This is a genomic window from Geomonas silvestris, assembly GCF_014193515.1.
GTDB lineage: Bacteria > Desulfobacterota > Desulfuromonadia > Geobacterales > Geobacteraceae > Geomonas > Geomonas silvestris.
Map to the genome: position 1 here is coordinate 230,686 of NZ_BLXX01000003.1, position 57,347 is coordinate 288,032.

At 64.1% G+C, this 57,347-nt stretch carries 49 protein-coding genes (2 of these 49 only partly in view); 17 read left to right on the top strand and 32 right to left on the bottom strand.

Annotation, left to right across the window (positions count from 1 at the left end; genetic code table 11):
* The 25 genes from glnE to GMST_RS07450 all read right to left on the bottom strand — a co-directional run.
* On the bottom strand, positions 1-2,618 hold the 5' portion of the coding sequence (gene glnE / locus GMST_RS07330) for a bifunctional [glutamate--ammonia ligase]-adenylyl-L-tyrosine phosphorylase/[glutamate--ammonia-ligase] adenylyltransferase (RefSeq protein ID WP_183353980.1). The gene continues 550 nt to the left of window position 1, outside the view; the window shows 2,618 of its 3,168 coding nt (coding positions 1-2,618); it begins with the start codon at positions 2,616-2,618; its stop codon lies beyond the left edge, outside the window.
* Positions 2,615-3,655 carry an S-methyl-5-thioribose-1-phosphate isomerase gene (gene mtnA, locus GMST_RS07335; protein WP_183353981.1) on the bottom strand — a complete coding sequence of 347 codons (1,041 nt, stop codon included), beginning with the start codon at positions 3,653-3,655 and terminating at the stop codon, positions 2,615-2,617. Before mtnA ends, glnE begins: the two co-directional genes overlap by 4 nt.
* 54 nt (positions 3,656-3,709) lie before the next feature.
* On the bottom strand, positions 3,710-5,149 hold the full coding sequence (gene gatB / locus GMST_RS07340) for an Asp-tRNA(Asn)/Glu-tRNA(Gln) amidotransferase subunit GatB (protein WP_183353982.1): 1,440 nt from the start codon (positions 5,147-5,149) through the stop codon (positions 3,710-3,712).
* 140 nt (positions 5,150-5,289) lie between these two features.
* Positions 5,290-6,747, bottom strand: coding sequence for an Asp-tRNA(Asn)/Glu-tRNA(Gln) amidotransferase subunit GatA (gene gatA / locus GMST_RS07345; RefSeq protein ID WP_183353983.1), 1,458 nt, complete (start codon positions 6,745-6,747; stop codon positions 5,290-5,292).
* 210 nt (positions 6,748-6,957) lie between these two features.
* Positions 6,958-7,245: an Asp-tRNA(Asn)/Glu-tRNA(Gln) amidotransferase subunit GatC gene (gene gatC / locus GMST_RS07350; RefSeq protein ID WP_183353984.1), complete on the bottom strand. Its 288-nt coding sequence runs from the start codon at positions 7,243-7,245 to the stop codon at positions 6,958-6,960.
* 85 nt (positions 7,246-7,330) lie between these two features.
* On the bottom strand, positions 7,331-8,101 hold the full coding sequence (locus tag GMST_RS07355; protein ID WP_183353985.1) for a fibronectin type III domain-containing protein: 771 nt from the start codon (positions 8,099-8,101) through the stop codon (positions 7,331-7,333).
* A gap of 237 nt (positions 8,102-8,338) precedes the next feature.
* On the bottom strand, positions 8,339-9,715 hold the full coding sequence (argH, locus tag GMST_RS07360) for an argininosuccinate lyase (protein WP_183353986.1): 1,377 nt from the start codon (positions 9,713-9,715) through the stop codon (positions 8,339-8,341).
* Positions 9,716-9,997: 282 nt separating this feature from the next.
* Positions 9,998-11,155, bottom strand: a complete 1,158-nt coding sequence (locus tag GMST_RS07365) for a hypothetical protein (protein ID WP_183353987.1) — start codon at positions 11,153-11,155, stop codon at positions 9,998-10,000.
* A 206-nt stretch (positions 11,156-11,361) separates the two neighbouring features.
* Entirely contained in the window at positions 11,362-11,802 is a 441-nt protein-coding gene (locus GMST_RS07370) for an NUDIX domain-containing protein (protein WP_183354141.1), read from the bottom strand.
* A gap of 66 nt (positions 11,803-11,868) precedes the next feature.
* Positions 11,869-13,083: an argininosuccinate synthase gene (locus GMST_RS07375; RefSeq protein ID WP_183353988.1), complete on the bottom strand. Its 1,215-nt coding sequence runs from the start codon at positions 13,081-13,083 to the stop codon at positions 11,869-11,871.
* Positions 13,084-13,224: 141 nt separating this feature from the next.
* On the bottom strand, positions 13,225-14,136 hold the full coding sequence (gene argF, locus GMST_RS07380; RefSeq protein ID WP_183353989.1) for an ornithine carbamoyltransferase: 912 nt from the start codon (positions 14,134-14,136) through the stop codon (positions 13,225-13,227).
* Positions 14,137-14,295: 159 nt separating this feature from the next.
* Positions 14,296-15,495: an acetylornithine transaminase gene (locus tag GMST_RS07385; protein WP_183353990.1), complete on the bottom strand. Its 1,200-nt coding sequence runs from the start codon at positions 15,493-15,495 to the stop codon at positions 14,296-14,298.
* Positions 15,496-15,697: 202 nt separating this feature from the next.
* Positions 15,698-16,576: an acetylglutamate kinase gene (gene argB, locus GMST_RS07390; RefSeq protein ID WP_183353991.1), complete on the bottom strand. Its 879-nt coding sequence runs from the start codon at positions 16,574-16,576 to the stop codon at positions 15,698-15,700.
* Positions 16,577-16,706: 130 nt separating this feature from the next.
* Positions 16,707-17,846 carry a hybrid sensor histidine kinase/response regulator gene (locus GMST_RS07395; protein WP_183353992.1) on the bottom strand — a complete coding sequence of 380 codons (1,140 nt, stop codon included), beginning with the start codon at positions 17,844-17,846 and terminating at the stop codon, positions 16,707-16,709.
* 139 nt (positions 17,847-17,985) lie between these two features.
* On the bottom strand, positions 17,986-20,613 hold the full coding sequence (gene alaS / locus GMST_RS07400; RefSeq protein ID WP_183353993.1) for an alanine--tRNA ligase: 2,628 nt from the start codon (positions 20,611-20,613) through the stop codon (positions 17,986-17,988).
* Positions 20,614-20,623: 10 nt separating this feature from the next.
* The gene (locus tag GMST_RS07405) at positions 20,624-21,085 is read right to left on the bottom strand and encodes a regulatory protein RecX (protein WP_246399277.1); all 462 of its coding nucleotides are present in this window, start codon (positions 21,083-21,085) and stop codon (positions 20,624-20,626) included.
* The gene (locus GMST_RS07410; RefSeq protein WP_183353994.1) at positions 21,086-22,237 is read right to left on the bottom strand and encodes a type IV pilus twitching motility protein PilT; all 1,152 of its coding nucleotides are present in this window, start codon (positions 22,235-22,237) and stop codon (positions 21,086-21,088) included. It abuts the gene before it with no gap.
* 11 nt (positions 22,238-22,248) lie between these two features.
* Positions 22,249-23,247 (bottom strand): recombinase RecA, encoded by a 999-nt coding sequence (gene recA / locus GMST_RS07415; RefSeq protein ID WP_183353995.1) that lies wholly within the window; start codon positions 23,245-23,247, stop codon positions 22,249-22,251.
* A gap of 165 nt (positions 23,248-23,412) precedes the next feature.
* Positions 23,413-25,407, bottom strand: a complete 1,995-nt coding sequence (locus GMST_RS07420) for a sensor histidine kinase (protein ID WP_183353996.1) — start codon at positions 25,405-25,407, stop codon at positions 23,413-23,415.
* A gap of 236 nt (positions 25,408-25,643) precedes the next feature.
* On the bottom strand, positions 25,644-26,882 hold the full coding sequence (locus GMST_RS07425) for a competence/damage-inducible protein A (protein WP_183353997.1): 1,239 nt from the start codon (positions 26,880-26,882) through the stop codon (positions 25,644-25,646).
* On the bottom strand, positions 26,879-27,328 hold the full coding sequence (locus tag GMST_RS07430; RefSeq protein WP_183353998.1) for a phosphatidylglycerophosphatase A family protein: 450 nt from the start codon (positions 27,326-27,328) through the stop codon (positions 26,879-26,881). Before GMST_RS07430 ends, GMST_RS07425 begins: the two co-directional genes overlap by 4 nt.
* Entirely contained in the window at positions 27,325-28,488 is a 1,164-nt protein-coding gene (gene larC, locus GMST_RS07435) for a nickel pincer cofactor biosynthesis protein LarC (protein WP_183353999.1), read from the bottom strand. The genes GMST_RS07430 and larC overlap by 4 nt, the downstream gene beginning before the upstream one ends.
* Positions 28,485-29,240: a nickel pincer cofactor biosynthesis protein LarB gene (gene larB, locus GMST_RS07440; RefSeq protein WP_183354000.1), complete on the bottom strand. Its 756-nt coding sequence runs from the start codon at positions 29,238-29,240 to the stop codon at positions 28,485-28,487. Before larB ends, larC begins: the two co-directional genes overlap by 4 nt.
* A 215-nt stretch (positions 29,241-29,455) precedes the next feature.
* Entirely contained in the window at positions 29,456-30,169 is a 714-nt protein-coding gene (locus GMST_RS07445) for a PilZ domain-containing protein (RefSeq protein ID WP_183354001.1), read from the bottom strand.
* 214 nt (positions 30,170-30,383) lie between these two features.
* Positions 30,384-32,489 (bottom strand): diguanylate cyclase domain-containing protein, encoded by a 2,106-nt coding sequence (locus tag GMST_RS07450; protein ID WP_183354002.1) that lies wholly within the window; start codon positions 32,487-32,489, stop codon positions 30,384-30,386.
* A 459-nt stretch (positions 32,490-32,948) separates the two neighbouring features.
* On the opposite strand from GMST_RS07450, the gene GMST_RS22760 reads away from it, so the two are divergent.
* From GMST_RS22760 to GMST_RS07485, 8 genes are all read left to right on the top strand, one after another.
* Positions 32,949-33,551 (top strand): molybdopterin-binding domain-containing protein, encoded by a 603-nt coding sequence (locus GMST_RS22760; protein ID WP_198424540.1) that lies wholly within the window; start codon positions 32,949-32,951, stop codon positions 33,549-33,551.
* Between the two features lie 21 nt (positions 33,552-33,572).
* Complete coding sequence (locus GMST_RS07455; RefSeq protein ID WP_503826514.1) at positions 33,573-36,194, top strand: molybdopterin-dependent oxidoreductase; 2,622 nt, start codon at positions 33,573-33,575, stop codon at positions 36,192-36,194.
* Entirely contained in the window at positions 36,194-37,015 is an 822-nt protein-coding gene (locus tag GMST_RS07460) for a 4Fe-4S dicluster domain-containing protein (RefSeq protein ID WP_183354004.1), read from the top strand. Before GMST_RS07455 ends, GMST_RS07460 begins: the two co-directional genes overlap by 1 nt.
* Entirely contained in the window at positions 37,005-37,907 is a 903-nt protein-coding gene (gene nrfD / locus GMST_RS07465; RefSeq protein ID WP_183354005.1) for an NrfD/PsrC family molybdoenzyme membrane anchor subunit, read from the top strand. Before GMST_RS07460 ends, nrfD begins: the two co-directional genes overlap by 11 nt.
* A gap of 9 nt (positions 37,908-37,916) precedes the next feature.
* The gene (locus GMST_RS07470) at positions 37,917-38,849 is read left to right on the top strand and encodes a formate dehydrogenase accessory protein FdhE (RefSeq protein ID WP_183354006.1); all 933 of its coding nucleotides are present in this window, start codon (positions 37,917-37,919) and stop codon (positions 38,847-38,849) included.
* 226 nt (positions 38,850-39,075) lie between these two features.
* A complete protein-coding gene (gene mobA / locus GMST_RS07475) occupies positions 39,076-39,741 on the top strand; it encodes a molybdenum cofactor guanylyltransferase (protein WP_183354007.1) in 666 nt (221 codons plus the stop codon).
* A gap of 223 nt (positions 39,742-39,964) precedes the next feature.
* The gene (locus tag GMST_RS07480; protein WP_183354008.1) at positions 39,965-40,423 is read left to right on the top strand and encodes a hypothetical protein; all 459 of its coding nucleotides are present in this window, start codon (positions 39,965-39,967) and stop codon (positions 40,421-40,423) included.
* A 175-nt stretch (positions 40,424-40,598) separates the two neighbouring features.
* Positions 40,599-40,757, top strand: coding sequence for a hypothetical protein (locus tag GMST_RS07485; RefSeq protein WP_183354009.1), 159 nt, complete (start codon positions 40,599-40,601; stop codon positions 40,755-40,757).
* Positions 40,758-40,839: 82 nt separating this feature from the next.
* Here the strand turns inward: GMST_RS07485 and GMST_RS07490 are convergent, their stop codons facing one another.
* From GMST_RS07490 to GMST_RS07515, 6 genes are all read right to left on the bottom strand, one after another.
* Positions 40,840-41,022, bottom strand: coding sequence for a hypothetical protein (locus GMST_RS07490; protein ID WP_183354010.1), 183 nt, complete (start codon positions 41,020-41,022; stop codon positions 40,840-40,842).
* 247 nt (positions 41,023-41,269) lie between these two features.
* Positions 41,270-41,788 (bottom strand): nitrous oxide reductase accessory protein NosL, encoded by a 519-nt coding sequence (locus GMST_RS07495; RefSeq protein ID WP_183354011.1) that lies wholly within the window; start codon positions 41,786-41,788, stop codon positions 41,270-41,272.
* Between the two features lie 139 nt (positions 41,789-41,927).
* Complete coding sequence (locus GMST_RS07500; RefSeq protein ID WP_183354012.1) at positions 41,928-42,467, bottom strand: TlpA family protein disulfide reductase; 540 nt, start codon at positions 42,465-42,467, stop codon at positions 41,928-41,930.
* Positions 42,454-43,440 (bottom strand): hypothetical protein, encoded by a 987-nt coding sequence (locus tag GMST_RS07505; RefSeq protein WP_183354013.1) that lies wholly within the window; start codon positions 43,438-43,440, stop codon positions 42,454-42,456. Before GMST_RS07505 ends, GMST_RS07500 begins: the two co-directional genes overlap by 14 nt.
* 179 nt (positions 43,441-43,619) lie before the next feature.
* The gene (locus GMST_RS07510; RefSeq protein WP_183354014.1) at positions 43,620-45,212 is read right to left on the bottom strand and encodes a hypothetical protein; all 1,593 of its coding nucleotides are present in this window, start codon (positions 45,210-45,212) and stop codon (positions 43,620-43,622) included.
* Positions 45,213-45,477: 265 nt separating this feature from the next.
* Positions 45,478-45,957 (bottom strand): hypothetical protein, encoded by a 480-nt coding sequence (locus tag GMST_RS07515; protein WP_183354015.1) that lies wholly within the window; start codon positions 45,955-45,957, stop codon positions 45,478-45,480.
* Positions 45,958-46,438: 481 nt separating this feature from the next.
* On the opposite strand from GMST_RS07515, the gene GMST_RS07520 reads away from it, so the two are divergent.
* Together GMST_RS07520 and GMST_RS07525 are read left to right on the top strand one after the other, a co-directional pair.
* On the top strand, positions 46,439-47,671 hold the full coding sequence (locus GMST_RS07520; RefSeq protein ID WP_183354016.1) for a molybdopterin molybdotransferase MoeA: 1,233 nt from the start codon (positions 46,439-46,441) through the stop codon (positions 47,669-47,671).
* A 24-nt stretch (positions 47,672-47,695) separates the two neighbouring features.
* Positions 47,696-49,648: a molybdopterin biosynthesis protein gene (locus tag GMST_RS07525; protein ID WP_183354017.1), complete on the top strand. Its 1,953-nt coding sequence runs from the start codon at positions 47,696-47,698 to the stop codon at positions 49,646-49,648.
* 151 nt (positions 49,649-49,799) lie between these two features.
* On the opposite strand, the gene GMST_RS07530 is transcribed toward GMST_RS07525, so the two are convergent.
* Entirely contained in the window at positions 49,800-50,408 is a 609-nt protein-coding gene (locus GMST_RS07530; protein ID WP_183354018.1) for a TetR/AcrR family transcriptional regulator, read from the bottom strand.
* A 126-nt stretch (positions 50,409-50,534) separates the two neighbouring features.
* Here GMST_RS07530 and GMST_RS07535 point away from each other — a divergent pair, with 126 nt between their 5' ends.
* The 7 genes from GMST_RS07535 to arsB form a co-directional block, all read left to right on the top strand.
* A complete protein-coding gene (locus tag GMST_RS07535) occupies positions 50,535-51,980 on the top strand; it encodes an efflux transporter outer membrane subunit (protein WP_183354019.1) in 1,446 nt (481 codons plus the stop codon).
* Between the two features lie 19 nt (positions 51,981-51,999).
* Positions 52,000-53,163, top strand: coding sequence for an HlyD family secretion protein (locus tag GMST_RS07540; protein WP_183354020.1), 1,164 nt, complete (start codon positions 52,000-52,002; stop codon positions 53,161-53,163).
* Positions 53,138-54,688 carry a DHA2 family efflux MFS transporter permease subunit gene (locus tag GMST_RS07545; RefSeq protein ID WP_183354021.1) on the top strand — a complete coding sequence of 517 codons (1,551 nt, stop codon included), beginning with the start codon at positions 53,138-53,140 and terminating at the stop codon, positions 54,686-54,688. The genes GMST_RS07540 and GMST_RS07545 overlap by 26 nt, the downstream gene beginning before the upstream one ends.
* Positions 54,689-54,713: 25 nt before the next feature.
* Positions 54,714-55,181, top strand: coding sequence for a universal stress protein (locus GMST_RS07550; protein ID WP_183354022.1), 468 nt, complete (start codon positions 54,714-54,716; stop codon positions 55,179-55,181).
* Between the two features lie 398 nt (positions 55,182-55,579).
* Positions 55,580-55,921 (top strand): ArsR/SmtB family transcription factor, encoded by a 342-nt coding sequence (locus GMST_RS07555; RefSeq protein WP_183354023.1) that lies wholly within the window; start codon positions 55,580-55,582, stop codon positions 55,919-55,921.
* Positions 55,922-55,972: 51 nt separating this feature from the next.
* Positions 55,973-56,389 carry an arsenate reductase ArsC gene (locus tag GMST_RS07560; RefSeq protein ID WP_183354024.1) on the top strand — a complete coding sequence of 139 codons (417 nt, stop codon included), beginning with the start codon at positions 55,973-55,975 and terminating at the stop codon, positions 56,387-56,389.
* A 34-nt stretch (positions 56,390-56,423) separates the two neighbouring features.
* On the top strand, positions 56,424-57,347 hold the 5' portion of the coding sequence (gene arsB, locus GMST_RS07565; RefSeq protein WP_183354025.1) for an ACR3 family arsenite efflux transporter. It continues 126 nt past the right edge of the window; only the first 924 of its 1,050 coding nucleotides appear in the window; the start codon lies at positions 56,424-56,426; the stop codon falls past the right edge of the window.

Here is a 57,347-nt window from a genome sequence, read left to right on the forward strand (position 1 = left end):
TAGATGGCGCGGGCCTTGGTGAGCGCCTGGCGCTCCCAGATCTGTGCTTCGCTGCCGTGGTAGCTCTGGAACGATTCCAGCGAGGTGACCAGCGGGCCTGCGTTTCCGGAGGGGCGCAGCCGGGTGTCGATCTTGTACACGAACCCCTCGCGGGTCTGGGTGGTCAGGATCATGATGATCTTCTGCCCGAGTTTGGCGAAGTACTCCCGGTTGGTGATGCTCTTCTCGCCGTCGGTCATCCCCTGGCCGTCGTAGATGTAGATGATGTCCAGGTCCGAGTGGTAATTGAGCTCGTTGCCGCCCAGTTTTCCCATCCCCAGAATGGCGAAAGAGGCCTCGCGGCTGCTGCCGTCTTCTCCTTGAACCCGCGGCCTCCCAAAGCGCGCCAGCTCCCGGGTCGCCATGCGGCATGCGGCGGAGAGGCAGACCTCGGCCAGGTGGGTGAGCTGCAGCGCGACCTCAGGCTGGGCCATCTTGCCGTGGATGTCGTTCATCCCGATGCGCAGGAACTCCTCGTTGCGGTAGCGGCGCATGGCGTCCAGCTGCTCCTCGAAATCGACGGCCTGGGTGAGCAGGGAGTCGATTTCGGCGGCCATGGCGTCGCGCTCCTTCTGCAGGTAGGCGTAGCCGCGGGTGATCATGCTGTCCAGCAGTTCCGGGTGCCCGATCAGGATCTTCGAGAGAAACTCGGACATGCCGAACATCGAGGTGAGCAGCTTCAGGATGTCACGGTTTTCCGCCAAGAGCGCGTAGAGCGAGGAGCGGGTCCTCAGGCTGGTGAGGAAACGCTCCAGGTTGGCGAGCGCCAGGTCGGGGTCGGGCGCCGCGAAGACCTCCTGCAAGAAGAGCGGTGCGATCTTTTCGAGCAGCCGCCGGCCGCGCTCGGTGAGGTTCAGCTTGGGCGGCCCGTCGCGCAGGATGACCAGGTTGTCGTAGGCGACGTCGACGTTCTCCAGGCGGCGCTCGGCCAGCATGTCCTTGATGAGGTCGGAGTCGGCCTTCGGGTCGAAGAAGAAGTAGATCTCGGGAGAGACTTCCTCCTTGATCCGCTCGTCGCGCGAAAGGAACAGGTCCCCGTAGATGGCGGAGACGCTGGAGCGGTGCGCCTCGAGGGCCTCGGCGAAGCGCTCCGTGCCGTCCTGGCGCATAAAGCCGCAGCGCCGGGCAAGCGCGCGCATCTCATCTTCCTTGCGGGGGAGCGAGTGGGTCTGGCGCTCCTGGACGACCTGGATCCGGTGCTCGACGGTGCGCAGGAACCGGTAGGCCTCGGCCAGCGCGGTGCAGTCGGCCTCCTTGATGATGCGCGAGTCGCGCAGGGTGGCCAGCGCCTTCAGGGAGTTCCTCTCGCGCAGCTTGGGGTTCTTCCCGGCGTAGACCAGCTGCAGCGCCTGGATGAAGAACTCGATCTCCCGGATGCCGCCGCGGCCGAGCTTGATGTTGATCTCGCCTTCCTGGGAGCGGGCCAGCGAGGCGTCGATCTTCTTCTTCATCGACATCATGTCCTCGATCAGGTTGTAGTCGAGGTAGCGCCGGTAGATGAAGGGATCGAGAGCGGCGAGGATCCGCTCGCCCAGTTCCAGGGAGCCGGCAACCGGGCGGGCCTTGAGCATCGCGGAGCGCTCCCAGGACTGGCCCCAGGACTCGTAGTAGACCTCGGCGGAGCGCATGGAGCAGGCGAGGTCGCCACCCTTGCCGTCGGGCCGCAGGCCCATGTCGACGCGGAACACGAAGCCGTCGGCGGTGACCTGGGAGATGGCGCGGCTCACCATCTCGGCGAGCTTCACGAAGAAGGCGTGCAGCGAGATGACCCCTTTCATGCCGCCGCGGCCGTCGGCGACGCCGGTGGTCTCGCCGTTGTCCGAGGAGTAGAAATAGATGAGGTCGATGTCCGAGGAGAAGTTGAGTTCGCGCCCCCCCAGTTTTCCCATCCCGAAGATGGTGAACTCCGCCTCGACCGGATCCCCGGGGCCGCGCTCCATCGGAAGGCCGTGCTCCTTGACCAGTTCGCGGTGTGCCGTCTCGTAGGCGAGCTGCAGCGTGGCCGCGGCGAGGGCGGCCAGTTCGGCGGTGACCTCTTCGAGCGTCGCCAGGCCGTTCAGGTCGCGGGCGGCGATGCGCAGGATCTCGGCATACTTGAATCGGCGCAGGAGGGGGAAGATCTCCTGGTAGCCGGTGTCGGCGGGAACCTGGCTGCGCAGGGCATCGAGCATGTCCGCTTCGCTGCGCGAGTGCATGATGTCGTGCGCCAGCAAAAGGTGCGGCAGGTAGCTTGAATCCTTGCAGATGATGTTGGTGAGGAAAGGGGAGGAGCCGCAGATGTTCATCAACTGGGCGACCCGCGAGCGTTTGGAGAGGATCTCGAGGACGTCGCTGCGTTGGGCGACCTGGCTGACCCGCTCGATGCCGTTTAAGGCCATGTCGGGGAGCGGGGCGGCCAGGGCGGCCAAGGCCAGCTCGGTCGCCTGCTCAGCAGAGAGGACCTCCGTGAGCAGGCGCAGGTTTTCGGTGGAACGGGAGCCGTAGCTGAAGCCGTTTTGTTCCAGCAGTTCGGGGAGGCCGACGCACCCGGCTTTCAGGCAGGCCAGCAGCGTACTGGCGAAGTCGGCCAGGCGGTTCATTGTCCCACCAGTGCCTTCAATCCCTGTTCGTAGTCGCCGCGGACCACCCCTTTTTCGGTGATGATCCCGGTTATGTAGCGGGCGGGGGTCACGTCGAAGGCCGGGTTGCGCACCTTCACCCCTTCGGGCGCGATCGCCACCCCCTGGATCTTGGTGACCTCGGTGGGGGTGCGTTCCTCGATGGGGATCTCGTCCCCGCTGGAGAGTTTCAGGTCCAGGGTCGAGATGGGGGCCGCCACGTAGAACGGGATGCGGTTCTCCTTGGCCAGGACCGCAACGCTGTAGGTGCCGATCTTGTTGGCGGTGTCGCCGTTGGCGGCGATGCGGTCGGCGCCCACCACGCAGCAGTCGATCTCGCCGTTGCGCATCAGCCAGCCGGCCATGTTGTCGGAGATGAGGGTGACCGGGATCGAGTCCTTCATGAGCTCCCAGGCGGTGAGCCGGGCCCCCTGCAGCCAGGGGCGGGTCTCGTCGGCGATGACCCGGATCCCCTTGCCTGCCTCGTGAGCGGCGCGAATGACGCCGAGTGCGGTGCCGTACCCCGCGGTGGCGAGGCCGCCGGCGTTGCAGTGGGTGAGGATGGTCGCGCCTTCCTTGATGAGCGCCGCGCCGTGCCTGCCGATTTCGCGGCAGATCTTCAGGTCTTCGGTCTCGATGCTGATCGCCTCGGCCTTCAGCATTTCGCGGATCGAGTTGAGGTTCAGGTCGCGGTGCTGCTGCGCCACGCGCTTCATGCGCTCCAGTGCCCAGAAGAGGTTGACCGCGGTGGGCCGGGTGCGTCCCAGGACGTCGCAGACGTTTTCCAGCTGGCGGTAAAAGGAGTCGAAGTTATCGGCGATGATGTCCCGTGCGCCCAGGGCGACACCCATGGCGGCGGCAACGCCGATGGCCGGGGCCCCCCTGATGATCATGCCGCGGATCGCCTCGGCGACACCCTGGAAGTCGGTGTACTCGTTGTAGACCTCCTCGGCGGGGAGCCGGGTCTGGTCGATCATGATCACCTTGTTGTCGCGCCACTCGATGGTTCTGAAGGACATTGCGTGGTTACCTCTGGTGCTGCGTGTTGTTTTCCATCGGACCGATCTGGGAAATTACCCCTGCAGCTTCTTGAGCAGCAGATCGTTGACGACCCCCGGGTTTGCCTTGCCTTTCGAGGCCTTCATCACCTGGCCCACGAAGAAACCGAAGAGCTTGTCCTTGCCGCTGCGGTACTCGGCGACCTGGCCTGGTTCGCGCGCCAGCACCTCGTCGATGATCGCCTCGATGGCGCCGGTGTCGGAAACCTGCACCAGACCTTTCTCGGCGACGATCTCCTCCGGCTTTTTGCCGGTCTTGTACATCTCGTCGAAGACGGTCTTGGCGATCTTGCCGGAGATGGTTCCCTTTTCTACCAGCTTCAACAGCTCGGCGAGCTGTGCCGGGGAGACCGGCGACTCGGTGATCTCCTTGCCGTCGTCGTTGAGCGCGCGGGTCACTTCACCCATCACCCAGTTGGAAACCACCTTGGCCTGCGGGAAGAGGGACAGGGTCTCCTCGAAGTACTCGGCCAGCTCGCGGCTCGCGGTCAGGACCTCGACGTCGTACTCGGGGAGCCCCAGGTCGGCGCTGAAACGCGCCCGCTTGGCGTCCGGGAGCTCGGGGAGGCTCTCACGCACCTGGTCGATCCAGGCCTGGTCGACGATGACCGGCACCAGGTCCGGGTCCGGGAAGTAGCGGTAATCGTGGGCCTCTTCCTTGCCGCGCATCGAGCGGGTGGTCCCGGTGTTGGGATCGAACAGGCGGGTCTCCTGGACCACCTTGCCACCCTCGTCCAGGATCTCGGCCTGGCGCTCCATCTCGTACTCGATCGCCTGCTTGATGAAGCGGAAGGAGTTGATGTTCTTCAGTTCGGCGCGGGTGCCGAAGACGGTGGAGCCGACCGGCATGAGCGAGACGTTGGCGTCGCAGCGGAAGCTCCCCTCCTCGAGGTTCCCGTCGCAGATCCCCAGGTAGCGCACGATTTCGTGCAGCTTCTTCAGATAGGCGATCGCCTCGTCCGGGGAGCGCATGTCCGGCTCAGAGACCACCTCGAGAAGCGGCGTGCAGGCGCGGTTCAGGTCGACGCAGGAATCGTCGCCGATCCCCGGCACGTCGGCGTGCACCAGCTTGCCGGCGTCCTCCTCCATGTGGATGCGGGTGATGCCGATCCGCTTCGTGACGCCGTCCACCTCGATGTCCAGGTGCCCGTTCAGGCAGATGGGGAGGTCGAACTGGCTGATCTGGTACCCCTTGGGGAGGTCCGGATAGAAGTAGTTCTTGCGGGCGAAGATCGACCGGGGCGCGATTGAGCAGTTGGTGGCGAGACCCGCGCGGATGGCGTAGTCGACCACCTTCTGGTTCAGGACCGGCAGGGCACCCGGAAAGCCCAGGCAGACCGGGCAGGTCTGCGAGTTGGGGGAGGAGCCGAAGCGGGTCGAGCAGCCGCAGAAGATCTTGGTGTTGGTGGTGAGCTGGGTGTGCACCTCAAGCCCGATGACAACCTGATATTTCATAGATGAACTCCAGGATTTAAATGCAAAAGCTACAAAAGCGCTCACCACAGAGGACACAGAGGGTTACTGAGGAAAACCAAAAAAGCTTAGGATTTAAGTCTTTGCCTTTCCTCTGTGCGCCTCTGTGGTTCGGGCTTTTTTTACAGTGCCGGCTTCTTCTTATGCCAATCCGTCTCGCGCTCGAAGGCGTACGCCGCGTTCAGGATCGACTGCTCGCCGAAGGGGCGACCGATGAGCTGCAGGCCGATGGGGAGCCCGGCAGCGGAGAGCCCGGCCGGGATCGACATGCCGCAGGTCCCTGCCAGGTTCACGGGAATCGTGAAGATGTCCGAGAGGTACATCTGCAGCGGATCCGCCAGCTTCTCGCCGATCTTGAAGGCGGGGGTCGGCGCAACCGGGGTCAAGAGCACGTCCACGTCCTCGAACGCCTTCAGGAAGTCCTGCATGATCAGGGTGCGCACCTTCTGCGCCTTCAGGTAGTAGGCATCGTAGTAGCCGGAGGAGAGCGCGTAGGTCCCGAGCATGATGCGGCGCTTCACCTCGGAGCCGAACCCCTCGGCGCGGCTCTTGGCGAACATCTCGGTGAGCCCGCGGGCGGCTTCGCTGCGGTGCCCGAAACGGACCCCCTCGTAGCGCGCCAGGTTGGAGCTCGCCTCGGCGGTGGCGATCAGGTAGTAGGTGGCCACGGCGTACTCGGTGTGCGGCAGGCTCACCTCGCGGATCTCGGCCCCAAGCGAGCGGTAGAGTTCGATCGCGCTGTCCATGGCCTTTTTCACGTCCGGATCGAGACCCTGGATGAAGTACTCCTTGGGGAGACCGATCTTAAGACCCTTCACGCCGCTCTCCAGCCCCGCCAGGTAATCCGGTACCGGGGTGTTCACCGAGGTGGAGTCCATCGGATCGTAGCCGGCGACCGCACCCAGCATGATGGCGGCGTCTTTCACGTCGCGGGTCAAGGGACCTACCTGGTCCAGCGAGGAGGCGTAGGCGATGACGCCGTAACGGGAGACCCGGCCGTAGGTGGGCTTCAGACCGACGCAGCCGCAGTGCGAGGCGGGCTGGCGGATCGAGCCGCCGGTGTCGGTGCCCAGGGTCGCCACCGCTTCCTGTGCGGCGATTGCCGCGGACGAGCCGCCCGAAGAGCCGCCCGGGATGTGCTCGAGGTTCCAGGGGTTGCGGGTCGTGCTGAAGTAGCTCGATTCCGAAGAGGAGCCCATGGCGAATTCGTCCTGGTTCAGCTTGCCCAAGATGACCGCACCGCGCTCCTTGAGGCGCGCCACCGCGGTGCCATCGTAGGGGGGGACGAAGTTGTGCAGGATCTTGGAGCCGCAGGTGGTGCGGATACCCTTGGTGACGAAGATGTCCTTGAGCCCGACCGGGATGCCGGTGAGCAGGTCGATGTCGCCTTGGGCGATGCGGCGGTCGGCCGCCTCGGCCTCCTTCAGCGCCTCCTCGGGAGTCACCGTGATGTAGGCGTTAACCCGCTCCTCCACCGCGTCGATCCTGGCCAGCATGGCCTTGGTCGCGTCGACGCAGGAAAGCTCCTTCGCCTTTAGTTTCTCGTGCAGTTCGTGTAGGGTCAGCTCGAAAATTTCCATTGATAACACTCCGGAAGGATAACGGTTCTAACGATTTGTCGCCGCCCTGCAGCAGGGGGATTTTCCCCTCGCCCACCGGGAGAGGGGCAGGGGTGAGGGCGTTGCCACGGAGCAGCTCAGTCGGCACAACCGGCCCCCTCACCCCAGCCCTCTCCCAAAGGGCGAGGGGAGTTTCAGGGAGCGGGGTCAAGCCGCTACAGCCGGCTCGGGCTACTCGATCACCTTGGGCACCCGGAAGAAGCTCTCGGCGTGCTTCGGGGCGTTGGCGACGGCGTTTTCCACGCCGATGGAATCCTTAAGGGTGTCCTCCCGGAAGGCGTTCTCCATGGGAACGGCGTGGGAGGTCGGGACGATGCCGTCGGTGTTCAAGGTGTTCAGCTTGTCGACGTAGGCGAGGATGCCGTCCATCTGGACGGTGAAGGTATCCAGCTCGGACTCGGAGAGCTCCAGTCGGGCGAGCCGGGCTACGTGCTCCACTTCAGCTCTGGTGATCTTCATGCAGGCTCCAAGAACGCAAAGCGTCCTGATAATTAAACTAGATAGCGATATCTATCATGAAAGGCTGGAAAAGGCAAGGTGAGGGCTAGTCCCGCTCCTGCAGGGATCCCTCGGCGACATTGGAGGGTGCGCTCTCCACGGTCTCGCCGCCGGGAAGCAGCGCGACGCTGCGGACCGAGTAGCTGTAGGTGACGCCGATCTGCGGGGTCTTGTCTTCGTAGACGTTGGCGCTGACCGGTGTTGCATTGAGCGGGCTGAGCGGCAACCCCTTGCCGGCCTCGCCGCGGTAGATGTTGTATCCGGCGAGCTTCCCCTGCTCGGGCGGAATGGCCACGAAGGAGAGCACCACCGCGCTCGGTGACGACGCCGCTTCGAGCACCGGCGGGAGGGGGGGGACCACAACCCTGCGGCGGGTCCGGTTGGAGTCGCGGCTCTCGGTTCCCTCGGTACTGACGGAGCGGATCTTGTACTGGTAGGTCTGGTCGGCCTTCAGGTCGTAGTCGTCGAAGAGGTAGCGGTTGCCGGCCCGGGTGACGTCCTTCAGGTAGTCCAACCCGACGCGGGCGCGCTCGGTGTAGGCTTCCGGGCAGGTGTCGCAGTCCTGGCTCGAGGGGAGCACCACGCGCCGGAACAGGACGAAGCCGGCGAGGTCCTTCAGGCGGGCGCCTCCCTCCTCCTTGGTGGGCGCGGACCAGCTCACCTGCAGGAAGTTGCCGCGCTGGGTGGCCGCGAGATCGGTAATGGGAGCCGGGACCAGCGCCTCGGGGCGGATCAGCGCCCCGCGCTTGCCGCAACCGGCAGCGGCGAGGAACAGACAAAAAAGGAGCGGGAGTACGGTGATGCGGGTAAGTGTCATGATAAGCCCTCTCCTTTCAGTGCAGGCTCTCGTTCCCCCGCTCCGGCGTGGGATAACGCCGGGAGTGTTGGTCTGTCCTACCGTTCCCGGCAGGTCCCAACTCTTCCCCTCCCTTGACGGGAGGGGAAGAGGGGTGGGTGAGGCTGCCACCACGTGACGTCGTCAGTACCTGGGGCTTCACCCTCACCGCGGCCCTCCCCGCCAGGGTGGAGGGCCGCGGTGAGGAGGAATCAGGAGTTACCTGCCTTCCTTCGCCCTTTCGATCTCGGCCTTGACCCGCTCGAGCGCGGTGCCGCCGGTGGCCTTGCGGGCGTTCACCGAGGCTTCCACGGTGATGCAGGCGAAGATGTCCTTGTCGATCTTCCCGGAGAAGAGCTGCCACTCGGCCAGGGAGAGTTCGGGGATGTCCATCTCGTTCTCGATGCAGTAACGCACCGCCTTGCCGACCACCTCGTGGGCGTCGCGGAAGGGGAGTCCCTTGCGCACCAGGTAATCCGCCACGTCGGTCGCAGTGGAGAAACCGGCGCCGGCAGCCTGACCCATGCGTGTCGGATTGATGCGCATCTCGCGTACCATGTCGGCGAAGACCTTGAGGCTCCCCTTCACGGTGTCGATGGTGTCGAAGAGCGGCTCCTTATCTTCCTGCATGTCCTTGTTGTAGGCCAAGGGGAGCGACTTCATCACGGTCAAAAGCGCCATCAGGTTGCCGTAGACCCGGCCGGTCTTGCCGCGCACCAGCTCCGGAACGTCGGGGTTTTTCTTCTGCGGCATGATGGAGGAACCGGTGCAGAAGGAGTCGGAGAGGTCGACGAATTTGAATTCGCTGGTGGACCAGAGGATGAGCTCCTCGGAGAAGCGCGACAGGTGCATCATCAGGATCGAGGCGGCCGAGCAGAACTCGAGGGCGAAGTCGCGGTCGGAGACCGAGTCGAGCGAGTTGCGGGTCACCTCCGGGAATTCCAGCAGTTCGGCCACGTGCTCGCGGTCGATCGGGAAGGTGGTCCCGGCCAAGGCGCCCGCGCCCAGCGGGAGCACGTTGGTCCGCTTCAGGCAGTCCTCCATGCGCCCCTTGTCGCGCTTGAGCATCTCGTGGTAGGCCATCATGTGGTGCGAGAAGAGGATCGGCTGCGCGGTCTGCAGGTGGGTGAAGCCGGGCATCACGACCCCCAGGTTCTCTTCGGCCTGGTAGATGAGCGAATCCATGAGCAGATCGAGGTAGGCGGAGATCTCCACCAGTTCGTCGCGCAGGTAGAGGCGGATGTCGAGCGCCACCTGGTCGTTGCGCGAGCGGCCGGTGTGCAGGCGCTTGCCGGCGTCACCGATCTTCGCCGAAAGGCGCGCCTCGATGTTCATGTGGATGTCTTCCAGCGACACCGAGAAGTCGAAGGTGCCGGCCTCGATCTGCTCCAGGATCTCTTTGAGCCCTTTGACGATGAGCTCGACGTCCTCGAGGGGGATGATCCCCTGCTTCCCGAGCATGGTGGCGTGGGCGATGGAGCCGCGGATATCCTGGTGGTAGAGTCGCTTGTCGAAGTTGATCGACGCGGTGAATTCTTCCACAAACTTGTCGGTGGGCTGCGTGAAGCGTCCACCCCACAACTTGTCTTTTGACATGGTTCAATCTCCTGCTGGATGTGATCTCAAACTGCGAGGTGTTGTGTTTGCTCTGCTGTCCTGCCACCGCGGTACCTGGGGCGCGTGCGGCTGGGGTAGCTCTCTCCCCCCCTCCCTTGACGGGAGGGGGGCGGGGGGTGGGTGACGCTGCCATCTGGTGATGAGGTGGCGCTTTCCCCCTCACCCTGGCCCTCTCCCGCCAGGGGAGAGGGGACGTACCTCGATGGCTGTCCCGAAAATTACGAAAGTACCTCCGAAAAGGAGGGTTTTGCTGCTGCTCATTTACGCGTGCGGGAACTCCAAGGGCGCTACCCCGCTCAACCTGTGCCACCCCTCCTCGGGGCTCCACTGCAAAATGGAGTGCACCTTGAGCGGGATGCGCGAGCTGCGCGGGTCGAGCTCGTGGTGCAGCGGCAGGTTGAAATAGTAAAGCCGCGTGCCGGTGCCAAAACGGAGCCGGCAGACCGGCGCGCCGCCGAAATCGTCGCTGGAGAACTCGGCCTCCTGGACCTTGTGCAGCTTGTGCCGCGCGCTGATCGCCACAAAGGAGACACCGAAGCACCCCTGCGTAGCGCACTGCGCCCCCTCGAGTTCGGTCTCCTCAGAGCAGTTGCCGAAGACGGTCACCGTCTCGCGCACCCCGGGCGTGTCCTCCAGGTACTCGCCGTAGAAACCGGTCAACACCTCACGGTAGGCGTGGTGTTCCGGCTTCGGGTTGCACTGGATCACGAAGAGCGCGTCCAGCGACTGGCGCATGGTGAAAAAAAGCCGGTCCGCGTGGTCGATGATCTGCCGGATGTTGGAGGAGTAGAGGTCCCGGTACAGGTAATCCAGGCAGATGAGCGTCATGAAGTTGAAACAGGCCGGTTCGCCGCGGAACAGGTAGAAGTGGCGCCCCCGGTACAGGTCGTGATCCTTGTCCAGAAACTCCTCGCCGCGGAACGGGTGCGTCTTCGCTTCTAAAAAGACCCGTAGCCTGCCGGTCGCCTCCTTCACCACGATCGCGCACCAGTTGACCGGCATCCCCTGGATATCGCCGGAATCGAGGTCGTGCTCCACGCACGATAGCGCCTCGGCATTGTCCGCGTGGAAGCGGATCAGCATGCGCCGGTACACCTCGAGCGGGATCTGCTCCAGGCCGAACATGGTGACCGTGTTGTGCAGGAACCCCTTCTCGATGATCTGCAACATCTCGTCGAAGTGCGCCACCGGAATGGAGCACTCCGGGAACATCAGGAAGTGCAGGCGCTTCAGGTTCCCCTCGGCGGCCACCACCAGGTCCAGGATCCCCTTGATCTGGCGCCACTTCTCCTCGGCATCCGTGAGCTCGTACAGGTGCCCGTTCCGCCTGAGCCGGTTCGGGATCTGGGCGACCATGCAGTGCAGGTGGTGCCCCAGGGGGAACTCGAGATGGACGTGCTGCTCGATGATCTTGACCATAAGCCGGGCGGGTCTCCTCCGGAGAAGGTGGCGTCGCTACAGCGCAAGGTGCCGCTTGGGCAGAGCCCACGAATTTTCAAAAATCAGTTAGTACAGCTCGTTTCGGGGTGGTCACGGCCTTTAGCCGGTAAAGGGCCGAAACGCTCCCCCCTGTGCGAAGGGGGGGCAGGGGGGATTTAAGCCTCGGGAAACCCTGGTCCCGCCCGTTATTCCCCGCCCGTTGACCCCGCGAACAGTTTCCCCAAGATGAACCGCGCGCCGTCGGGCATCTTGTACTGTCCCAGTTCGCCTTTCGGCACCCAGCGCGCTTCCGCCACCTCGTCGCGGTTGTGGTTCACGTCGCAGTAAAGCGGCGCGCACTGGTAATAGATGATGACGAAGTGGTAGTTGTCGGCGCCGGGCGTTACGTGCTCGAAGACGTCGATCAATTTCCCCACCTCGACCTCGAGCCCCACTTCCTCCCAGACCTCGCGCTTCAAGGCCTCGACGATCGGCTCGCCCAGATCGATCTTGCCGCCCGGCATGACCCATTCGCCCTTAAAGGGGGGGACGTTGCGCTTGGTTAAGAGCACCTGCTCGTCCTGATCAACGATGACCGCGACGACCGAGGTGACGATGTGGCTGGCTTTGAAGCCGACGGGTTCCATATAAGCGGATAGGGGCACGAGTGACTCGTGCCCCTATTTCCTCCCTTAAAAACGTAGCGGGTACGGTTACTTCTTGTTCTGCATCAGCGAGCGGATGCGCAGCCTGAGCGAGTTCAGCTTGATGAAGCCCTCGGCGTCGGCCTGGTTGTAGACCTGGTCCTTCTCGAAGGTCGCGAAGTCGAGGTTGAACAGCGAGTTGGTCTCGGACTTGCGGCCCACGGTGCGGCAGTGGCCCTTGTAGAGCTTCACGCGGGCGACGCCGTTCACGGTCTTCTGCGACTCGTCGATCAGGGTCTGCAGCATCTCGCGCTCCGGCGCGAACCAGTAGCCGTTGTAGACCATCTCGGCGTAGCGCGGGATCAGGCCGTCTCTGAGGTGCATGACTTCGCGGTCCATGGTGATCTGCTCGACCGCCATGTGCGCCTCGCGCAGGATGGTGCCGCCCGGGGTCTCGTAGACGCCGCGGGACTTCATGCCGACCGAGCGGTTCTCCAGGAGGTCGACGCGGCCGATGCCGTGCTCGCCGCCCAGGGTGTTCAGGTGGGCCAGAAGCTCGGCCGGGCTCATGCGCACGCCGTCCACGGCTACCGCGTTACCCTTCTCGAACTCGATCTCGATGTACTGCGGCTTGTTGGGCGCCTTCTCCGGGGACTTGGTCAGGACGTACATGTTCTCCGGGGCTTCCATCCAGGTGTCTTCCAGGATGCCCCCCTCGAAGGAGATGTGCAAAAGGTTACGGTCCGAGGACCAGGGGCGCTTCTTGGTGATCGGGATCGGGATGTCGTTTTTCTTCGCGTAGTTGATGAGCGCCTGGCGCGAGTTCAGCTTCCACTCCCTCCACGGGGCGACCACGGTGATGGCCGGGTTGAAGTGGTAGTAGGCCAGCTCGAAGCGGACCTGGTCGTTACCCTTGCCGGTGGCGCCGTGGGAGACCGCGTCGCACCCTTCGATCTGGGCGATTTCCATCTGGCGCTTGGCGATCAGCGGACGCGCGATCGAGGTGCCCAGGAGGTAGTGCCCTTCGTAGATGGCGTTGGCGCGGAACATGGGGAAGACGAAGTCGCGCACGAACTCTTCGCGCAGATCGTCGATGTACACCTTGTCGGCGCCGGTTTTGAACGCCTTCTCGCGGACCGGCTCGAGCTCGTCGCCCTGGCCGAGGTCAGCTGAGAAGGTGACCACTTCGCAGCCGTACTCGTTTTTGAGCCACTTGAGGATGATGGAGGTGTCCAGTCCGCCGGAGTAGGCGAGGACGATCTTTTTGACTTCTTTCTTGGCCATGTGGCCCTCCTTAGGTTTAAGTCAACGGCTAGCACACGGATACCTGCGGAAACAATGGCAAAAAAGCAAGGATCAGTTTTGATGTCTTTAACCCGGCCTTTTTGCCTGGGTTTCCGCGCCATCCGCGTGCCGGGTTGTATTTTACTTCATCAAGGTGGCCATGATGGCCTTCTGCACGTGCAGCCGGTTCTCGGCTTCGTCCCACACCACCGAGTGCCAGCCCTCGATCACCTCGTCGCTGATCTCCTCGCCGCGGTGGGCGGGGAGGCAGTGCAGCACGATCGCGTCTTCCTTGGCGACCGCCATCAGGGCGTTGTCCACCTGGTAGCCGGCGAAGGCCTTCTCGCGGATCTTCTGCTCCTCCTCCTGTCCCATGCTGGCCCAGACGTCGGTGTTCACCACGTCGGCCTCAAGCGCAGCCGCCTTGGGATCGCGCACCACCTCGATCTTCGAGGTGCCGTTCGTCTTGGCCCAGGCCATGACGGTCGGATCCGGGTCGTACCCTTCCGGGCAGGCCAGCGTCAGGTCGAAGCCGAAGATCGCTGCCGCCTCGATCCAGGTGTTGGCCATGTTGTTGCCGTCGCCGATCCAGGCGAACTTGAGCCCCTGGTAGCTCCCCTTGTGCTCGATCACCGTGAAGAGGTCCGCCATGATCTGGCAGGGGTGGTGCAGGTCGGTGAGCCCGTTGATGACGGGGATCGAGGCGTACTTGGCGAACTCCTCGACGGTCTCCTGGGCGAAGGTGCGGATCATCACGCCGTCGCAGTAGCGGGCCATGACGCGGGCGGTGTCCTTGATCGGCTCGCCGCGCCCCATCTGGGAGTCCTTCGAGCTGATGAAGAGGGGGTGCCCGCCCAGCTGGTACATGCCGACCTCGAAGGAGATGCGGGTGCGGGTGGAGGACTTCTCGAAGATCATGGCGAGCGTCTTGCCTTTCAGAAGGTGATGCTCGACGCCGCTCTTCTGCTTTTGTTTCAGCTCTTTGGTGAGGGCGAAGATGGCGTCCAGTTCGGCCTTGGTGAACTGGCTCAGGGCGAGGAAGTCTCTTTTCATAGGTTGCGATCTCTCTTTGCGAAAGGCGCTAATCGCCTCATTAATATACCCGATGCGCCGTTTTTACCAGCGAATGGGGAGAAATACAGGTCAATCTCTGCACGGTGCACCTGGCGTTGTTACAACCCTCCCCCGCCAGGGGGGAGGGAGGAGAGGAGCCTACTTCGGCAGTTCCTCAAGGATCGCACTCAGCCCGGAGATCATCTCGTCCACTTCCTTCTTGCCGACGATCAGGGGGGGGACGAAGCGGAGCACCTTGTCCTGTGCGCAGTTTAAGAGCAGGCCGCGCTGAAGAGCGGTTTTCACGATGTCGCCGCCCGGCACCTTCAACTCGACGCCGATCATGAGGCCTATGCCGCGCACCTCGGCAATCACCTGCGGGAACTTGTGCATGAGGCCTTCCAGTTCGCCGGTCAGGTACTCGCCGATCTCCTCGCAGTGGTTCAGGATCCCGTCCTCCAGGATGGCGCGCACGGTAGCGACGCCGGCCGCGGTCACCAGCGGGTTGCCGCCGAAGGTGGAGCCGTGGGTGCCAGGCACGAAGGAGGCGGCCAGCTCGTCGGTTGCCAGCATGGTGCCGATCGGGGCGCCGCCGGCCAGGGCCTTGGCGAGCGTCATGATGTCCGGGGTGACCCCGAAGTGTTCGTGGGCAAAGAGCTTGCCGGTACGTCCCATGCCGACCTGGACCTCGTCAAAGATCAGGATGAGCCCGTTCTCGTCGCAGATCTGGCGCACCTGCTGCAGGTACTCGCGGTCCGGCACCACGACGCCCCCCTCACCCTGGATCGGCTCCAGCATGACGGCACAGGTCATCGGCGAGACGGCGGCCTTCAGGGCTGCAGCGTCGTTGAAGGGGACGTGACGGAAGCCGTGCAGGAGCGGATCGAAGAACTTCTGCACCTTCTCCTGGCCGGTGGCCGAGACGGTGGCCATGGTGCGGCCGTGGAAGGAGGCGAGCGCGGTGATGATCTCGTAGCGGTCCGGGCCGTACTTCTCGCGGCTGTAGCGGCGCGCGAGCTTGATGGCGGCCTCGTTGGCCTCCGCGCCCGAGTTGCAGAAGAAGGCCTTGTTGGCGAAGCTGTGGCTGCACAGAAGCTCGGCCAGCTCGATCTGCTGCGGGATGTGGTAGTAGTTCGAGCAGTGGATCAGCTCGCCGGCCTGCTTGGCGAGCGCCGCAGTGACCTTCGGGTGGCAGTGCCCCAGGTTGTTGACCGCGACTCCGGCCAGGAAGTCGAGGTACTTCTTGCCGTCGGCGTCCCAAAGGTAGCACCCCTCGCCCTTGACCGGCACCAGCGGGTAGCGGCCGTAGGTCCGCATGATGTACTTGTCGGCTTTCTCGATCCATTTTGCTGAATTCATAAAAACCTCGTAAACCAGTTCCAGGTTCTACGTTCTATGTTCTACGTTGGAACCAGGAACTCCTTCTATTTATGCTCGCACTCTCGAGGTACGAACCAGCGTGTAAATCAAAATCGTTCGGAGTTTTCACAGCAGCGCCTAAGGCGACACAGAGCGAAGATCCGGAACATAGAACGTAGAACGTAGAACGGCTTCTGGTTTCCTACGCTTCGAACTCGGTTCCGATCCCCACGTTGGTGAAGATCTCCAACAGGATGGCGTGCTCGATCCGGCCGTCCACGATGTGCGCCTTCTTGACGCCGGCGGCGAGCGCGTCGGTGCAGCAGGTGACCTTCGGGATCATCCCCCCGGTGACGGTGCCGTTGTCGATGAGCTCTGCCACGTCGGCGAGCGGGATGCTGGAGAGGAGCTCTCCTTCCTTGTTCTTCACGCCGGAGACGTCGGTCAGGAGGATCAGCTTCTCGGCCCCCAGCGCCGCGGCCACGCGGCCGGCCACCAGGTCGGCGTTCACGTTGTAGCTCTCGCCGTCGCGCCCGACACCCACCGGCGCGATCACCGGGATGAAGCCCCCTTTCTCCAGGGCCTGGATGATGGAGGGGTTCACCTCGACGACGTCGCCCACGTAGCCGATGTCGACCATCTCGGCCGTGCCGTCTTCGCCGCGCACTTCCTGCAGCATCTTCTCGCAAATGAGGAGGTTGCCGTCCTTGCCGGAGATGCCGGCGGCGCGGCCACCCTGCTGGTTCAGATAGCCCACCACCTCGCGGTTCACCTGGCCGGTCAGGACCATCTCGACCACGCCCATGGTCTCGGCGTCGGTAACGCGCATCCCCCTGACAAATTCGGAGACGATACCGTAGCGTTTCAGGGTTTCGTTGATCTGCGGACCACCGCCGTGCACTATCACGGTGTTGATGCCGATGTATTTGAGCAGGATCACATCCAGTGCGAACGACTTACGCAGCTTCTCGTCCGCCATGGCGTGACCGCCGTACTTGATGACGATGGTCTTGCCGGAGAAACGCTTGATATACGGCAGCGCCTCCATGAGTGTACTGGCTTTCTCTATGAGTTTTTGCATGGGCGCCTCTATATAGCAATAGCTGCATGGAAAGCCGTTAATATAGCACGTAGGGGGAAATAATCAACTTCAAAGAGGGGTTTTGCCCTGAAAAGGAGGGGTAAACGGCGGGGGGAAGCGAAGGGCCGCTTCAGGAGTCCTGGTGGCCCTTGTGGGGGATGGTGATGGTGACGCGGGTGCCGACTTCCGGCTCGCTCTCGATGCCGATGCTGCCGCCGTGCATCCGGATGAACTCCCGTGCGTAGAAGAGCCCCAGGCCGAAGCCGCGGACCTGTCCGGTCCGGTTCGCGTCCACCTGGTAGAACTTCTCGAAAACCTTGGGGAGCGCGTCCCTGGCGATGCCGATCCCCTGGTCCTCGATGACGATCCGGTTGCTTTCGCCCTCGTCCTGCAGGGTCACGCGCACCATGCCGCTTTTCTTGGAGAACTTGATCGCGTTGTCGATCACCTGCTGCAGGGCGAAGCTGAACTTCTCCCGGTCCAGCATGACCTCCTGGCTCGGCTCCACCTGGACCTGCGGGGTCACGCCGTGCTTCTCGTTCCACTCCTTGGAACTGGTCACCAGTTTCGGGATGAGGGAACTCAGGTCGCAGGGTTCCAGGCGCAGCGCCCCTCCGGAGTCCATCACCGTTGAGAAGGAGAGCAGGTCGGAGACCAGTTGCCCCAGGTAGCAGGCCTCGTCGTAGATGAGTCCCGTGTGCTGGCGCACCGTCTCGTCGCAGGGATCGTAGACCCCGGCGGCCAGGTTCTGCAGAAACAGCGAGATGGTGGTGATCGGGGTGCGGAACTTGTGCGAGATGAGGGACAGGAAGTTGGTCTTCAGCCGGTCCAGGTTCTTCAAGTTGGCGATCTCTTCCTTCAGCGCCTTTTTGACCAGCGCCTTGTCGACGCCGCTTTTCAGCTGCAAAAGGTTGAGGGGCTTGGTGATGAAGTCGTCGGCGTCCGCCTTCAGCGCCTTGAGGATCAGCTCCTTGTCGGCGTAGCCGGTCATGATGATCACCACCATGGTCGGCTCCTTCTCCTTGATCCGCTTGAGCAGTTCCAGCCCGTCCACCCGGGGCATCATCACGTCGGTGAGGATGGCGTCGATGCCGCCGCGCTCGAAGATCTGGAGCGCCTCCTCGCCGTTGGCCGCTTCCACGACGTGGTAATCGTGCAGAGCCCGCATGCAGAGGTCGCGGATGACCGCCTCGTCGTCGACGATGAGGATGGTCTTCTGCTCCTTGTCCTGCACAAGTGCCTGGTCGGAGTTCTGGGTGAGCTGGAACATGACGAATACCCGTAATAAAAGGACGACCCTAGATTAACAGTTCATAGCGGTACTGCAATGTATCAATGAAAGAAGGAGGAGGTGCTTAAGGTGGAGCAAAGGGGACAGGCACCTGGCGGAGCCAGTCCCCCTCCACGATTTAACCGACGATCTTGTAGACCGCCTCCAGCGCCTCGGCGAGGTTCTCGGGCTTCGAGCCGCCGGCCTGGGCCAGCTCCGGCTTGCCGCCGCCGTTGCCCCCCACGATCGGTGCGATCGCCTTGATGAGGTCGCCTGCCTTGAAGCGGGAGGTGAGGTCCGGGGTGACGGCAACCAGCAGGTTCGCCTTGACGCCGTCGGCGGTCCCCAGCACCAGGATGCCGGAACCGAGCTTCTCCTTCAGGGTGTCGGAGAGCTCGCGCAGCCCCTTGGGATCGCCGTCCACCTTCACGGAGAGGATCTTCACGCCGCCCACCTCGCGCACCTGCTGGATCAGGTCGGCGGACTTGGTCGCGTTCAGCCGTCCCTGCAGGGTCTCGATCTCGCGGGAGAGCTCGCGCTGGGCGGCGACCAGCTTGTCGACGCGGTCCACCACGGCGCCGGCCTCGGCCTTCACCAGGGTGGCGATCACGCGCTGCTCGTCCTCGAGGGCATGCACCACGGCGAGCGCCCCCATGCCGGTCTGGGCCTCGATGCGGCGCACGCCGGCGGCGATGCCGGTCTCGGAGACGATCTTGAAGAGGCCGATCTCGCCGGCACCCTTCACGTGGGTGCCGCCGCAGAGCTCGGAGCTGATCTCGCCCACGCGCACCACGCGCACCACGTCGCCGTACTTCTCGCCGAAGAGTGCGGTGGCGCCCGAGGCCATCGCCTCGCTCGAGGCCATCTCGACCGACTCGACGGCAGAGTTGGTGACGATGAAGCCGTTAACAAGGGTCTCCACCTCGCGCAATTCGCCCGGGGTCATCGCGGAGAAGTGGGTGAAGTCGAAGCGCAGCCGGTCCGGACCGACCAGGGAGCCGGCCTGCTTCACGTGGTCGCCCAGCACCTGGCGCAGCGCGGCCTGCAGGAGGTGGGTCGCGGTGTGGTTGCGGGCGGTCGCCGCGCGGGAGGGCTGGTCCACCTTCAGTTCGGCGGCCTCGCCCACCGCCATGGTGCCGGAAGTAACGGTGCCGCGGTGTACGATCAGGTCGGTGAAGGGGCGGGTGGTGTTGGTCACCTTCAGGTGTCCGCGCCCGGTGGAGACGGTGCCGGTGTCGCCCATCTGGCCGCCGGACTCGCCGTAGAACGGGGTGGAGACGGTGACGACCTCGACCTCTTCCCCTTCGTTCGCCTCCTCGACCAGGATGCCGTCCTTCAGGATCGCGCTCACCGGGGCGAAGGCGATCTGCTGGGTGTAGCCCACGAAGGTGCTCCGCACACCCGAGCCGTGCAGCTCCTTGTAGATGGCGGCGAGCCCCTGCTCGCCGGAGCCTTTCCAGTGTTCGCGGGCCTTGGCGCGCTGCTGTTCCATGCACAGCGCAAAGCCGTCCTCGTCGAGTTGGAACCCTTCGGCCTCGACGATGTCGGCGGTAAGATCGACCGGGAAGCCGAAGGTGTCGTAGAGGCGGAAGATCACCTCGCCGGAGATCACCTTCTCGCCGGCCGCCTTGAGACGCGCGGTCTCCTCGTTCAGCATGGCGAGGCCGCGGTCCAGGGTCTCGTTGAAGCGCTCCTCTTCGGCCAGGATCACCCGTTTTACGTAGCTCTCGCGCTCGAGAAGCTCCGGGTAGGCATCGCCCATCATGAGGTTCACGGCGTCGACCACGCGGTAGAGGAGCGGCTCGCCCACGCCGAGCATCTTCGCGTGGCGGGCGGCGCGGCGCATGATGCGCCTAAGCACGTAGCCGCGCCCCTCGTTGGAGGGGAGCACGCCGTCGCAGATCAGGAAGGTGGTGGCGCGGGCGTGGTCGGCGATCACGCGCATCGAGACGTCGTCCTTCTCGTTGTCGCGGTACTTCTTGCCGCACAGGGTCTCGATGTGGCGGATGATCCCCTGGATGAGGTCGGTGTCGTAGTTGGAGGTGACCCCCTGCATGACCGCCGAGATGCGCTCCAGGCCCATGCCGGTGTCGACCGAGGGTTTCGGGAGCGGGGTCAGGGTGCCGTCCTTGTCGCGGTTGAACTGCATGAAGACGTTGTTCCAGATCTCCATGTAGCGGTCGCAGTCGCACCCCACGGCGCAGTCCGCGCTGCCGCAGCCGGTGCCCGGGCCGTTGTCCCAGAAGATCTCGGAGCAGGGGCCGCAGGGGCCGGTGTCGCCCATGGCCCAGAAGTTGTCCTTCTCGCCGAAGCGGTAGATCCGCTCGCGGGGTACCCCTTCTTGCCGGTGCCAGATGTCCGCCGCCTCGTCGTCGTCGTTGTAGACCGTCACGTAGAGCCGGTCTTTCGAGAGCCCCAGGTGCACGGTGAGGAACTCCCAGGCGAAGCCGATCGCCTCCTTCTTGAAGTAGTCGCCGAAGGAGAAGTTCCCCAGCATCTCGAAGAAGGTGTGGTGGCGGGCGGTGCGCCCTACGTTCTCCAGGTCGTTGTGCTTGCCGCCGGCGCGCACGCACTTCTGCGAGCTCACCGCGCGGACGTAGTCGCGCTTCTCGAGCCCCAGGAAGACGTCCTTGAACTGGTTCATCCCGGCGTTGGTGAAAAGGAGGGTCGGGTCGTTCTTGGGGATCAGGTTCGAGCTCTCCACCAGGGTGTGCCCCTTGGATTGAAAAAAGCTGAAGAACTGCGCCCGGATCTCTTTGCCTGTCATAAGCTAACCTCTAGTCGATGGATTGATAATTCAGTGCCGCGAAGATGGCGCGCAGGCTGAAGCCTTTGCGGCTTAAGTACCCCACCACCTTGCGTTTTTCCTTGTCCGGCGCGCTCTTCGCGTCGAAGCTCGCGAAACGCCGCTCGAGGGTCTCCCGCAAAAGCGTGCCCTCGTCGAACTCCTCGTCGATCTCGCGTAAGGTCTCGCGGATCACCGCCTCGGCAACCCCGCGGCGCGCCAGTTCCAGCTTGATCCGGCTCCCGAAGCCCCGGCCGTTTCTCACGGCGCTCGCGGCGAAGCTGCGCGCGAAGCGGGCGTCGTCCAGGTACCCAAGCTCCTTGAGGCGCGCCACGGCCTCCTCGACCCCCTCGCTAAACCCCTTCTCCTTGAGCTTGCGCCTGAGCTCCGCTTCCGAGTGGTCGCGCAGGGCGAGCACGCGCAGCGCACTCTCCATGGGGGTGCTGGTGCGCACCTAGAACTTCTCGATGACCAGTTCGTCGTCCGTGGCGGACGGCTCCGGCTCGGCGAAGTTGTCCCAGTTGGAGTCCGAGGTGGAGGAGATGCCGGAGACCTTGAGGGCGAAGTCGTCCGGGTTGGAGGACTGGCGCATTGCCTCCTCGTAGGTGATGAGCCCCTTGGTCAAAAGCCCCATGAGCGACTGGTCGAAGGTCTGCATCCCGTAGCTCGTGTACCCCTGGGCGATCGCCTCGGGGATCTGCTTGGTCTTTTCCTTGTCGTCGATGCAGTCCCTGATGCGCGCGGTGCCGATCATGACCTCGACGGCGGGAACGCGCCCCTTGCCGTCGGCACGCGGCACCAGGCGCTGGGAGATGACACCCTTTAAGATCCCCGAGAGCTGCATGCGCACCTGGCGCTGGTGGTAGGGGGGGAACACCGAGATGATGCGGTTGATGGTCTCGGCCGCGTCCAGGGTGTGCAGCGTGGAGAGCACCAGGTGCCCGGTCTCGGCGGCGGTGAGCGCGGTCTCGATGGTCTCGTAATCGCGCATCTCGCCCACCAGGATGACGTCGGGGTCCTGCCGCAGGGCCGAGGTGAGCGCCTTGCCGAAGGCGAGCGTGTCGAAGCCCACCTCGCGCTGGCTGATCAGGCTCTTCTTGTCCTTGTGCAGGTACTCGACCGGGTCCTCGATGGTGATGATGTTGCAGGTCCGGTTCTCGTTGATGAAGTCGATCATCGAGGCAAGCGTGGTGGACTTGCCGCTCCCCGTGGTGCCGGTCACCAGGATCAGGCCGCGCTGCTCCTGGGCCAGCTTGGTCAGTACCGGCGGGAGGTTCAAGGCCTCCAGGCTCGGGATGGCGATCGGGATGGCCCTCAGCACCAGGGCGACGGTGCCGCGCTGGGCGAAGGCGTTCACCCTGAAGCGCCCCAGGCCGGGGACGCCGTAGGAGAGGTCCACCTCGTAGGACTCCTCGAAGATCTTCTTCTGGCGCTCGTTCATGATGCCGAAGGCCATGGTGCGCACCGCGTCGGCGGAGAGGCGCTCCGCGTTGGGGATGGCGCGCAGCCTCCCGTCGATGCGGACGATGGGGGGGACGCCCGCCTTCAGGTGGACGTCCGACCCCTTCGCCTTCATGGCTATGGTGAGGATCTCGTTGAGTTCCATGGTGGTTTACCTTATGCCGCGGGTTGGGCGGTCTCCGGGTCGAGGAGCTTGGCGCGGATCTCTTCCAGGATCTCCGGGTGCTCCTTCAGGAAGATGCGGGAGTTCTCGCGCCCCTGGCCGATGCGCTCCTTGCCGTAGGAGAACCAGGCGCCGCTCTTGTCGACGATGTTCTTCTCGACGGCCAGGTCGAGCACGTCGCCTTCCTTGGAGATCCCTTCGCCGTAGAGGATGTCGAATTCGACTTCCTTGAAGGGGGGAGCCACCTTGTTCTTCACGACCTTCACGCGGGTGCGTGAGCCGATCATGTCGTTACCCTGCTTGAGCGCTGCGATCTTGCGGATGTCCATGCGCACCGAGGCGTAGAACTTGAGCGCGTTGCCGCCGGTGGTGGTCTCCGGGTTGCCGAACATGACGCCGATCTTCATGCGGATCTGGTTGATGAAGATGACGCAGCAGTTGCTCTTGGAGATGATGCCGGTCAGTTTCCTGAGCGCCTGGGACATGAGGCGCGCCTGCAGGCCCATGTGCGAGTCGCCCATGTCGCCTTCGATCTCGGCCTTGGGAACCAGCGCGGCAACGGAGTCGACGACCAGGACGTCGATGGCGCCGCTCCTCACCAGGGTCTCGGCGATTTCCAGGGCCTGCTCGCCGGTGTCCGGCTGGGAGACCAATAGGTCGTCGGTGCGGACGCCGAGTTTGCGGGCGTAGCCGATGTCGAGCGCGTGCTCCGCGTCCACGAAGGCCGCGATGCCCCCCAGTTTCTGGGCCTCGGCGATCACGTGCAGGGCGAGGGTGGTCTTGCCGGAGGATTCCGGTCCGAAGATCTCGATGACGCGGCCGCGCGGCACGCCGCCGACCCCCAGGGCCATGTCGAGCGAGATGGCGCCGGTGGGGATCGCCGCCACGTCCGGCAGCGGCTCGTCGTTGCCCAGGCGCATGATGGCGCCCTTGCCGAACTGTTTCTCAATCTGGCTGAGCGCCAGGTCTATCGCTTTTTCACGGTCGAGCATGCGGTATCTCCTGTCGCCCCCGTCGGGGGCGTCGTTGGTTAAGGTTGTTGTGCACAAAATTCTGCCAAAACTAGCACGAAATGCTCGGGACTTTCAAGTTTTCGTCTGCTTTTTCTTTCATCCGTCCGATCCGTCCGATCCGTCCGATCCGTCCGATCTCGGAAGCTAAAACAGCGCCGGCTGGATGGCCTCCTGCTCGAGCGGCAGCACCACGAAAAAGGAGCTTCCCTGGCCGCTTTCCACCCAGACCATGCCGCCGTGCGCCTCCACCATCCCCTTCACGATGGCGAGCCCAAGCCCCGCCCCCTTCCCCACGAAGCGCCCCTGGCCGCTCGAGTGGTGCCGGATCTCGCCCACCTCGTAGAAGATCTCGAAGATCCGCTGCTGGTCCTCGGCCGGCACGCCGATCCCCTTGTCGCGCACCTCGACCTCCAGGTAGCAGCGCTCGCCGCAGCGCTGCAAGAAGCCGCTGTTGAAGCGCTCCAGGGTGGAGCTGCGCGCCTTCAGCAGCGCACTTTCCACCACCCGCCCGGTCACCTCGATCTCGCTCCCCTGGGGGCTGAAGCGCATGGCGTTCAGCAAAAGCTCGCTGAAGACGCGCTCCAGGTACTTCCAGTCGCCGTCGAAGTAAGGGAGCTCGTCCAGTGCGGTGAACTTCAGGGTCTGCCCCTTCTCCTGCAAAAGCGGCTGCAACTGGGCCTTCAATTCGAGAAGCGAGTCTTTCAGGTGCAGGACGCTTGGGGCGATCTCGTCGCCGCGCGCCTCCAGCTTCACCAGCTTCAAAAGGTCGGCCACCAGCTCCTTGAGGCGCAGCCCGCCGTCGCGCACCATGCCGAGCACCTGGTCGGTATCCTCGCCCAACCCCTGCTGCAGGAGGTGCTCGGCACCCGAGATGATGCTGGTCAAAGGGGTGTTGAACTCGTGGGAGACCATCCCCAGGAACTGGTTCTTCATCCTATCCATGCGGCTTAGTTCGAGGTTCGCCTGCTCCACCAGGGCGAGGTTTTGCTTCAGCTTGGTCTCGGAGAGCCCCAGGTTGTGGCTGCTGCGCTCCAGGAGGTGGTAGGAGCGCAAGAGCTCGGCGCTCTTCCAGTTGAGTTCCTCGAAGAGCCGGTGCTGCCCGATGACGCTCCCCAGCTGGGTCCCGACGCTCCCCAGGAAGCGGAGCTCTTCGCTCGTGTAGTCGCGGCGCTCGGCGTGCAAAAGGTGCATCACGCCGATCGGCTGGTTCTGCGCCAAAAGGGGGACCTCGGTGACCCCCTGCCACCCGCTCTCGGCGGCGGCGAGCGAGACCTTTGCCCCCGCATCGAGGGTGTGCACCCCGGCTGCTGCCGCAGGGACCGAGGCCAGCTCCGCGAGGATCTGCTCCTGGACCCGGGGTGCGAGCGCCTTTTCGGCCACCAGCTTGGGTGCGGCCCCCTCCTCCTGCAGCAGGTGCAAGGCACCGCCGCCGGCCTTCAGCAGCTCGAGGGTCTCGGTCAGGGTCACCTGGAGCACCTCTTCGAGCCGGGGCCCCTGGTTCATCCCCGCCAGCACGTTGTTCAGGATGGAAAGCTCGCGGTTTCTCTGCCAGATCTCCTGCTCGGTGCGCACCTTGTCGGTGATGTCGCGCACGATGCAGTGCACGAGCTGCTCGCTCCCCAGATCGATGACCCGGGCGTCGATCTCACCGAGGAATACCGAGCCGTCCTTCTTCTGGAAGGTGAGCCCCTCGGATTCGGTGGCGCGGCCGTGGCGGTTCAGGCGATTGACGAGGGCACGAAAGCGCTCCTGGTCGCAAGGGTGCACCAGGTCGCGCCCCCACATCCCGGAGAATTCGGGCTTGGAGTAGCCGAAGAGTTCCACCCCCTTGCGGTTCACCTCTTCGAGGCGGGCGGTATCGGCATCGAGGACGAAGATGGCGTTGCCGGCACCCTCGAGAAGACTCTTGTAGCGGCTGGCGGTCCGGGAGAGTTCCAGCTGGATGCCGCTGATCTCGTTACGCAGGCCGGAACTTAAGCGCTCTTCGCGGCGCCGGAAGGCCCCCCAGAGCATGAGGATCGCCTGGGCCAACAAGACGATAGCGGCCAGGTGCAGCCAGCCGGGCAGGGGGGTGAGCCGTTCCGCCACCAAGAGCAGCAGGTCGGCCACGATAAAGAGGATGAGGGTCGCAATGTTCAAGGCAGCTACCTGTGACAGCGAGATCCGTTATGAGATCCGGGGCTCCCCCCGGTGGTACCCGTTGCAACGAGTTACGGCATGGATGACAACTGCTCGGCCGGGAAGTCTCCCGTGCGGTAGGGGCTTTACCCCATAGGCAGGAGAAGCCTGAGCCCGCGAGGCATGATCCCCAAAAGCACCGCAGCTGACCTCACGTGCTCCCCTTCGCAAAGGGGGGGTACGAGAATTCGGCGGACCTAGCCCCGGACCTTCCCGGCGAGGAGCTGCCGGCGCAGCCAGTTGAGCGCGGTGAAGCAGGTGATGGCGCGGACCCGCTCCCGGTCGCCGGGGAACTGGTGGCGCTTGGCGCGGCACCCCTTCGCGTCGGCGAGTGCTATGTACACCGTCCCCACCGGCTTTTCCGCGCTCCCCCCCTCGGGGCCTGCGATGCCGGTGACCGAGATGGCGATAGCGGCGCCGCTCTTGGCCCGCGCGCCTTCGGCCATGGCGAGCGCCACTTCCTCGCTCACCGCGCCGCGCGCGGCGATGAGTTCCGGCGCCACGCCGAGGAGCCGGCTCTTGGCCTCGTTGGAGTAGGTGACGGCGCCTTCCAGAAACCAGGCGGAGCTCCCGGCGGTCCGGGTGACCCGCTCGGCGATCATCCCGCCGGTGCAGGATTCGGCCAAGGCCAAAGTGGCGCCCGTTTTCCTGAAGAGCTCCGCGAGCACCGAGTCGAGCGTCGCCTCGTCCTCGGCAAAGAGGTGGTGCGCCATCCGCCCGCGCAGCGCCGCAAGCGCCGCCTGGTGCTCGGCCGGGTGTGTGCCCGGAGTGCGCAGGATCAGGTGGATCTCCGGGAACTTCACGCAGTAGGCGAGCTGCACCGGCGACCCTTCGGGAAGCACCCCCTCGAGCTCCGCCGCGGCGACCGCCTCGGGGAGGCCGAAGATCTTCAGGGTGCTGCGCAGCCCGGGGGTGACGCCGCTTGCCGTGAGGAGGACCGGAAGTACCGTCTCCTCGAGCATCGGCTTCATCTCGAAGGGGACGCCGGGCATGAAGTAGCAGTCGGCCCGGCCGATGCTCACCCGAAAGCCGGTGGCGGTGCCGTTGGGGTTCGGGATCAGGCCGCACCCCTGGGGGAGCTGGGCCTGGCGGTCGTTCAAGGGGTGCAGCTCGCGGTTGAGCCTCTTGGCGAATTCCGCCAGGTGGGCCTGGGCTTCGGGGGAGTGCGCGAGCGGAACCCCGGCGGCGCGCGCGGCCGCGGCCGAGGTGAGGTCGTCCGGGGTCGGCCCCAGGCCGCCGGTGGCGAGCACCACGTCGTACACGGCAGCGAGCTCGTTAAGCGCGGCCACGATGGCCTCCTCGTCGTCGCCCACCATCAGGTGGCGCTCGGCGCGTAGCCCCAGGTCGTAGAGCCTCGTGGCGAGGTAGCTCTGGTTGGTGTCGGTCACCTCGCCGCAGATGAGTTCGTCGCCTATGGAAAGGGTGGCTACCTTCACAGGAACCTCAGCACCAGGTGCAGGCAAAGGCAGGCGTAGATCCCGGCCGCGATGTCGTCAAGCACCACGCCGAAGCCGTTTTTCAGCGAGCGGTCGAACCAGCGCGCCGGCTGCGGCTTCACGATGTCGAAGAGACGGAACAGGAGAAAGCCGGCGAGGACCGACTGCCAGCTGAGGGGGGCGGCCGTCATGGTCACCAGGTAGCCGGCCACCTCGTCGATGACGATCTTCCCGGAGTCCTTCTCGTTGAAGACCCCTTCGGCAAGGCCGGCGGCCCAGCAGGAAAAAAGGGTGAAGGCGAGCGTGGTGAGGAGGTAGAGCGGCAGGGGGAGCCGGGAGAGCGCGAGGTAAAAGGGGATCGCCCCGAGCGTCCCGACGGTGCCGGAGGCGAACGGGGAGAAACCGGTACCGAACCAGGTTGCGGAAAGGATCACGAAGCGCCTCATCCCTGCCAGGTCTCCCTCTCCACGGTGCGGTACACCTCGATGAGCGGCAGCCCCTTCTTAAGGGCGATGCGGCGGCATTCTTCGAACTCGGGGGTGATCCGGCCGTTACCCAGCACCTTCACCTTGAGCTTCCCGAGCGTAGTCTCCCGCTCCTCGATGCGGCGCTCTAGGGTGATCCGCTTGACCGGGTAGTAGCGCAGCCCGATCGCGCTCGATTCGGCGAGGATGAGGCCCGAGAGGCGCTCCAGGTCTCCAGGGTTCGCCAGTACGCTCACCAGGGTCCCGGGGCGGTTCTTCTTCATCTGCAGTGCGGCGAAGCTTACGTCGAGGGCGCCGGCCTCCAAAAGTCTTTCCATGAGAAAGCCCAGGAGCTCCGGGGTCATGTCGTCGACCTGGGTCTCGAGAACCAGGACCTCGCCGGCGTCCGACCCGGCCGTCTCCTCGAGTTCGCCCAGCACCAGGCGGAGCAGGTTGGGGACCTCGGCGAAGTCCTTCTCCCCCGCGCCGTACCCCATCCCCTGCACGGTCATGGGGGGCGGCGGGCCGAAGCTCTCGGCGAGCGCCGCGACGATGGCGGCGCCGGTCGGGGTGACCCGCTCCCCCTCGCCGATGTCGGCGGTGAGCGGAATTCCCTTCATGAGGAGCGCGGTGGCAGGGGCGGGGACCGGGAGCCTGCCGTGTGCGGTCCAGACGAAGCCGCGTCCGAAGGGAAGCCCCGAGGAGTAGACCTTCTCCACCCCCAGGTAATCGAGGCCGATGGCGGTCCCCACGATGTCGACGATGGAGTCCACCGCGCCCACCTCGTGGAAGTGCACCCGCTCGAGCGAGACGCCGTGCACCTGGGACTCCGCCTCGGCGAGCCGGCGGAAGATCTTCTGGGCGAGCTCCTTCGCCCGGGGCTTCAGCGGTGCCTGCTCGATCATCCGGGCGATGTCGCTGTAGTGGCGGTGCGGCTGGTCCTCCTCGGAAAGCCGCACCCTGAAGCCGGTGCCGGAGACCCCGTGGCGCTCGGCCGGCACGCTCTCCAGCGTGTACCCGGTGAAGGGGAGCTTGGCCAGCTCCCCGCGCAGCACCTCGAGCGGCAGCCCCAGTTCCAGGAGCGCCGCCACGGTCATGTCCCCCGCGATCCCCGCGAAACAGTCGAAATAGATGACCTTCATGCCCTATCCCTGTTGATCAGGCTGGCCGCGTAGGCCGCGCCGAAACCGTTGTCGATATTTACCACCGTGACCCCGGCCGCACAGGAGTTCAGCATCCCCAAGAGCGCCGCCACCCCGTTGAAGGCGGCCCCGTACCCCACCGAGGTCGGCACCGCGATCACCGGCTTGTCCACCAGGCCGCCGACCACCGAGGGGAGCGCCCCCTCCATGCCGGCCACCACGACGACCACCGAGGACTCGCTCAAAAGGTGCCGGCGCGACAAGAGCCGGTGCAGTCCCGCTACCCCCACGTCGAAGAGCTGCTCGACCTCGTTCCCCATGAGGCGCGCGGTGAGCACCGCCTCGGCAGCCACCGGGATGTCCGAGGTTCCGGCGCAGATCACCAGGATCTTGCCCCGCCCCCGGTTTACGATGGGGTGCTTCTCGATGCTGAGGGCCCGCGCGTCGGCGTGGTAGACCGCCTCGGGGAAGAGCTCCTTGAGTTTGCGACCCTTGAAGCCGCTCACCCGGGTCGCCAGCACGTTGGAACCCTTGTTGATGAGCGCGGTGATGATGGCCTGCATCTGCGCCACCGTCTTGCTCTGGCCGTAGATCACCTCGGGGAAGCCTTGGCGCAGCGCCCGGTGATGGTCCACCGTCGCGCAGCCGAGGTCCTCGAAGGGGAGGTGTTTCAGCGTTTCCAGCGCCTGGCTCACGCCGAGCGTCCCTTCGCTCACTGCCTGGAGGATTTTCTCTATGTTTGCCTGCTCCATGCTCAGAATGGTTCCTCCGAATGCTCAAAAGCGGGTCAAGGCTACCACATCAACGGATTTTTCGCTGCAAAAAATAACTGTTGACCCACACGGCTCAAGGCTCATTGACAGCGGCCTGCCGGTCCGTTCATGGTTCTCTGGTTTTCACAGCCAAGGGGAGTTGCCGAAGTAAGGGTAGGGGGAGGGAATTTCCGGCAGATGGTACCGCGAACCCGTCACAGAGAGTCCCGAAGCTCTTTGAGGATCTCCAGCTGGCGCTGGTTGATCAGGGTTGCCAGGAACTGCTCGGTTTGCTGGTCGTGCTGGAACCGGAAGGTGCAGCGAAAGGGTGCCGACGCGCCGGAGCACTGCACCAGGGAGCAGGGGATGCGCGTGCAGTTGGGGAGCCCGGTCGTCTTGTCGATGATCTTCAGCTCGAGGCGCAGGTCCCGGCCACCTTCCAGTCCGCTGCGCACCAGGGTGTTGATGCAGCAGCCGCCCACGGAGATGTCCTGTACCACGCCGGAGATGCGGTCCGGGCCGCAGTGCAGGATCACGCTGATCGGCTTGTTGAGGCGCACCCGGACCGTCTGGCGGTTTTCGGCTTTGAGCTCCACGCTCGCGAAGTCGCAGAGTCTGACCAGGTTGCGCCGGATGTCGATGCTCTCCAGCCTGCCGAGCACCGTCTGCTCCAGGTACGGCGCGCGGATGAAGACCTCATTGCACTGGGCGATGGCCGCGAGCTGCAACTCGCTCGTGCTGAGCTCGACGTGTCGCCCGCGGATGTCGCTGATGGTGGCGGGGTGGGTGATGGGGAGTTCCTTGTAGATGTTGATGAGGGTGAGGCTTGCTTCGGGCTGTTCGGTTTTGAGCTGCTGCAGCACCCCGACGATGCGCAGCTGCTCCTCGGAGGCGGGTTCCTGGCTATGCTGGTCGCTGTTCACGGTCATGGTCGCAACTCGCTTCTACAGGTTAAGATGCTGAAATGATGGGCAATCGGTAGTCTTGCCAGGTGCCGGCGCACGACATGCATAAGTATATGCTAATGATATTTGATTTTCCAGCGGCGGTAAAAATTTTCCGACGGACGGCTAGGGGGAGATCGTAGGTGCAGCGAAGGGGCGGTGTCCGGAGGGGGCGGCACGAAAAGGTCCGCGCCCCGCGCTAACAGGGGCGCTCGCTTCCGGGACGCTCGGAAGCGGGGGGATGGGTGAGGCAGCGCCCGACGTCGATGGGGAGCGCCGGCAGCACCGAGCTCTCCTCGGGGCGCTCCGCGGCGGCCTCCTCGGCCGCGCGGCGGTAGAAGCAGAAGTCGTTGCGGCCGTGCTCCTTCGCCTGGTACATGGCGAGGTCGGCGTTACGCACCAGGGTCTCGCCGTCCTGGCCGTCCTGCGGGTAGAGGCTGATGCCGATGCTGACGCTCGACTGCACCGGCTGCTCCGACAAGACGAAGACCCGCGCCAGTTCGTCCACCACGTGCCGAGCCACCACCGCGGCGTTCTCGGAGTTTTGCAGGTCGGACAGGATGACCAGGAACTCGTCCCCGCCGTAGCGGGCGATGGTGTCGCCCGAGCGGCAGCAGCAGGCCTTGAGCCGCTTGGCCACCCCCTGCAGCAACTGGTCGCCGATGGCGTGGCCGAACTCGTCGTTCACCGCCTTGAAAGAGTCCAGGTCGATGAACATGACGGCCAGGAGTTGGTTGTTGCGGGCGGCAAAGGCGATGGCCTGCCGCAGGTGGTCGTGGAACAGGTGCCGGTTGGGAAGGCCGGTCAGGGTGTCGTGGAAGGCCAGGTGCTCGATGGTCTCCTCCATGCGCCGTTTCTCGGTGATGTCCCGCACCACCTCGATTCCGGCGATGATCCGGCCGCTCGCGTTTCTCAGGGGAGAGGCGGTGACCTCGGTGAAGATCTGCTGCCCGAAGGGGCTTACGCTGCGCACCGAGGAGTGGATCAGGCCGTCCTGGAAGGCGAGTGCCATCGGGCACCCAGGGCAGACGCTGTCGTGATTCTCGAATGCCTGGTAGCAGAGCTTCCCCACGTGGTTCCCCATCAGGGCGATCCCCTGCTGGTTCTGGTAGATCACCCGGAACTCCGTGTTCATGATGGTGAGCCCGACCCCCATGGCGGCGATGATCGCCTGGGTCTTCGCCTTCTCGTTTTCCAGGTTGGTGATCGCTTCCTGCAGCGCCAGGTGCTCGGTCGCCAGGCGCAGCACCATCTCGTTGAAGGCCGAGCCGAGATCGGCTATCTCCGCCGCGGTCGAGGGGGGGACCTGCTCCGGGACGCCGTCGCGCATGGAGAGGGTGCGGATCCGCTCGGTGAACCGGGAGAGCGGCGCCATCTGGTAATGCATGAGGAGCCAGACGATCCCGACCGAGGCGCCGGCTCCTGCCAGGGCTGCGATGTTCGCGTACTTCTTCGCCTTGGCGATCGGGGCGTAGGCCTCCTGCACCGGGAAGTTGGCGGCCAGTATCCAGTCGGTGTTCTTCAGGTGGCGTACCGTGGTGAGCGAACTCACCCCTTTGGAGTTCAGCGACTCCTCGGTCCCCTCGAAGCCCGCGATCCCCTTGTCGAAGGCCCGGTTCACCCCCGGTTTCAGGTCCTGCTTCATGATGCGGGAAGGGTCCGGGTGCATGATGAGCATCCGCGAAGAGTTGTAGAGGTAGAGGTAGCCCGTGTCGCCGATCTTGACCCGCGAGAGCTTGCCCAGGAAATTGTCCCGGGTCAGGTCGAGGCTGCCGGCCAGGATGGCCACCAGTCTCCCCTGGGGGTTGACGAGGGGGACGGTCAGGATGACGGCGGGTTTGCCGGGGGTGTGGGTGGATACGTAGGGGTCGGAGATCTGCGGCCTCATGGTGGCCACGGTCTTCCTGTAGTACTCGCGAAAGGCGATGTCGCGCCCCCGGCGCCCTTTGATGTAGGGGGACTCGACGATGATCTTCCCCTCGGCCGAGAAGAGAAAAAGGGCGTTGTCGAAGATGGTGTGCAGGGCGGGGCGGCTGTCCAAGAGCTGCTGGGCCTCCTCGGGCCTGCCGGGGTCTACGGATAGAAAGAGGGGAGCTTCGGCGATAAGCGCCTGCTGGGCGTCCTGCAGGTCGGCGTCGATGCTGTCGCAGATCTCGGAGACCATCGAGAACTGCTGCTTGGAGATGAGCTGTTTGAGCTGGTACTCGAAATGGTCGTTGATGACGCTCGAGAACAGGAAGATGATCCCCACCGTGAGCAGGGAGACCGAGAGGCCAACTTTGGTTTTGATCTGGTGTCTCCTCATGGGCGCCGCTCCTCCGGGCAACGCTGACAACTATGACATAAAAATATTTTAAGAAAACACTCTCCCGCAAAGTTTTCAGCTTCCCGCCACCCGGAACCTCCCGAGGGACGCGAGTCATCCCGCTGCCGGAACCGGCAAGCCTCAACCTCCTTTCGCCTGCACCGTGGTGCGCCTTCCCTGCACCCACTGAATGAGTTAGATTAAAAAGCCGTAAATGTTGACTGAGTATTTTGCTTGCCATGTTGAAAGACAGTTTCCCGTTTCGAGCTCTGTCTGAGAATCTCGGCCAGATTCTGTCAATAAAAGAAACGTCTCACGTTGACACGGGAGCAAGTTCTGCTTGAATTACGGAGGTTGACGGATAAAACGCACTTTCCAGGCAGTTAGCTTCGGTTCAGCTAGAAATCGTTATTTAAAGTGTCAGGAAGTTACTCGTTCAGACAGTGGGAGGTTCTTTACATGAAACTTAGCCGGCGCAAATTTCTCAAGGTGACCTCTGGCGTGGTGGGGGGCGGCGTCGCTGCCGAACTCGGACTTTTGGGGGTGAACACCGCCGCTGCCGCCGCCAAGGCGGGGAAGGTCCCGATCAAAACCGGGCGGCAGGTGCCGAGCATCTGCCCGTACTGCGCGGTCGGCTGCGGCCAGATCGTCACGGTGAGCGATGCCGGGGAGATCGTGGACATCCAGGGGAACCCGGACTCCCCGATCAGCCAGGGGACGCTCTGTCCGAAGGGGGCCGCGACCTTTCAGCTCGTCAAGAACGAGCAGCGCTGGACCACGGTCAAGTACCGCGCCCCCGGCAGCGACCGCTGGGAGGAGAAGCCGCTCGACTGGGCCATGCATCGCATCGCCGAGCTCACCAAGAAGACCCGCGACGCCCACTTCAACGAGTTCCAGGAGCTGCCCGACGGCAAGGATGGCACGGTCAAGAAGCGGGTGATGAACACCTACGCCCTCGCCTCCTTGGGCGGCGCCACCATGGACAACGAGTGGAACTACCTGCACCAGAAGCTCATGCACGGCCTGGGGGTGGTCTACCTGGAAAACCAGGCCCGAATATGACACTCCTCGACGGTCCCCGGTCTGGGGACCACGTTCGGCCGCGGCGGCTCCACCACCTTCCCGCGCGACCTCGAGAAATCCAACGCCGTCCTCATCATGGGCTCCAACATGGCCGAGTGCCATCCGGTCGCCTTCCGCTGGCCCCTGAAGGCGCGGACCGAACATGATGCGGTGCTCATGCACGTCGATCCCCGCTTCACCCGCACCTCGGCCGCCTGCGACCTGCACGTGCCGATCCGCGCCGGCAGCGACATCGCCTTTCTGGGCGCCATCATCAACCACGTGATCAACTCGAAGCGCTGGAACGAGGACCCCTTCTTCCGCGAGTACGTGGTGAACTACACCAATGCCGCCACCCTGGTGAACCCCGAGTACAAGGACACCGAAGAGCTGGGCGGCGTCTTCTCGGGGCTCGCCCCGAACGGCAAGTCCTACGCGAACGCGAGCTGGTCCTACCAGAGAAACCCCGCGCCGCCCAAGGGGAAGGCCGGCCTCGGCCCCTTCAGCGACCTGTTGCTGCAGCAGGTGCCGGGGCGCCCCAAGACCGACCCGACGCTTGAGGACCCCCAGTGTGTCTTCCAGATCATCAAGAAGCACTTCGCGCGCTACACCCCGGACCTGGTGGGCCGGGTCTGCGGCTGCACCCCGGAGCAGTTCCTGAAGGTCGCCGACACCATGCTCAACAACTCCGGTCGCGACAAGACCTCCAACATCACCTACGCCGTGGGGTGGACCCAGCACACCGTCGGGGTGCAGATCATCCGGGCCGCCGCCATGCTGCAGGCGCTTTTGGGCAACATCGGGCGCCCGGGAGGTGGCGTACTCGCCCTGCGCGGCCACGCAACCATCCAGGGCTCGACCGACATCGCGACGCTCTACCACTCGCTGCCGGCCTACCTGAACATGCCGGACGGCCGCAAGAACCACGAGACCCTGAAGGACTTCATCCTCACCGAGGGGGGCCCCGCCGCCACCAGCTACTGGGGGAACTATCCCAAGTTCGCGGTCTCCTACTTCAAGGCGCAGTACGGCGCCGCGGCAACGGCCGAGAACGACTACGGCTACAACTACCACCCGAGGATCACCGGCGACCACTCGCACATGCCGATGATGCTCGACATGGCGGCGGGCAAGATCAAGGGGTTCTTCGTCATGGGGCAGAACCCGGCGGTGGGGGGGCAGAACGCGCGCCTGCAGCGTAAAGCCCTGGCCAAGCTGGACTGGATGGTGGTGCGCGACTACTTCGAGACCGAGACCGCCGCCTTCTGGCGCAACTCCCCCGAGGTCATCTCCGGCGAATTGAAGCCCGCCGAGATCAAGACCGAGGTCTTCTTCCTCCCCGCGGCCGCGGTCGCCGAGATGGAAGGCTCCTTCACCAACACGCAGAGGCTCCTGCAGCAGCACGACAAGGCGGCCGACCCCCCCGGCGACGCGCGCAGCGACAGCTGGTTCACCTACCGCCTCGGGAAACTGTTGAAGGAGATGTACCGCGACTCGCCGCTCGACATCGACTGGGGGGTCAAGAACCTCGCCTGGGACTACGACCCGGAAGCGAAGGAGGTGGCCCCCTGGCGTATCAAGGACGAGCCCTCGGCCTACCGGGTCCTCAAGGAGATCAACGGCTACACGGTGGCGGACCAGAAACCGCTTCCCACCTTCGCGAACCTGAAGGAGGACGGCTCCACCGCCTGCGGCGCCTGGATCTACACCGGCGTCATTCCCGAGGAAGGGAAGAACAACGCGGCGCGCCGCAAGCCCGACGACTGGATCTCGCCAAACTGGGGCTTCGCCTGGCCCGCCAACCGGCACATCATGTACAACCGCGCCTCGGCGGACCGCGAGGGGAAACCCTGGTCCGAGGCGAAGAAGCTCATCTACTGGGATCCGGCAGCCGACTCGGGGACCAAGGACCCGGCGGGCAACCCGGTGAAAGGGAAGTGGGTGGCGCCGTCGGGCGAGGGAATCGACTTCCAGCCCACCAAGGCGCCCGGCTTCATCGGCAAGGACGCAGCGCTCGGTTTCGACTGGCTCTCGGGCAACGACGCCTTCATCATGCGCCCCGACGGCAAGGCCTCGCTCTTCGTCCCGGCGGGTCTCGTGGACGGCCCGCTCCCGACCCACTACGAGCCCTACGAGTCGCCCGTCAAGAACCCGGTCTACCAGCAGCAGGTGAACCCGGTCGCCAAGGTCTGGCAGGTGAACGGCAACAGCTACCATGCCGTCGCCGATCCGAAGTTCCCGATCGTGGTCTCCACCTACCGGGTCACCGAGCACCACCTAAGCGGCACCATGAGCCGCTGGCTCCCCTGGCTCGCCGAGCTGATGCCGGAGCTTTTCTGCGAGATCTCTCCCGAGCTTGCGGCCGAGAAGGGGATCAAGAACGCGGAGTACGTGACCATCCAGACCGCGCGCGGCGAGATCCAGGCCCGGGCGCTGGTGACCCGCAGGATGAAGCCCTTCACGATCGACGGCAGGAAGGTCCACGAGATCGGCATCCCCTGGCACTGGGGGTGGCAAGGGAACGCGGCCGGCGACGTCGCCAATGACCTGAGCGCCATGGTGGGCGACCCCAACGTCTCCATCCACGAAGGTAAGGTGTTCACCTGCGACATCAGGGCTGGCAGGAAAGGAGGGCGGATCTGATGCCGAAAGGAATGTTCATCGACACCACCATATGCACCGGCTGCAAGTCCTGCCAGGTCGCCTGCAAGCAGTGGAACGGCCTCTCCGCGGAGCCGGCCCACTTCGGCAAGAAGCCGGGGGTCCCCTACCCGGTCGCCCACAACTTCACCGGCGACTCCTACGACAACACCGGTTCCTTAAGCGCAACCGACTGGCGCCACGTCCGTTTCATCGAGCAGATCGACGAGCCGCGGGCCCAGAAGCGCTGGCTCTTCTCCAGCGACTCCTGCAAGCACTGCACGGATGCGGGCTGCCTGAACGCCTGCCCGACCAAGGCGATCCAGCGCACCGAGCTGGGGAACGTCATCGTGCAGCAGGATACCTGCATCGGTTGCAAGTTCTGCATTCCCTCCTGCCCCTACGGGGTGATCTCCTTTTCCGAGGAGACCGGCACCGCGCGCAAATGCACCCTGTGCAACGACCGGATCCACAACGGCCTGGGAACGGCCTGTGCCAAGGCCTGCCCGACCGGCTCGATCCGCTTCGGCGAGGTGGCCGAGCTGAGGAAGCGGGCCGACGCCCGGGTGGCCCAGCTGAAGGCCAAGGGGGAGAAGGCCCAGGTTTACGGCTACGACGAGGCGGACGGGTTGAACGTCTTCTACCTCTTCGTGGACCGTCCCAAGGTCTACGGACAGCCCGAGCACCCGGTGGTGCCGCAGCGCCGGCTGGTGCTCTGCTCGCTGGTCACCATCCTGACCGCGCTCGGTATCGGGGCGGCGGCGCTGGTGAGCTTCCGCGAACGCTTGAACGGAACTTCCGAGGAGGGTCGCCATGAGTCCTGAGATCATTCAAGCCCCCGGGTGGGCCTGGTACTACATCGCCGTCTACTTCTTCGTGGCCGGCACCTCGGCGGGAGCCTACTTCATCGGCACCATGGAAGAGCTCTTCGGCTCCGGCCGGGAGCGCGAGGTGAGCCGGGCGGCCTGCTACCTCGCCTTCCCGCTGCTCATCCTGGTCCCGATTCCGCTCATCGCGGACCTGGGGCGCCCCGAGCGCTTCTGGCACCTGTTCGTCTACAACCAGGCGGGCTACCCCTACCTGAACCTGCAGTCCCCCATGTCGGTGGGCTCCTGGGTGCTCCTCGTCTTCAGCGTCTGCGCGCTGCTCTCCTTCCTGGACAACCTGGTGGCGGACAAGATCATCTCCTTCCCGCTCTTCTCCAGGTACTACAACAGGATCCCGCGCAAGCTCTACGCGGTGATCGGCTCCCTGGCCGGCTTCTTCATCGCCGGCTACACCGGCGTCCTCTTGAACGTCACTGCTCGCCCCTTCTGGGCCGCCACCTCTCCGCTCATGGGGGCGCTCTTCATCGTCTCGGGGGCCTCCACCGGGGCCGCCGCCATCTCGCTCTTCCTCATCTGGAGAAAGCGCAACTCCGGCGCCGAGATAGAGCGCCTGGAGGCCTTCGACCGGGTGGTGATGGTGGCCGAGCTGGTGCTCTTGGCGGTGCTGCTGGTAATGGCCGGACGCACCGCGGCGCCTCTGGTCTCGCTCCCCTTCGTCGCCATGTTCTGGATCGGGTCGGTGGCGCTGGGGATCGTGGTGCCGCTTTGGTTCAAGATCCGCTCCCGCGCCGAGCGCTACGGCGCGAATCCGGTGCTTGCCCACTACCTGTTCATACTGGCAGGCGGGCTCCTCTTGAGGATCAGTCTTTTACAGGCAGGACAGCTTTAGGGAGGGAACATGCGCACAACCGCTAGCGAGAACCTGGACCCGGTGGTGAAGCGGCTGCGCGAGATCGCGGCAAAGGTGCCCGAGTTGCGGGTGACCACCCGGCTCTACGAGACCATTCTCCCCGTACAGCGCCAGGCCGAGGTGCGTGCTGCAGCGCTCGCGCTGGAGCCGGGAGATTTGCACCGGGCGCTTTCCGGCGGGGAGCCGCTTCTCGCTGCTGCAGATGTCGAGGTCGATGTCGATGCGGCGGCAGAGCTCATGCTGCAGATGCTGGTCGCCCTGGGCGAGGCGGAACTGCCGGATGCCGGGGCGAGGTGGCGGCTTTTCGGGGGGAGCGCGGAGAGCTGGAGCGAGGACGAAGTGGCAAACCTTGCCACCCTGCGCCGCTCCGCCCGCGGCATCCACCGACTGCTCAGGAACGGCAGGCTCGACCCGGGCGAGCTTTTGGCCCAGGCAGCCAGTGGAGACCGAACCGGTTTCGGTGCCAGGTTTGCCGCCTACGATGTCGATTGGGAGCTCCTCTGGACCCTGGCGCAGCACGCCTTGAAGCCCTTTCTCCACGAGGTGCGCAGGCAGGCGCCACTTGAGGAGATCGGGGTCTGGCAGCAGGGGGAGTGCTACGTCTGCGGAGCCTCGGCGACCCTTGGGGAGCTTCAGGACAACGACCAGGTGAAGCACCTGCGCTGCGGGCAGTGCGGCGCCGACTGGTACCACCCACGGCTTAAGTGCCACCACTGCGGCAACGAGGACCACGCAACCCTCAGGTACCTGCACGCCGAGGGGGACGAGCACCGGCGCGTCGAGGCCTGCGACCGCTGCCAGAGCTACCTGAAGGTGATCACCTCCTTCACCCCGACCGATCCCGAGCTGGTGGTGGTCGAAGACCTGGCGACCCTCGATCTCGACTTCCTGGCCCAGCAGCACGGCTACCAGCGCCCGTAACCTCAAAAGCTGTAATCACAGAGGGAACACAGAGGGAACGCAGAGGGAACATCTAACTAGTTGAAATATAGGCTCCAGATGGCCTTGCGTCCCCCCCCTTGCGAAGGGGGGACAGGGGGGATTTAACCCCACGTTGCTACTGCCGATGAACGTGCGACGAAGAGTAGATTGACATCTCCGCGGGCCTTCATTTTTCAGCCGCCATCCGCACGAATCAGGTCAAACTATGATCAACCACGTCGACATACCCTTTCCCGAGGTGACCGGGGTGATCTTGGCGGGCGGCCAGTCCAGCCGGATGGGGAGCAACAAGGCGCTCCTCCCCATCCGTAACGGCCGCTTCATCGAGATCATCCACCGCCGGCTCAATTCCCTCTTCGGCGAGCTGCTCATCGTTGCCAACTCCGAGGAACCGTACCGCTTCCTGGGCAGCCGCATCGTGGCGGACCGCTATCCGGGCCTGGGGGTGCTCGCCGGTTTGCATGCCGCCCTTGCCGAATGCCGCACCCCCTACCTCTTCGCCGTCGCCTGTGACATGCCCTTTCTCAACGACCGCTTGATCCGGGAACTGGTCTCGCGGCGCGGTGAGGCGGAGGTGATCATCCCGGAGACCGAGAAGGGGCTTGAGCCTTTGCACGCGGTCTACTCCAGCGCCTGCCTGCGCCCCGTCGAGGCGGCACTTGCCGAAAACCGGCGCCGGGTGGTTTCCTTCTTCCCCCAGGTGAGGGTACTGCGGCTTACTCCGGCGCGGGTAGCCGAGCTCGACCCGGGTCTCCTCTCCTTGCGCAACATCAACACGCCCGAGGAGTACTTTGCGCTGCGTGAAAAGGAACCGCGCGCAGCCCGCACCGTTCAGCCTCCCCCCCCCGCCGGAGCTGGCTCCGCTGCATAGTTAACCATCCTCCGCAGTTGTTCCATTGACATCGCCCCCTATGATTAGACCTTAAACCGTGAGCTGGCCGGCAAAAACGCTGCGACTATCACCTGAACGTGCTCGCCCGCTCCCGGCACCTTCCACCTCGAGAAAATTCCCCACTGTTGTTGAGGGGAAGACAGAAGATGGTACTATCTGCTTGATTGGAAAATCCTAACACTTCTTTTCGGGAGGTGGCGGTATGTTCATCAAAGTGGCGAGGTGGGAGCTGGGAAGTTGGCAGCAAAAGGTCTGGTTTGCCAGCCTCTTTGCCTTCATGGTTCTGGCAGGTGCCTTCCTGGGCTGCAACCGGCCGCGCGGGCTCCCCTCGGATGCGCTGATGGCGGGTAAGGTGGCGGCCGACGGCACCCCCTACTACGGCAAGACCATCCGGGTCTACGGCTACGTTTCCAACACCTCGGGAGCGGGGGTCTTCTCGATCTCGGATGGCGTGGGCGGAACCGCCTCGCTTCCGATCCTGGTTAAGTCCGACGGCTTTGCGGTGAACGTGGGGGAACTGGTGCTGGTCGAGGGAACGCCGACCGCCTACGACTCGGGACGGGTGCGGCAGGACTACCGTATCGATCTCCCGCCGGAGACCGCGCGCGGTTGGGAGAACCGGCCGGTACTGATTGCCGTGAAGATGCGCAAGCTGGATTGACAGGTACGGGGGCGGGTGCCCAATGGCACAGGCTGTGACAAAAAAATCACCTCACCGTCATCGACCTTTGCAAAAGGATGTAGTATGATAGTTCCCGCTCGTCAGCGTTGTTACTACCTGACGGCGCGCCGCCACATAGGTGGCGGGTATTCATCCAGGAGGGAGTAGTACAGAAGTGAAGAAACATAACGTCAATCCGTTCGAAACAGCCTACGAACAGTACCGGCTTTTGAGCGAACGGAGCCAATCAGTAGACGACATAGCGGAGAAAAATCTCTACTTTCGCCGGAGGATCAACCTCCTCGGCGTCATGCAATTCCTGCTCTCGGAATAAAAACTGACCAGGGTCAGAACCGAAAAAAAGGGGACCGTGCTGAAAGCGCGGTCCCCTTTTTCTTGCTGCGTGCCAGATACTATCAGCAGGTGCACCCTTCGAAAACGACCTGGGCGGTGTTGCTTTCCCGGTCGCTGATCTCCTGCAGACGGGCGCCGCAGGTGAAGGTGATGTCCTTGATGGTGAGGTGGCGGTTTTGCCTCGAGAAGCTCTGGGTGTGCACTGCAGAGCTGCAGTCGAGACAGGTGTGGTTCTGCTCTTTCATCAACTCTCTCCTTGTTTGTGCTGTACATCGGCTAGTTCCTCCCGATGTTCTTCCGGCAGAAACCGCAAACAAGGATCATAGCTCAAATCCTTTCAACAAAGCTCCACAAATCTCTTTAACAAAACCTGCCGCCGCTCGATCCCACCCGGTTTCCCCTACTGCTGCAGGTCTTGACGTGCCGGGGGCGCCGCAGACGCGGCGCCGGGGCCGTCCGGTTACTCCTCTTCGGCGCGCAGTTTACCGGAAGTTAGTGGTTTTCCCCGTGGTGCATCTCCCCCGGGTGTTCCATGTGCCCCGCGTGCCCCTTGTGCAGCTGGGCGTCCTCGCGTGCCGCGGCGAGTACGGTATCCCAGTCAACCAGCTTTCCGCCGTGCTCTTTCACGAATTTCTCGGCAATAGCCTGCTCGGCAAAGGCCCATTTGGGGCGCTTGGTCATCACCCCGCGCTTGTCGCCACCCATGACCCACACCGCTTTCGACGCTTCGACCAATCCGCGGCTGTCCCGGTCGGCGACCAGCAGGGCTTTTACGGTCTTCTCCGGGTGTTTGTCCATCTCGATCACCGCGCAGTTCAGGCTGCAGACCCCGGTCTCGCTGCCGTCCGCAAAGCGGAGCAACATGCGCGAGTAGCCGAAGGCCTTGCGGTCCATGCCGCAGTTCTCGCACGAGGCGTGAGCCGCGATGTCGTCCGCCGCCAGCGCGGCGCTTCTCACCCCGAACGCGGCGACAAAAGCCAGACAAAGTACGATTACCAGTTTGATCTTCATAGTTGCTGCCCTCCTTTAATTATTTGTCCCGCGAAAAGCGATGCTTGCCACGGAGACACGGAGCGCACGGAGAAAATAATAACGACCATTGTATCTTCGAGCCTTTCTCCGTGCCTCCGTGGCGGATTCCGCGTTTTAGTTATGGGAGCCCCGCCAGCGCGGCCTGCAGCCGGCTGCCGTTACGAAAGTCCTCGTTCAGGAGGATCACTCCGGCCGCGTCGATCACCACCGTGGTCCCCATCGTCCCCTGCAGCGAGTTCTGCATCTGGTGCCCGGTGTCCGCCAGGATGCCGAAGCCGACCCCGGTGAAACCGTTGGCCAGTGCCGCAGCGGCCGCATCCGTCACGCTTCCCGAGACGTAGTCGACCAGGTAGAAGCCGACGTCGGGATAGGACGGGATCATGGTCTGCAATTGTGCGGTCTGCTCGTCGCAGCTCGGACACCACATGGTGAAGTAGAGCACGATGGCCTTCTTGCCGGAGAGTGCCGAGGCCCGCGTCACGGTGGTGCCGGAGATCTCGCTCACGCTGAAGTCGGCAGCGTTCTGGCCGACTCCCGGCCCGGTGCTGCCGGATTGAACGGGCGGGCGCTGGTCGGTTCCCGAAGGGACCAGGTTGTCGCCGCAGCCGGCCAGCGCAACGCAGAGCAAAAGGATCATGCCGAGTCTAGCGAAACACATAGCGCACCCCCACGGTGAAGATGTCGGTGGTCGGGAAGTTCCTGCCCCAGCCTGACTCCCGGATGGCGTGGTTCCAGCCGGCGCGCACGCTCCAGTCGCGATCGGTTCCGGCGAAGGAGAGCATGCCCCCCACCGACTGCTTCATGAAGCCGCTGTTCGGGTCGCGCTGCCCGTTGTAGCTCACGTCGGCCTCGTCGAGATATGCGTAGGAGGCGGTCGTGGTGAGCGTGTCGCCCCCGGTCCCCAGGAGGAACCCGTAGCCAAGCGATGCGGAGAGGAAGGTCCGGTCACCCAGATCCTTGTGGTAGGGTTCCACGTACTTGCCGTATTCGCGGTTCACGCTGCGCTCGAAATAGGTGCCGTAGCTCGCGGCAAGGGAGAGGTCCCAATGCCTGATCATCTTCTCGATGTAGAGGTTGCCATCGAGCCGGTAAAAGCCGCGGCCGGTCACGTCGAAGCTGCTTTTCAGGTCGTCATAGGGCGAGTAACCGGTGGGGAGCAACAGGGATAGCCCGATGCTCACCGCGGGGACCAGGTCGCGGGCCGTGTGCACCCGCCAGGGCGACGTGTCGTCCAGGAGGTCGTACCAGACCGAGAGGGTGGTGTCGCCCAGGCCGCTGGTCTGGCTGGACACCCCCGAATAGGTGTTGTCGTTCCACAGGTAGGGGATGATGAGACTCACCTGCCAGTCCTCGAAGAACCGGTAGGCACCCCCCAGGTTCAGGCGGTACTGGTTCAGGTCCGCTCCGGGCGGGTCGCTGGTATGCCGGCCGTTTTGATTCCAGAATCCGTGGTAGTTCTCGTAGTCGAAGGATAGATCGGCAACTGCCTTGGCGTACTTGGGAACCATCAGTGCGGTATTGGAGCCGCCTCCGCAGCAGGAGCCGGCCCAGGCGGTGCCGGAGCCGGCCAAAAGGCACCCCGCGACAAGCGCGGCCTTAAGGGTGCCGGAAAGATTGCGCAACAGCGTCATGCGTCACCTCGATTCGTTCGGTAGAGGAAGCAACCCCCGAGGCACTGCTCCATACGTCGGTGGCATCCCCGGGAGGGGGTGGGGGAAGCCGCCATCTTTACCGCAGAGCCTCCGGGACTGCTGGAGGGAAGTACCAAAATAACCGGACAGGGGCTTTGCCCCTGCCCGGGATCGTCACGTCAAGGTGTCACACTGAAGGCTGCAAAACCGTTACTGAGCGCCGGATTGCTGTTGCCGTCCGGCGCATTGCCGTTGGTCGTGTAGGTGGTGCCGTTGATCGTGAGGCGCAGGTAGTACTTCGCGGTCGTTCCCGCAGTCATGGCAAGCCCTGCCGCGGTGTAGCGTCCGGTTGTGCCGACCGGGGCGAGTGCTGTCCAGGTGCTGCCATCGCTGGAGATGGCGACCTCGACGCTGCCCAGGGTAAGCTGGGGTTGGGTCCACTGCTGACCGGCGTAGACCGGGAGGGCCAAGCCGGCATCGGTGGAGGAGACGAAGACGGTCAGGTCATAGCTGCCACCGGTTGCGGTGCTCAGCGTATCCCTCCAGATCCGGTAGGTCCGATTGGTGGCCCCGACCTTGTCGCCGCTGTTGGCCAGTTTCGCGGAAATGGTGTTGCCGGCGGGAAGCGCTTTGACGTTGGGATAGAAGGTGGCGGTCTCGGTTCCGATCACGATGCTGAGCTTCCAGTACATATCGATGCCGGTGGTCGCCATGCTGTAGTAGACGGTTCCGGCGTAGACGCCGGGGTTGCGGGTCTCGGTAACCGCGTTCGCCCAGGTTGAGCTGCTACTCATGGTTCCCATCACCATGAGCGGGGTGAGCGCGATCTGTGAGGCTAGGCCAAGCGCGGGCGACCCGTCGCTGCGCTTGGTCACCTGGAACTGGAAGGTGTCCTTCCCCGCAACGTCGCCGCCGGCAGGTGCGATGTAGTCGACGCGGTAGCTCGGGGTGAGCGAGACGGAGCTGAAGGCGGGAGGCTCGAGGGTGCTGCCGGCGACCTTGCTCTTGTTGAAGCTGCCGGACTCGTAGTTGATGGCGGCGGTCGCGAAGGCCACGCCGACATCCTCGGGAACGGGGGTACCCGAGGCCGTGGTCACCGCGGCCGCGCCGTTTCTCCCGTCCAGGGTTCCGTCTGCCAGGTCTTCGGCGAGCGCTTCGACGAGCTCGGACTGTTTTCCCGGCGCCAGCGCGAGGTCCTTGGTGAGCTGGCTGAAGTAGGCGGCGTGCACGCCGGCGACGCGCGAGGCGGTGGGCGCGTTGCAGGAGATGTTGGCGAAAACCGGCGCGACGGAACTATCCGGAACAAAGCCGAAGGCCTGCTGGAAGGCGAGTTTCGCCGCGGTTAGCGTCATCCCCCTGGCGACCAGTTTCTGTATGATCGTGCTGGCGGGATCGAGCGTTACCCGGGAGCCGGAGGCGCTCCCTGCCGCGACAAAGGCGCTGAAGCTGCCCAAGCTGACGCCGGAGGTGCCGGTCGCCTCGTCGGTGTAGCTGCCGCCGGTCGCCTGGAAGATCAGGTCGCGGCTCAAAGCGCTGCCCGGTACGGGAACCTGGAAGGAGCCATCGCTGGAGTTCACGGTAAAGGGACCCGCGACCAGGTTGCCGCTCGTGTCTTTAACCGTGAGGGTGGTTCCGGTGACCGGGCCGGCGAAGACGGTGCCCGAAACGGTGGGCGTCGAGGCGGCCCCGCCGCCCGAACCGCCACCGCAACCGTACAGAAAGCACAGCGCCAAAAGGGAAAGAAGAAGGTAAAAAGGGATCGCTTTACGCATAGATATATCCTCGCGTACCAGGGTAGAGCTCACGGCGGAGCTCCCCGATGTGCCTGCCGGACCCCGGCGACCTGAGCTCGCATGGGAGCAGGCGCGCCGAAAAGGCGGCAAGGCGTGCGGATGCCGTGGCCTGAGCACCAGCTCGAGACGCCAAGCGGATGGTTCAGGGTACGAGTCCGGTCAGGGCGCAGCAGCTGCGCGGAAGATGGCCTGCCAGCGTCACACGCAGGCGGTTACCGATTCTTCCTGACAAGACGGCAAGGTGCTAGCTCGCGAGGAGTCGTGGAGGTGGTTCGGGAGGTTCGGCCAAGCGGGAAACCGGCTGGCTCGGTGCTGCGGCAGGGGGGGGGGCGGAGAGCGGGGTGGCCAGGGCCGGGGTGAAGCTGAAGGGGATCGCTTCGCTCTTGGCGAAGTTGAGCAGGGTTACCTGCTTCGCAGAGCCGCAGGGGCAGCTGCACTTGAGGACCGGGGTGCCCTGTGCGCCTTTGGGCTTGCAGCACTCGCGGGTCTTTTCGTGCTGGTCGAACCTTTTCTTCTTAGCGCAGCAGCAGGTGTGGTTGGCGCGCTGTGCGGGCGAGCAGCCGCAGATGTCGCAGTCGCCGACGCATTCGCCGGTGAGGGCATGGGCCAGGTGGGGGGAGCGCAGCGCCAAAGGCGCCAGCGGGCTCAGGGTCATAAGAAGGTAGACCACCGTGAGCAGCAGTGCCGTCAGGAAGCGACGTTGTGTGTGCCTGGAAACCTTCACCGTGAGGTGCCCCCGAATCAAATCACATGACAAAGCTGCCGATGCTGATAAAAAACAGCAGAAACGGCATTTTTTTGCAGGCGTTTCACTCTGCCCCGATTAAAGATGAACAAGCGCTGGCTGTGGGCTGGCAGAGAGAATCGCAATCTCTTAGTCTTCTATAATGCAATGACAGTGCCTGCAGAAAATTCGGCACATCGACTGACAAAAGAACGCATGCTATTGCGAGGGGTACAGTGACTATACTAAGTGCTCAGGAAAAATCAAGAGGACGTTAATGCGGGCGCTGTCTTTAACCGGACGGGAAGCATCTGGTGAGGAAAACTCTGCATACGTGAGGCAGTCTCTGGCTGAAACTCCCCCGGATCAGGAGGAACGCTGTGCCTTTGGGAAAAACTTGCAACTGACAATTGTCGCCAAATGTAGCATACTCTGCCAGGCCCGGATTCCGGGCGCTTCAGTCTCATCTCAAGGAGTCGTGATGGCGGAGATGTTCACCGTGCTTCCCCCCGAGGACGCACGCACGCTGTTATTCGAAAAATTACCTGCCGCGGTTGCCAGTGAATCGGTCGCTACCTCGGCCGCGCTGGACCGCACGCTGACCGAAAGGCCGCTGGCCCCTCACCCGCTTCCTGCCTTTTCCCGCAGCACCATGGACGGCTACGCCGTCCGTGCCGAAGATACCTTCGGCGCCAGCGAGATGCTCCCCGCCTACCTCGAGGTGACCGGCGAGGTCCCCATGGGACGCGCCTGCGATCTCACGGTCGGTTCCGGCCAGGCCGCGGTCGTCTATACCGGCGGCATGCTTCCCGAGGGGGCCGATGCCGTGGTCATGGTGGAGCGCACCCAGAAGATGGGGGACACCGGCATCGAGGTGCTGCGTGCGGTAGCAGCCGGCGAGAACGTGGTGACGGTGGGCGAGGACGTGAAAGAGGGCGAGGCGCTCCTCGACGCGGGACACACCCTGCGTCCGCAGGATCTGGGCGGCCTTATGGCGCTTGGCATCACCACCGTGCAGGTAGCCCGCCGGCCGCGCGTCGCCATCATCTCGACGGGCGACGAGGTGGTCGCTCCTGAGGTTACTCCCGGTCCGGGGCAGATCCGCGACATCAACACCTACACCATCGCGGGGCTGGTGGAGCGGGCGGGCGGCATCGCCGTTCCCTGCGGGGTCGTGGGGGACAATTTCGAGACGCTTTTGGCCGCGGCAAGCGCGGCGCTCGAGGATGCCGACGTACTGGTGCTTTCCGCCGGCTCCTCGGTGTCCACGCGCGACATGTCGGCCGAGGTTTTGAACCGGCTGGGCACCCCGGGCGTGCTGGTGCACGGCGTCGCGGTGAAGCCGGGGAAGCCGACCATCCTCGGGGTGTGCAACGGCAAAGCGGTGCTGGGGCTTCCCGGCAATCCGGTGAGCGCGATGGTGGTGGCGGGGCTCTTCCTGGTGCCGCTTGTCGAGCGCCTGCAGGGGAGAAGCCACCCCACGGCGCTCAGGCGCGTTGCCGCCCGGCTCACCCACAACGTCGCTTCGGTTCCGGGGCGCGAGGACTACGTCCAGGTGAAACTGGTGCATCGCGACGGCGAACTCTGGGCCGAGCCGGTCTTTGGCAAGTCCAACCTGATCTACACCCTGGTGAAGTCGGACGGACTGCTCAAGATCCCCCTCAATACGAGCGGCCTCTACCAGGGCGAGCATGTTGTCGTGGAACTATTTTAACGAGCGAGGGAGCCTGAAGAGGATATGAGCAAGACCAAGAACTTCTACCTGGAGAACATCCCGCTGGACGAGGCGTGGCGCCGCTTCATCGCGGCACTGGAAGGTTGCGGCATGTGGAGCGAGCTCCCCGGCGAGGCAGTGGCGCTCGAGGAAGCCCTGGGTCGGGTGACCGCGCAGCCGGTCTGGGCGGCGCTATCCTCGCCCGGCTACCATGCAAGCGCCATGGACGGCTTCGCGGTGCGCTCCTCGGAAACGATCGGCGCCTCGGAGACCGCGCCGAAGCGTATTCCCGTCGGCCCCAACGGCCCGGCAAGCTACGTGGATACCGGCGACGCCATCCCCTCCTGGGCCGATGCCGTCATCATGATCGAGCACACCCAGCGGATCGACGACGCAGACGGAAGCCAGTCCATCGAGATCCACGCCGCCGTGGCCCCCTGGACCGCGATCCGCCCGATGGGCGAGGACATGGTGGCGACCGAACTGGTGCTGCCGGCGAACCACCTTTTGAAACCGGTGGACCTGGGGGCGCTGGCAGGGAGCGGGCACACCACCGTTCAGGTCAGGCGCAAGCCGCGGGTTGCGGTGCTTCCCACCGGGACCGAGCTGATCACCGTGGAACAGGCGGCCCGCGAAGGGGTGAAGCCGGGGGACATCATCGAGTACAATTCGCTCGTTTTGTCCGCCCAGGTGCGCGAGTGGGGGGGCGAGCCGACCCGCTACCCCATCACCATCGACGATTACCAGCTGATCCGGGAAAAGGTACGTACTGCGGCCGAAACTCACGACCTCGTGCTGGTGAACGCCGGCTCCTCCGCGGGGAGCGAGGACTTCACCTCGAGCATCGTCGAGGACCTGGGGACGCTTTTGGTGCACGGCGTGGCGGTGCGGCCGGGACACCCGGTGATACTGGGGGTGGTCGCTAACACGCCGGTGATCGGTATCCCGGGCTACCCCGTTTCCTGCGCGCTCACCTCCGAGACCTTCGTGGAGCCTCTCTTGTCGCGCTGGCGCGGGCAGCAGCCCAACCAGAAGCCCCGCGTCCAGGCGAGCATCACCCGGAAACTCCTCTCCCCGATCGGGGAGGACGAGATGGTGCGGGTGACTGCGGGGCGGGTTGGCGAGCGCGTCGTTGCCGCACCCTTGTCGCGCGGTGCCGGCGTCATCACCTCGCTGGTGCGTGCCGACGGTATCGTGCGCATCCCCCGTTTCTCGGAAGGTGTCGAGGCCGGCCAGCAGGTGAGTGTCGAACTCTACCGGACCCCCGCCGATATCGAGAGGACCGTGGTGCATATCGGCAGTCACGACCTCTGCCTCGATCTTTTGGCCCAGCACCTGGCGGATAGCGGGCGGCGCTTCACCAGCGCGAACGCCGGGAGCTTGGGCGGCCTGTTGGCGCTCAGGCGCGGCGACGCGCATCTCGCCGGCTCGCACCTGCTCGATCCGGCAACCGGGGAGTACAACGTCTCTTACGTAAAGCAGCACCTTCCGGGAATTCCGGTGGTCCTTATGACCCTGGTGCACCGCGAGCAGGGGCTCATCGTCGCCAAGGGGAACCCGAAAGGGATCCGCACCCTGGCCGACCTCTCCCGCGAGGACGTGCAGTTCGTGAACCGGCAGCGCGGCGCCGGGACGAGGGTGCTTCTCGACTACCACCTGGAAAAACAGGGGATCGCCGCCGGATCGATCGGCGGCTACCGGCGTGAGGAGTTCACCCACATGGCGGTGGCCGTCGCGGTGCAGTCCGGCGCCGCCGACTGCGGCCTCGGCATCGCCTCGGCAGCCCAGGCCCTGGGGCTCGATTTCATCCCGCTGGAAAAGGAGCGCTACGACCTGGTGATCCCCCGCGTCTACTTCGAGAGCGAGCTTGTGCGCCCGCTTTTGGACCTGGTACACGGTTCCAGGCTGCGCCGCGAGGTCGATGCCCTCTCCGGTTATGACACCGCCGGGATGGGGAAGATCATCGAATTGGACTAGAACAACCGCCGGGAGCGCCGTGCGGAACCAAAAAAACGAGGGGCCGACGCTTGATGCGCGACCCCTCGTGCTGTTTCTGGAGCTCACGGGCATCCGCGGGGAAGCCGCTTCCTCCCCTCCTTAGCTTGACCCCCCTCTTCCCCCGCGGACTTCAGCTGCGCGGCGCGTAGGCCAACAGGAACACCTCGACCGCGCGCGCCGTCCCTTGCTTGATCTGTTTCTTGCTCACCTCCCCCGGCAGGTGGAACAGGAAACGATCGATGAACTCCGATTCCAAGAGGCTTACCAGGTGCCGCGTGGCGATCTCGGGGTTGGTCTGGACGAGTTTCCCGGCGCTCATGGAGCATTCCAGGAACTGGGCGATAAGGTTCTGACTGCGCAGCACGCCGCGCTGGTAGATGTGACGGCCAAGCTCCGAATGTTTCGACTGGGAAATCGCCAGGTGACGGGTGGCCTGGACCTCGGGAGAGTACAAAAAACCGAGGAAGTGTTCCCCAAACCTGCGCAAGGCTTCGCCGATGTCGTCGGGGGCGGAGTCGAGTGAGGCGTGCAGCGCCTCGAACTCGTCCTCCGTCGATTTCAGCATCACCTCGCTGAAAAGCTCCTCCTTGGAGGAGAAGTAGTTGTAGATGGTTGCCTTCGATCCACCCACCCGGGCGCAGAGTTCCGCCATGGACGCCCGCTCGTACCCCACCGCTCGAAAAAGGCGCGCCGCTTCGTCAACGATCGCCTGCCGCTTTGTCTCGGTCTTCTGCTTCATCCCCGGTCACGTTCCTCATGCTTCGTTAATTTATTTCGGGTTGCATTCTAGCCCAGTCTGGTATATTTTGTCCAACATTAAAACCGTACTGTACGGTACACTTATAACTAAAGCAGGACAAAATCGATGAGTTACAAGACGGTTGTTTATTTCGGGACGCTCTTTTGCAGCATTTTTGCCGCAGCCGCAGTTCTCGCCGGCTGCGCCGCCATTCCCGCCCTGAAAGCCTCCCAGAGCCTCAAGCCGGTCCAGGATTACCAGGCTTCTCGTTCTCTTTCCGGGTCAAAGACGGCCTGGCCGCAGGAGCGCTGGTGGGAGTCTTACGCCGATCCGCAACTTTCCGGTCTGATCGAGGAGGCACTCAAGGGGTCTCCCGATCTGGCGGCGGCGGGAGCGAGGCTGCGCCGCGCCGAGGCCTACCAGAACGTGGCCGGCGCGGCACTGCAGCCGCAACTGGGAGCGCGTGCCGCACTGGACTACGACACGCTGAGCTACAACTACCTCACCCCCCGCGCCATGACCCCCAACGGGTGGAACGACTACGGCATCGTCTCGCTCAACCTCGATTGGGAGATCGATTTCTGGGGGAAGAACCGGGCGCGACTCGCCGCCGCCACCTCCCAGCTCAGGGCGGGGGAGGCCGAGTTCGCCGAAGCGAGGCTCCTGCTTGCCTCCACGGTGGCGGCAGAGTATGCCGACCTGGCCCAGCTCTTTTCGCTGCGGGATCTGGTGTCCCGCTCCGCCGCCCTGCGCACGACGACCGTGCGGCTTTTCGACGAGCGCTTTGCAAACGGCATGGAAACCAAGGGGAGTGTGCATCAGGCGCGGGCCCGGCTGGCAGCCATCGAAGGGGAGCTGCAGGTGCTGGACGAGCGCATTGGTCTGAAGCGCAACCGACTTGCGGCGCTCCTGGGTGCCGGACCCGACCGCGGCCTCTCCATCGCACGCCCCACGATCAAAATTGCCGACGCGCTTGGCCTGCCGCGCGATCTTGCCGCCGACCTCCTGGGCCGCCGGCCAGATGTCTGCGCCGCCCGCCTGATGGCCGAGGCCCAGGCCGAGCGCATCAAGGAAAAACGCGCCGCCTTCTATCCCAACGTGAACCTGGCTGCGTTCTTCGGTTTCCAGTCCCTCGGCCTGGATCACCTTGTCAGAAGCGGCTCCAGCATTGGCGGTTTCGGGCCGGCCATCTCACTCCCCATCTTCACCGGGGGGCGGCTCACCGGGGAGCTGCGCGGTGCCCTTGCCGAGTACGACGCCGCGGTCGCACTCTACAACGGCACCGTCACCCGGGCCCTCCAGGAAGTGGCCGATGTTGGTCTGAGCGGCAAGGCGCTGGCCGGGGAGCTCGTTTCGGCCCAGGCAGCGGTAGAGGCGGCAGGGGAGGCGCACCGGGTCGTCGACGCGCGCTACCGGGGCGGGCTAGCCACCTACCTTGAGGTGCTCTCGGCTGAAGATATCCTGCTCGACACCCAGCGCAACCTGGTGCAGTTGAGATCCCGGACCTTTACCCTGGACGTCGCCTTGCAGCGCATACTGGGCGGAGGCTATCGCGAGAAGACGACACTTTAACAGCAGAAGGAACAGACAGATGACAGACGCATCTCTTGGCAGCAGCAAGGAAAAGGCACGCAAAGTTCAACTTTTGGCACTGGCCACCGTACTCGTCGGGGCCGGTCTGGCCACCGGTGGGTACTGGTACTTCGTCGGCTCGCACTTCGTCTCCACCAACAACGCCTATGCGGCGGTCGAGGTCGCCCAGGTGACTCCGGCCATTTCCGGAACCGTCTGCGAGATACGGGTGACCGACACGCAGCAGGTAAAACGGGGCGACCTCCTGGTGAGGATCGATCCGACCGACGCCAAGCTCGCCCTGGTACAGGCCGAGGCCGACCTGGATCGCGCGGTGCGTCGGGTGCGGGGCTACCAGGCCAACGACGGCAGCCTCATGGCGCAGGTGAACGCCCGCGAGGCGGACCAACAGCGCATCGCGGCGCAACTCGTGGGGGCCGAGGCGGACCTGGACCGGGCCAGGGTCGATCTCAAGCGCCGGGAAGCCCTCGCCGCCTCCGGAGCGGTTTCGGGGGACGAGTTGACCCGCGCCCAGAACGCCTTCGCGACAGCCAAGGCCAGCGTCGACGGGCTCAGGGCCGCGGCACGGCAGGCTTCGGCCAACCGGGCGACGGCTCTCAGCTCGAAAAAAGCCAACGCGACGTTGATCGATCAGGCAAACGAACAGACCAACCCCGAGGTGGCGCTGGCGCGCGCCCGCCGCGACCAGGCACTGGTGGATCTGGAGCGGACCGCGGTAGTTGCGCCGGTCGACGGCATCGTAGCCAAGCGGCAGGTGCAACTGGGACAGCGGGTGCAGGCCGGAATGCCGCTATTGTCGGTTGTCCCGGTGCAGGAGATGCACGTCGACGCGAACTTCAAAGAGGTCCAGCTCAAGAAGGTGCGCACCGGCCAACCGGTCCAGCTCCATGCCGATCTCTACGGCACGTCGGTCACCTATCACGGCACTGTCGAGGGTTTCGCGGGTGGCTCGGGGGCGGCCTTCTCGGCCATTCCGGCCCAAAACGCCACCGGGAACTGGATCAAGGTGGTGCAGCGCCTGCCGGTCAGGATCCGGCTCGACGGGGCAGAACTTAGGCGTCACCCTCTCAAGGTCGGGCTCTCCATGACGGCGGAGATCGATACCCGCGCCGGGCAGACACTCGCGAGGACGGCACATGACAGCGACCTGCACAGTAACTGATGCCGAAAGCTCGGCCCCGCTTTCCGGAGGGCTCCTGTGGCTTGCCGCACTGATGCTGGCCTCGGCCAATTTCATCGCGGTGCTCAACATGACCATTGCCAACGTATCGGTACCCAACATCGCGGGCAACTTGGGCGCGACCACCAGCCAGGGCACCTGGGTCATCACCTCGTACGCCGTCGGTGAGGCCATCACCGTGCCCCTCACCGGTTGGCTGGCGGCACGGTTCGGCTCGGTGCGGGTCTTCGTCGGCTCCATGGCGCTTTTCGGCATCTTCTCGGCACTGTGCGGGCTGTCGAATTCGCTGGGGCTACTCGTGGTCGCACGCATCTTCCAGGGGTTTTCCGGCGGCCCCCTCATGCCGCTGTCCCAGACGCTTTTACTGCGTATCTTCCCCAAGGAAAAGACCGCGGCGGCCATCGGGCTTTGGTCCATGACCACGCTGGTCGCTCCGGTGGTCGGGCCTATCATGGGCGGCTACCTGTGCGACGAGTTCTCCTGGCCCTGGGTCTTCTTCCTGAACGCCCCGATCGCGGCCGCTGCGGCTTTTTTCTCCTGGCAGCTTCTCAAACGCTACACCGAGCCGCTTTCCGCCAACCGGATCGACCTGGTGGGGCTGGGGCTATTGGTCGTCTGGGTGGCGGCGCTGCAGCTTGTGCTCGATGAGGGAAAGGACCTCGACTGGTTCGCCTCCAGCAAGATCGTGGCGCTTTCGGTAGTGGCGGCGGTCGGTTTCATTGCCTTTTTGATCTGGGAATTCCACGAAGCGCACCCGGTCGTCGATCTGCGCGTCTTCCGGCACCGCGGCTTCTCGGTGAGTGTCCTTACCATCAGCTTGGCCTTTGCGGCCTTCTTCGGGGTGAGCGTGCTGACGCCGCTCTGGCTGCAGAGTTTCATGGGGTACACCGCGACCATATCGGGCCTGGCTACCGCCTGGAGCGGCATCACCTCGATTTTCCTCGCGCCGATTGCCGCCCAGGGTTCCATGAAGTGGGACCCGCGCAAGCTGGTCTTTGGCGGCGTGCTGGGTCTCGGGGCGGTGACCCTTTGGCGCGCGGTGGCAACGACGGACATGGGATTTTGGAACATCTCCATCCCGCTCATGTTCATGGGGCTCTTCATGCCGTTTTTCTTCATACCCACGACGGGGCTCGCGCTGGCAAGCGTGGAAGAGCACGAGATGGATTCGGCGGCAGGGCTGATGAACTTCCTGCGAACGCTCTCCGGCGCGTTTGCGACCTCCCTGGTCACCACGAGTTGGTCGAACCGGATCACCGAAAACCACGCCGAGCTGGTAGGGCTTGCCGACAGCGATGCGAGCGTGAGGGCGATGCTGGAAGCATCGGGAGCGCCGCCGGAGGTGACCAACGAGCTGCTCGACTACCTGGTCACCGGCCAAAGCGTGATGCTCGCCACCAACCAGCTCATGTGGATCATCGGGATCGCCTTTGTGGTGGCGGCTTCGGTGATCTGGCTCGCTCCCCGGCCAAGCCGGGTGGTCGACCCGTCAGCTGGCGGGCACTGAATTCCCGTCACCTAAGGAGGAGATTATGTTCAAGCACCTGTTGGTACCAACGGATGGATCCGAGCTTTCCGGCGATGCGGTGGAGCGGGCAGTTGCCTTTGCCAGGGAAGCTGGAGCGCGCATCACCTTCCTTTCTGTCGTGCAGTCCTTTCCCAAGATCTACTACGGGGAGGGGGCGCTCTTCGACCCGCATCTGCCGGTCAGATACCGGGAGAGGATAGGCGAACTGGCTGAGGACGCTTTGGGGAGGGCTGCGGAAACCGCTGAGAGGGGAGGGGTGGCATGCACCAAGCTCACCCTGGTCGGCGAGCAGGCGTACCAGGGCATTATCCAGGCGGCGCTGGACCGTGGCTGTGATCTCATCTTCATGGCCTCGCACGGCTGGAGGGGCATCAGGGCCCTCGTGCTGGGGAGCGAGACCCACAAGGTGCTGACCCACTCGAGCATTCCGGTCCTGGTACACCGCAGTGCCAGGACCGCTGAACCGGATTAGCGACGTGGGGCTGTTGGCCAAAATCGTGACCTTTGGAACCATCGTGCTTTGGCTGCTGGTAATTCTGGTAACGCTGTTGCCGCGGCACAAGTGATGAAGGAGGCGCCATGCGCAAGGAAGACCCGGAAAAAGAGCCCAACCACCCATCCACACCAGGCAATTCGATTCCAACTGGGACCTCTCCAGTACCCGTGCCATCACCCTGCTCAAGTTGTTGATTAAGAACAGAACTGCCAGGTAGCTCCTGCCCGTGTTTCGGCTGCCGGTTACGGCGAGTACCAGCCCTTGGCAGACAACCGCCAGGAAGAGGGGCGCGCCCAAAACCGCAGAGTGGACATCGTTATGTTGAAGGCAAATCTGCCTTGACACGTATCCGCTCAGCCGGATATAGTTCCGCCATGTTCGATGACTCGGCAAAACTCTTCAAGGCTCTCTCCGACGAGACACGCCTGCGCATCCTGGCGCTGCTCATTGCCAACGGCGAGTTGTGCGTGTGTGATCTGACGGCCACGCTGCAGCTTCCGCAATCGACGGTTTCCCGCCACCTGGCCTATCTGAGGAAATCGGGTCTGGTCAGGGACCGCAGGGAGGGACTCTGGATGTATTACTCGCTGGAGCGCAAACGGGGATTTCCGGAAACACTGGTCGGCTTTCTTACTGAGAACCTCCTGCAGTTGCCGGAGGCCCGCGCGGACCAGCAACGGCTTCAGTCCACCTCCGAAGCTAACCGCTGCGCCTAGTTTTTTTTGTTCAAATACATCCGCCTGTGCGGATATTGGGGGAGGCTTTCCATGAAAAAACGGGTCCTTTTTCTCTGCACCCATAACTCCTGCCGTTCCCAGATGGCCGAAGGAATCGTGAATCACGACCTGGGCGACCGGTTCGACGCTTTTTCCGCCGGCACCGAGGCTACCGCGGTGAACGCCAGGGCCATCGAAATACTAAAGGAGATCGGTATCGACATCTCCGGTCACCGCTCCAAGGTGCTTGGCGAGTTCGACGGCCAGCAGTTCGACTATGTGATTACCCTGTGCGGAGACGCGAACGACAAGTGCCCGCTCTTTTTCGGCGGCGTGCAGCGGACCCACATCGGGTTTAGCGACCCCTCCCGCCTGAAGGAGGGGACCGACGCCGAAATCATGAGGGAGTTCCGCAAGGTGCGGGACGAGATCCGGGTAAAGCTTACCGAGTTCCTGACCAAGCCGTAGCGGGCGCCCCGGCTCTGTAAAAGGAGAAAAAACCATGTCGTCAGGCCTTTCGCACAAGCTCTCGTTCCTCGACCGTTGGCTTACCCTCTGGATTTTCGCCGCCATGGCACTCGGTGTCGGTCTCGGCGTGGCGGTTCCCGGCATCGAGGCCTTCATCAACAGGTTCCAGATCGGCACTACCAATATCCCGATTGCAATCGGTCTCATCCTGATGATGTACCCGCCGTTTGCCAAGGTGAAGTACGAGGAGATGCCGGAGGTGTTCCGCAACAAGAAGATCCTCGGGCTTTCCCTGGTGCAGAACTGGCTGATCGGGCCGGTGCTCATGTTCGTGCTCGCCGTTGTGCTGTTGCCCGACAAGCCGGAGTACATGGTGGGGCTTATCATGATAGGCCTCGCCCGCTGCATCGCGATGGTTATCGTCTGGAACGAACTGGCCAAGGGGAACACCGAGTACGCCGCCGGGCTGGTGGCCTTCAACAGCGTGTTTCAGGTTCTTTTCTACAGTGTCTACGCCTGGTTTTTCATCACGATCCTCCCTCCGTTCTTCGGGCTCTCCGGCAGCCTCGTCGAGGTGAGCATCGGCCAGATCGCCCAGAGCGTCTTCATCTACCTCGGTATCCCCTGCATTGCCGGAGCGCTCACCCGCCTGGTGGGGGTGAAGCGGCTTGGTGTGGAGCGCTACCACCGGGAGGTCGTTCCCAAGATCGGTCCCATCACCTTGGTCGCGCTGCTTTTCACCATCGTCGTCATGTTCAGTCTGAAGGGGAACCTGATCGTGCAACTGCCGCTCGACGTGGTGCGCATCGCGATCCCGATGCTGATCTACTTCGTGGTGATGTTCCTGGTCTCCTTCTGGATGGGGAAGCGGCTCGGGGCTGACTACTCGAAGACCACCACCCTCGCCTTCACCGCGGCCAGCAACAACTTCGAACTGGCGATTGCCGTGGCCGTTGCC

Bases quoted from the DNA above. Each gene is read 5' to 3' on its own strand.
- mtnA (WP_183353981.1), bottom strand. From the start codon at position 3,655: ATGTCCTTCAGAACCATCGAGTGGCGCGACAACAAGGTGATCATGATC.
- gatB (WP_183353982.1), bottom strand. From the start codon at position 5,149: ATGAAATATCAGGTTGTCATCGGGCTTGAGGTGCACACCCAGCTCACC.
- gatA (WP_183353983.1), bottom strand. From the start codon at position 6,747: ATGGAAATTTTCGAGCTGACCCTACACGAACTGCACGAGAAACTAAAG.
- gatC (WP_183353984.1), bottom strand. From the start codon at position 7,245: ATGAAGATCACCAGAGCTGAAGTGGAGCACGTAGCCCGGCTCGCCCGA.
- GMST_RS07355 (WP_183353985.1), bottom strand. From the start codon at position 8,101: ATGACACTTACCCGCATCACCGTACTCCCGCTCCTTTTTTGTCTGTTC.
- argH (WP_183353986.1), bottom strand. From the start codon at position 9,715: ATGTCAAAAGACAAGTTGTGGGGTGGACGCTTCACGCAGCCCACCGAC.
- GMST_RS07365 (WP_183353987.1), bottom strand. From the start codon at position 11,155: ATGGTCAAGATCATCGAGCAGCACGTCCATCTCGAGTTCCCCCTGGGG.
- GMST_RS07370 (WP_183354141.1), bottom strand. From the start codon at position 11,802: ATGGAACCCGTCGGCTTCAAAGCCAGCCACATCGTCACCTCGGTCGTC.
- GMST_RS07375 (WP_183353988.1), bottom strand. From the start codon at position 13,083: ATGGCCAAGAAAGAAGTCAAAAAGATCGTCCTCGCCTACTCCGGCGGA.
- argF (WP_183353989.1), bottom strand. From the start codon at position 14,136: ATGAAAAGAGACTTCCTCGCCCTGAGCCAGTTCACCAAGGCCGAACTG.
- GMST_RS07385 (WP_183353990.1), bottom strand. From the start codon at position 15,495: ATGAATTCAGCAAAATGGATCGAGAAAGCCGACAAGTACATCATGCGG.
- argB (WP_183353991.1), bottom strand. From the start codon at position 16,576: ATGCAAAAACTCATAGAGAAAGCCAGTACACTCATGGAGGCGCTGCCG.
- GMST_RS07395 (WP_183353992.1), bottom strand. From the start codon at position 17,846: ATGTTCCAGCTCACCCAGAACTCCGACCAGGCACTTGTGCAGGACAAG.
- alaS (WP_183353993.1), bottom strand. From the start codon at position 20,613: ATGACAGGCAAAGAGATCCGGGCGCAGTTCTTCAGCTTTTTTCAATCC.
- GMST_RS07410 (WP_183353994.1), bottom strand. From the start codon at position 22,237: ATGGAACTCAACGAGATCCTCACCATAGCCATGAAGGCGAAGGGGTCG.
- recA (WP_183353995.1), bottom strand. From the start codon at position 23,247: ATGCTCGACCGTGAAAAAGCGATAGACCTGGCGCTCAGCCAGATTGAG.
- GMST_RS07430 (WP_183353998.1), bottom strand. From the start codon at position 27,328: ATGAGGCGCTTCGTGATCCTTTCCGCAACCTGGTTCGGTACCGGTTTC.
- larC (WP_183353999.1), bottom strand. From the start codon at position 28,488: ATGAAGGTCATCTATTTCGACTGTTTCGCGGGGATCGCGGGGGACATG.
- larB (WP_183354000.1), bottom strand. From the start codon at position 29,240: ATGGAGCAGGCAAACATAGAGAAAATCCTCCAGGCAGTGAGCGAAGGG.
- GMST_RS07445 (WP_183354001.1), bottom strand. From the start codon at position 30,169: ATGACCGTGAACAGCGACCAGCATAGCCAGGAACCCGCCTCCGAGGAG.
- GMST_RS07450 (WP_183354002.1), bottom strand. From the start codon at position 32,489: ATGAGGAGACACCAGATCAAAACCAAAGTTGGCCTCTCGGTCTCCCTG.
- GMST_RS22760 (WP_198424540.1), top strand. From the start codon at position 32,949: ATGAAACTTAGCCGGCGCAAATTTCTCAAGGTGACCTCTGGCGTGGTG.
- GMST_RS07460 (WP_183354004.1), top strand. From the start codon at position 36,194: ATGCCGAAAGGAATGTTCATCGACACCACCATATGCACCGGCTGCAAG.
- nrfD (WP_183354005.1), top strand. From the start codon at position 37,005: ATGAGTCCTGAGATCATTCAAGCCCCCGGGTGGGCCTGGTACTACATC.
- GMST_RS07470 (WP_183354006.1), top strand. From the start codon at position 37,917: ATGCGCACAACCGCTAGCGAGAACCTGGACCCGGTGGTGAAGCGGCTG.
- mobA (WP_183354007.1), top strand. From the start codon at position 39,076: ATGATCAACCACGTCGACATACCCTTTCCCGAGGTGACCGGGGTGATC.
- GMST_RS07480 (WP_183354008.1), top strand. From the start codon at position 39,965: ATGTTCATCAAAGTGGCGAGGTGGGAGCTGGGAAGTTGGCAGCAAAAG.
- GMST_RS07490 (WP_183354010.1), bottom strand. From the start codon at position 41,022: ATGAAAGAGCAGAACCACACCTGTCTCGACTGCAGCTCTGCAGTGCAC.
- GMST_RS07495 (WP_183354011.1), bottom strand. From the start codon at position 41,788: ATGAAGATCAAACTGGTAATCGTACTTTGTCTGGCTTTTGTCGCCGCG.
- GMST_RS07500 (WP_183354012.1), bottom strand. From the start codon at position 42,467: ATGTGTTTCGCTAGACTCGGCATGATCCTTTTGCTCTGCGTTGCGCTG.
- GMST_RS07505 (WP_183354013.1), bottom strand. From the start codon at position 43,440: ATGACGCTGTTGCGCAATCTTTCCGGCACCCTTAAGGCCGCGCTTGTC.
- GMST_RS07510 (WP_183354014.1), bottom strand. From the start codon at position 45,212: ATGCGTAAAGCGATCCCTTTTTACCTTCTTCTTTCCCTTTTGGCGCTG.
- GMST_RS07520 (WP_183354016.1), top strand. From the start codon at position 46,439: ATGGCGGAGATGTTCACCGTGCTTCCCCCCGAGGACGCACGCACGCTG.
- GMST_RS07525 (WP_183354017.1), top strand. From the start codon at position 47,696: ATGAGCAAGACCAAGAACTTCTACCTGGAGAACATCCCGCTGGACGAG.
- GMST_RS07530 (WP_183354018.1), bottom strand. From the start codon at position 50,408: ATGAAGCAGAAGACCGAGACAAAGCGGCAGGCGATCGTTGACGAAGCG.
- GMST_RS07535 (WP_183354019.1), top strand. From the start codon at position 50,535: ATGAGTTACAAGACGGTTGTTTATTTCGGGACGCTCTTTTGCAGCATT.
- GMST_RS07540 (WP_183354020.1), top strand. From the start codon at position 52,000: ATGACAGACGCATCTCTTGGCAGCAGCAAGGAAAAGGCACGCAAAGTT.
- GMST_RS07545 (WP_183354021.1), top strand. From the start codon at position 53,138: ATGACAGCGACCTGCACAGTAACTGATGCCGAAAGCTCGGCCCCGCTT.
- GMST_RS07550 (WP_183354022.1), top strand. From the start codon at position 54,714: ATGTTCAAGCACCTGTTGGTACCAACGGATGGATCCGAGCTTTCCGGC.
- GMST_RS07555 (WP_183354023.1), top strand. From the start codon at position 55,580: ATGTTCGATGACTCGGCAAAACTCTTCAAGGCTCTCTCCGACGAGACA.
- GMST_RS07560 (WP_183354024.1), top strand. From the start codon at position 55,973: ATGAAAAAACGGGTCCTTTTTCTCTGCACCCATAACTCCTGCCGTTCC.